The 57671-nt window shown below is 61.3% G+C and carries 46 protein-coding genes and 1 tRNA gene (1 of these 47 running past the window's edge); 31 read left to right on the forward strand and 16 right to left on the reverse strand.

The window, feature by feature from the left end; translation table 11 throughout:
- Positions 1–190: 190 nt before the first annotated feature.
- Together rpsA and QZ460_RS09165 are read right to left on the reverse strand one after the other, a co-directional pair.
- Positions 191–2020, reverse strand: coding sequence for a 30S ribosomal protein S1 (gene rpsA / locus QZ460_RS09160; RefSeq protein ID WP_290541276.1), 1830 nt, complete (start codon positions 2018–2020; stop codon positions 191–193).
- Positions 2021–2243: 223 nt separating this feature from the next.
- Complete coding sequence (locus QZ460_RS09165) at positions 2244–3665, reverse strand: bifunctional UDP-sugar hydrolase/5'-nucleotidase (RefSeq protein WP_290541277.1); 1422 nt, start codon at positions 3663–3665, stop codon at positions 2244–2246.
- A 92-nt stretch (positions 3666–3757) separates the two neighbouring features.
- Here QZ460_RS09165 and QZ460_RS09170 point away from each other — a divergent pair, with 92 nt between their 5' ends.
- From QZ460_RS09170 to QZ460_RS09240, 15 genes are all read left to right on the forward strand, one after another.
- Positions 3758–5428, forward strand: coding sequence for a nucleoside kinase (locus tag QZ460_RS09170; RefSeq protein WP_290541278.1), 1671 nt, complete (start codon positions 3758–3760; stop codon positions 5426–5428).
- Between the two features lie 283 nt (positions 5429–5711).
- A complete protein-coding gene (gcvP, locus tag QZ460_RS09175; RefSeq protein ID WP_290541279.1) occupies positions 5712–8537 on the forward strand; it encodes an aminomethyl-transferring glycine dehydrogenase in 2826 nt (941 codons plus the stop codon).
- A 493-nt stretch (positions 8538–9030) separates the two neighbouring features.
- Positions 9031–9582, forward strand: a complete 552-nt coding sequence (locus QZ460_RS09180) for a peptidylprolyl isomerase (RefSeq protein ID WP_290541280.1) — start codon at positions 9031–9033, stop codon at positions 9580–9582.
- A gap of 189 nt (positions 9583–9771) precedes the next feature.
- A complete protein-coding gene (locus QZ460_RS09185) occupies positions 9772–10932 on the forward strand; it encodes a WG repeat-containing protein (RefSeq protein ID WP_290541281.1) in 1161 nt (386 codons plus the stop codon).
- 200 nt (positions 10933–11132) lie between these two features.
- Positions 11133–12863 (forward strand): DUF4954 family protein, encoded by a 1731-nt coding sequence (locus QZ460_RS09190; protein ID WP_290541282.1) that lies wholly within the window; start codon positions 11133–11135, stop codon positions 12861–12863.
- A gap of 18 nt (positions 12864–12881) precedes the next feature.
- Positions 12882–13739, forward strand: a complete 858-nt coding sequence (locus QZ460_RS09195) for a VWA domain-containing protein (RefSeq protein WP_290541283.1) — start codon at positions 12882–12884, stop codon at positions 13737–13739.
- A 2-nt stretch (positions 13740–13741) separates the two neighbouring features.
- A complete protein-coding gene (locus tag QZ460_RS09200) occupies positions 13742–14650 on the forward strand; it encodes a WG repeat-containing protein (RefSeq protein WP_290541284.1) in 909 nt (302 codons plus the stop codon).
- 83 nt (positions 14651–14733) lie between these two features.
- Entirely contained in the window at positions 14734–15657 is a 924-nt protein-coding gene (gene trxB, locus QZ460_RS09205; RefSeq protein ID WP_290541285.1) for a thioredoxin-disulfide reductase, read from the forward strand.
- 273 nt (positions 15658–15930) lie between these two features.
- The gene (locus QZ460_RS09210) at positions 15931–16854 is read left to right on the forward strand and encodes a ribonuclease Z (protein ID WP_290541286.1); all 924 of its coding nucleotides are present in this window, start codon (positions 15931–15933) and stop codon (positions 16852–16854) included.
- The gene (locus QZ460_RS09215) at positions 16851–17606 is read left to right on the forward strand and encodes an RNA methyltransferase (protein WP_290541287.1); all 756 of its coding nucleotides are present in this window, start codon (positions 16851–16853) and stop codon (positions 17604–17606) included. Before QZ460_RS09210 ends, QZ460_RS09215 begins: the two co-directional genes overlap by 4 nt.
- A gap of 597 nt (positions 17607–18203) precedes the next feature.
- Complete coding sequence (pdxA, locus tag QZ460_RS09220) at positions 18204–19298, forward strand: 4-hydroxythreonine-4-phosphate dehydrogenase PdxA (protein WP_290541288.1); 1095 nt, start codon at positions 18204–18206, stop codon at positions 19296–19298.
- A 94-nt stretch (positions 19299–19392) separates the two neighbouring features.
- Complete coding sequence (gene thrS, locus QZ460_RS09225; protein WP_290541289.1) at positions 19393–21345, forward strand: threonine--tRNA ligase; 1953 nt, start codon at positions 19393–19395, stop codon at positions 21343–21345.
- Positions 21346–21429: 84 nt separating this feature from the next.
- Entirely contained in the window at positions 21430–22050 is a 621-nt protein-coding gene (gene infC / locus QZ460_RS09230; protein ID WP_290541330.1) for a translation initiation factor IF-3, read from the forward strand.
- Between the two features lie 174 nt (positions 22051–22224).
- Positions 22225–23190: an acyltransferase gene (locus QZ460_RS09235; RefSeq protein ID WP_290541290.1), complete on the forward strand. Its 966-nt coding sequence runs from the start codon at positions 22225–22227 to the stop codon at positions 23188–23190.
- A 169-nt stretch (positions 23191–23359) separates the two neighbouring features.
- The gene (locus tag QZ460_RS09240; protein WP_290541291.1) at positions 23360–24013 is read left to right on the forward strand and encodes an NTP transferase domain-containing protein; all 654 of its coding nucleotides are present in this window, start codon (positions 23360–23362) and stop codon (positions 24011–24013) included.
- A gap of 266 nt (positions 24014–24279) precedes the next feature.
- On the opposite strand, the gene QZ460_RS09245 is transcribed toward QZ460_RS09240, so the two are convergent.
- Entirely contained in the window at positions 24280–25161 is an 882-nt protein-coding gene (locus tag QZ460_RS09245; RefSeq protein ID WP_290541292.1) for a hypothetical protein, read from the reverse strand.
- A 65-nt stretch (positions 25162–25226) separates the two neighbouring features.
- Here QZ460_RS09245 and QZ460_RS09250 point away from each other — a divergent pair, with 65 nt between their 5' ends.
- Both QZ460_RS09250 and QZ460_RS09255 read left to right on the forward strand, forming a co-directional pair.
- Complete coding sequence (locus tag QZ460_RS09250; RefSeq protein ID WP_290541293.1) at positions 25227–26156, forward strand: glycosyltransferase family A protein; 930 nt, start codon at positions 25227–25229, stop codon at positions 26154–26156.
- A 12-nt stretch (positions 26157–26168) separates the two neighbouring features.
- Positions 26169–27026, forward strand: coding sequence for a PHB depolymerase family esterase (locus QZ460_RS09255; RefSeq protein WP_290541294.1), 858 nt, complete (start codon positions 26169–26171; stop codon positions 27024–27026).
- 57 nt (positions 27027–27083) lie between these two features.
- On the opposite strand, the gene clpB is transcribed toward QZ460_RS09255, so the two are convergent.
- A complete protein-coding gene (gene clpB / locus QZ460_RS09260; RefSeq protein ID WP_290541295.1) occupies positions 27084–29681 on the reverse strand; it encodes an ATP-dependent chaperone ClpB in 2598 nt (865 codons plus the stop codon).
- Positions 29682–29870: 189 nt separating this feature from the next.
- Between clpB and QZ460_RS09265 the strand changes: the two genes are divergently transcribed.
- The 4 genes from QZ460_RS09265 to QZ460_RS09280 all read left to right on the forward strand — a co-directional run bounded on the left by QZ460_RS09265 (position 29871) and on the right by QZ460_RS09280 (position 34914).
- A complete protein-coding gene (locus QZ460_RS09265) occupies positions 29871–31748 on the forward strand; it encodes a DNA polymerase III subunit gamma/tau (RefSeq protein ID WP_290541296.1) in 1878 nt (625 codons plus the stop codon).
- A 105-nt stretch (positions 31749–31853) separates the two neighbouring features.
- Positions 31854–33158 carry a tyrosine--tRNA ligase gene (gene tyrS / locus QZ460_RS09270; protein WP_290541297.1) on the forward strand — a complete coding sequence of 435 codons (1305 nt, stop codon included), beginning with the start codon at positions 31854–31856 and terminating at the stop codon, positions 33156–33158.
- Between the two features lies 1 nt (position 33159).
- Positions 33160–33513, forward strand: a complete 354-nt coding sequence (folB, locus tag QZ460_RS09275) for a dihydroneopterin aldolase (RefSeq protein WP_290541298.1) — start codon at positions 33160–33162, stop codon at positions 33511–33513.
- 51 nt (positions 33514–33564) lie between these two features.
- Positions 33565–34914, forward strand: a complete 1350-nt coding sequence (locus tag QZ460_RS09280) for a sodium-dependent transporter (protein WP_290541299.1) — start codon at positions 33565–33567, stop codon at positions 34912–34914.
- Between the two features lie 238 nt (positions 34915–35152).
- Here QZ460_RS09280 and ribH read toward each other — a convergent pair whose 3' ends face one another.
- Entirely contained in the window at positions 35153–35683 is a 531-nt protein-coding gene (gene ribH, locus QZ460_RS09285) for a 6,7-dimethyl-8-ribityllumazine synthase (protein WP_290541300.1), read from the reverse strand.
- A 9-nt stretch (positions 35684–35692) separates the two neighbouring features.
- The gene (locus QZ460_RS09290) at positions 35693–36376 is read right to left on the reverse strand and encodes a tetratricopeptide repeat protein (protein WP_290541301.1); all 684 of its coding nucleotides are present in this window, start codon (positions 36374–36376) and stop codon (positions 35693–35695) included.
- A gap of 105 nt (positions 36377–36481) precedes the next feature.
- Here QZ460_RS09290 and recF point away from each other — a divergent pair, with 105 nt between their 5' ends.
- Positions 36482–37924 (forward strand): DNA replication and repair protein RecF, encoded by a 1443-nt coding sequence (gene recF / locus QZ460_RS09295; protein WP_290541302.1) that lies wholly within the window; start codon positions 36482–36484, stop codon positions 37922–37924.
- A 14-nt stretch (positions 37925–37938) separates the two neighbouring features.
- A complete protein-coding gene (locus QZ460_RS09300) occupies positions 37939–38211 on the forward strand; it encodes a DUF721 domain-containing protein (RefSeq protein ID WP_366935011.1) in 273 nt (90 codons plus the stop codon).
- A 391-nt stretch (positions 38212–38602) separates the two neighbouring features.
- Here QZ460_RS09300 and QZ460_RS09305 read toward each other — a convergent pair whose 3' ends face one another.
- On the reverse strand, positions 38603–39460 hold the full coding sequence (locus QZ460_RS09305; protein WP_290541331.1) for an OmpA family protein: 858 nt from the start codon (positions 39458–39460) through the stop codon (positions 38603–38605).
- Between the two features lie 9 nt (positions 39461–39469).
- Between QZ460_RS09305 and QZ460_RS09310 the strand changes: the two genes are divergently transcribed.
- Positions 39470–39808, forward strand: coding sequence for a hypothetical protein (locus QZ460_RS09310; protein WP_290541304.1), 339 nt, complete (start codon positions 39470–39472; stop codon positions 39806–39808).
- A 159-nt stretch (positions 39809–39967) separates the two neighbouring features.
- Here the strand turns inward: QZ460_RS09310 and QZ460_RS09315 are convergent, their stop codons facing one another.
- Positions 39968–42520, reverse strand: coding sequence for an adenosylcobalamin-dependent ribonucleoside-diphosphate reductase (locus QZ460_RS09315; RefSeq protein WP_290541305.1), 2553 nt, complete (start codon positions 42518–42520; stop codon positions 39968–39970).
- Between the two features lie 198 nt (positions 42521–42718).
- Positions 42719–43093 carry a RidA family protein gene (locus QZ460_RS09320; protein WP_290541306.1) on the reverse strand — a complete coding sequence of 125 codons (375 nt, stop codon included), beginning with the start codon at positions 43091–43093 and terminating at the stop codon, positions 42719–42721.
- A 196-nt stretch (positions 43094–43289) separates the two neighbouring features.
- Between QZ460_RS09320 and QZ460_RS09325 the strand changes: the two genes are divergently transcribed.
- Positions 43290–43718, forward strand: coding sequence for an META domain-containing protein (locus QZ460_RS09325; protein ID WP_290541307.1), 429 nt, complete (start codon positions 43290–43292; stop codon positions 43716–43718).
- A 197-nt stretch (positions 43719–43915) separates the two neighbouring features.
- On the opposite strand, the gene QZ460_RS09330 is transcribed toward QZ460_RS09325, so the two are convergent.
- The 5 genes from QZ460_RS09330 to QZ460_RS09350 form a co-directional block, all read right to left on the reverse strand.
- Complete coding sequence (locus tag QZ460_RS09330; protein ID WP_290541308.1) at positions 43916–44914, reverse strand: malate dehydrogenase; 999 nt, start codon at positions 44912–44914, stop codon at positions 43916–43918.
- A 196-nt stretch (positions 44915–45110) separates the two neighbouring features.
- On the reverse strand, positions 45111–45707 hold the full coding sequence (recR, locus tag QZ460_RS09335) for a recombination mediator RecR (protein ID WP_290541309.1): 597 nt from the start codon (positions 45705–45707) through the stop codon (positions 45111–45113).
- Positions 45708–46526, reverse strand: coding sequence for a tetratricopeptide repeat protein (locus QZ460_RS09340; protein ID WP_290541310.1), 819 nt, complete (start codon positions 46524–46526; stop codon positions 45708–45710).
- A gap of 4 nt (positions 46527–46530) precedes the next feature.
- Positions 46531–48390 (reverse strand): BatD family protein, encoded by a 1860-nt coding sequence (locus QZ460_RS09345; RefSeq protein WP_290541311.1) that lies wholly within the window; start codon positions 48388–48390, stop codon positions 46531–46533.
- Between the two features lie 399 nt (positions 48391–48789).
- Entirely contained in the window at positions 48790–50403 is a 1614-nt protein-coding gene (locus QZ460_RS09350) for a fumarate hydratase (RefSeq protein WP_290541312.1), read from the reverse strand.
- A gap of 348 nt (positions 50404–50751) precedes the next feature.
- On the opposite strand from QZ460_RS09350, the gene QZ460_RS09355 reads away from it, so the two are divergent.
- Complete coding sequence (locus QZ460_RS09355) at positions 50752–51753, forward strand: class II fructose-bisphosphate aldolase (RefSeq protein ID WP_290541313.1); 1002 nt, start codon at positions 50752–50754, stop codon at positions 51751–51753.
- Positions 51754–52013: 260 nt separating this feature from the next.
- Here QZ460_RS09355 and QZ460_RS09360 read toward each other — a convergent pair whose 3' ends face one another.
- Both QZ460_RS09360 and QZ460_RS09365 read right to left on the reverse strand, forming a co-directional pair.
- Complete coding sequence (locus QZ460_RS09360) at positions 52014–52973, reverse strand: alpha/beta hydrolase (protein WP_290541314.1); 960 nt, start codon at positions 52971–52973, stop codon at positions 52014–52016.
- Positions 52974–53036: 63 nt separating this feature from the next.
- A complete protein-coding gene (locus tag QZ460_RS09365; protein ID WP_290541315.1) occupies positions 53037–53987 on the reverse strand; it encodes an NAD-dependent epimerase/dehydratase family protein in 951 nt (316 codons plus the stop codon).
- Between the two features lie 114 nt (positions 53988–54101).
- Here QZ460_RS09365 and QZ460_RS09370 point away from each other — a divergent pair.
- The 5 genes from QZ460_RS09370 to QZ460_RS09390 all read left to right on the forward strand — a co-directional run.
- A tRNA-Thr gene (locus QZ460_RS09370) sits at positions 54102–54173 on the forward strand.
- A gap of 312 nt (positions 54174–54485) precedes the next feature.
- The gene (locus tag QZ460_RS09375; protein WP_290541316.1) at positions 54486–55235 is read left to right on the forward strand and encodes a lipopolysaccharide kinase InaA family protein; all 750 of its coding nucleotides are present in this window, start codon (positions 54486–54488) and stop codon (positions 55233–55235) included.
- A gap of 231 nt (positions 55236–55466) precedes the next feature.
- Positions 55467–56312 carry a prephenate dehydratase domain-containing protein gene (locus QZ460_RS09380; RefSeq protein ID WP_290541317.1) on the forward strand — a complete coding sequence of 282 codons (846 nt, stop codon included), beginning with the start codon at positions 55467–55469 and terminating at the stop codon, positions 56310–56312.
- 74 nt (positions 56313–56386) lie between these two features.
- Entirely contained in the window at positions 56387–57451 is a 1065-nt protein-coding gene (locus tag QZ460_RS09385) for a bifunctional 3-deoxy-7-phosphoheptulonate synthase/chorismate mutase type II (protein WP_290541318.1), read from the forward strand.
- A gap of 204 nt (positions 57452–57655) precedes the next feature.
- Positions 57656–57671: the 5' portion of a response regulator transcription factor gene (locus tag QZ460_RS09390; RefSeq protein ID WP_290541319.1), read on the forward strand. Its footprint extends 665 nt past the window's final position; only the first 16 of its 681 coding nucleotides appear in the window; it begins with the start codon at positions 57656–57658; the stop codon falls past the right edge of the window.

Here is a 57671-nt window from a genome sequence, read left to right on the forward strand (position 1 = left end):
CATCCGTCCCATCCGTCCCATCCGTCCCATCCGTCCCATCCGTCCCATCCGTCCCATCCGTCCCGGCCGCACATCGTCCCACTCCCCCTGCCCCCTGACACACAAAAAGACGCCCGCACAGTTTCCTGTACGGGCGTCCGGCTATCGGATGCGGGGAGACTTACCCCCCCCGTCCTCTCTTCAGCGGAAATTACTCCTCCTTCTCGGCAGCAGCCTTCTTGGCCGACTTGGCCTCGGCAGCCTCCATGGCGCTCTTCAAAGCAGCCAGTCCGGCAATGTCACCGAGCGTCGTCTTCTCAACCGAAGCGTTGATCTTCTTCACGGTCGACTTCGTAGCGTCGGCAGCGGCACGCTTCTCGGCCTTCTCGGCAGCGACTTCGGCACGCTTTGCCTCCTCATACGTACGCAGGTGCGACAGGGTGATGCGCTTGGTAGCCTTCGCGAACTCCAGGATCTTGAAGTTGAGCTTGTCGCCCACCTTCGGGGTCGTTCCGTCCTCTTTCACGAGCTGACGTGCGGGGCAGAAGCCCTCGATGTTCTCGTCCAGAGCAACGACAGCGCCCTTGTCGGTCATCTCGGAGATCGTACCCTCGAGGATGCTGTCCACCGAGTACTGGCTCTCGAACTCATTCCAGGGATTCTCCTCCAGCTGCTTGTGTCCCAGCGAGAGGCGACGGTTTTCCTTGTCGATCTCCAGCACTACGACCTCGATGTCGGCACCTACCGACGTGAATTCGCCGGGATGCTTCACCTTCTTGGTCCAGCTCAGGTCCGAAATGTGGATCAGACCGTCGATGCCCTCCTCGATCTCGACGAATACGCCGAAGTTCGTGAAGTTACGCACCTTGGCCGTGGTCTTCGTGCCGACGGGATACTTGACCTCGATATTCTCCCAGGGATCGGGCGTAAGCTGCTTGATGCCGAGCGACATCTTGCGCTCCTCGCGGTCGAGGGTCAGGATAACGGCCTCGACTTCGTCGCCGACCTTCATGAACTCCTGAGCCGAACGCAGGTGCTGGCTCCACGACATTTCCGAAACATGGATCAGACCCTCCACACCGGGAGCGATCTCGACAAATGCACCGTAATCGGCCATCACGACCACACGGCCCTTCACCTTGTCTCCTACCTTGAGCGTCTGATCGAGAGCCTCCCACGGATGCGGGGTAAGCTGCTTGAGACCCAGGGCGATGCGCTTCTTGGCCTCGTCGAAGTCGAGGATCACGACATTGATCTTCTGATCGAGAGCCACGATCTCCTCGGGATGGTTTACACGGCCCCACGAGAGGTCGGTGATGTGGATCAGACCGTCGACACCGCCCAGGTCGACGAATACGCCGTAGGAGGTGATGTTCTTGACGGTTCCCTCGAGGATCTGTCCCTTCTCGAGCTTGGACATGATGACCTGCTTCTGAGCCTCGAGTTCGGCCTCGATGAGAGCCTTGTGCGACACGACCACGTTGCGGAACTCCTGGTTGATCTTCACGACCTTGAACTCCATGGTCTTGTCTACATATACATCGTAGTCGCGAATGGGTTTCACGTCGATCTGCGAACCGGGCAGGAATGCCTCGATTCCGAACACGTCTACGATCATACCGCCCTTCGTGCGGCACTTGATGTAGCCCTTGATGATTTCGTCCTTCTCCAGAGCCTCGTTGACACGATCCCAGGACTTGAGCTGACGGGCTTTCTTGTGCGAAAGGGCCAGCTGTCCGTTCTTGTCCTCAGCCGACTCAACGTAGACTTCGATCTTGTCGCCAACCTTCAGATCGGGGTTGTAGCGAAACTCCGATACGGGGATGATACCCTCGCTCTTATAGCCGACGTTTACGATAACCTCACGCTTGTTGACCCCCGTCACCGTTCCTTCGACCACTTCGCCGACGTTGACGTTCGAAAGCGTCTTGTCGTAGGCCTCGGTGATCTGAGCCTTGTCCTGGTCGTATACGCCCAGGTCGTTTTCAAAAGCGTTCCAGTCGAAATTTTCGTTTGCGACTACATTCTTTACTTCTTCCATTTGTGGAAATTTTTGCGATCCAATCGCTCGTTAATTGATTAATATTTAAAGTCATAACCCTCACTCAGGCATCATCGACGCACGAGCGAGGGTTACAAAGGTAGTGTTTTTCAGCGAATCTGCAAAAAATCAGCGGTTTATTTGCTCCGGAGCCTGCCGCCCGGCGGGTTCCCGACACAAGCCTCCGCCCAACCGTGCAACGGCCGGAATCCGGCGCGGGAGACTATCTTCTCCGAATCTCCTGCCGCGGCTTGTTGTCCGGGGTCAGCGGGCCGTCCTCCTGCAGCTCTTCGCGCAGCACGCCGGCGACCGTCTTTTCCGTGATCTCCCCGTCGGTATAGCTCAGGTCCCTGTAATTCCGGAAAACATAGTCGCTGACCGCCACCTCGTACACCTTTCCTTCGCGCAACTTCGGGAAAAGCACGTCGACGGCCTTGTCCGCGTCGTCGGTCACGATGACATAGGGCGTCGTCGCGATCAGGTCGATCTGATGCGCCTCCTTGCGGTTCTCCTCGTCGTTGTACTTCGAAACGATCATCCGGCGCATCTCTTCCGGCGTCATCCGCATCCGGGCAATCCGGGTTCCGAACGGCTCCAGATCGTACAGCCGGGCCACTCCGATGCCGCCTGCCGGGATCGAATCGAGACGCACGCCGCCGATGTGGTAAAGTCCGATGTCGGTCTCGGCCTCGTCGGCCACCGCCGCAGCCATCCAGTTGGCCAGCCCCCACTTGTCGGCCGTCGCGGCAAACTCCCCGACCGGCTTGTTCAGCTCGGGGGAGGCATAGCAACGATCCACCTCGGCCTGATACGACGCATCGGGCGCATATCCGTCCAGCGGCACGAGGCGGAAATCAATGTCTTCGATCTCCCTGCCGCGGAATCGCACCGTCGTAACGCCCACGTTTCTGAGGTATTTCCCGGTCTGCGTCAGGAGCGAGCCGTTGATCAGCGAGTCGATCTCCTCATGCGTATGCCCGCCGATCACCACATCAAACCGGGTCTCCTTGCCAAGCAGCTCCGCATCGCGGTCGTCGCCCATGTGCGACAGGAGCACCAGCAGGTCGACCTTCGGGCGCAGTTCGGCGGCATACTTCATCGCCATGGCCTGCGGATCGGGGAATTCCAGCCCCTGGAAACTCGACGCATTGCCCGCCGGATGCCCCGGGCCTTCGTAGTTGGTCACCACCCCGACAATACCGATGCGGATGCCGTCCTTCTCCAGCACGACATAGGGAGGCAGCTGCGGAAACGAGCAGGTGTCGCTCACCACGTTGGCACAAATCTCCTCAAACGCCATGCTGTCGATCATGCTCCCCAGAAACGCCTGCCCGTGGTCGAACTCGTGGTTGCCCAACGTCGCCACATCGTATCCGATCCGGTTCATCAGCGCGATCATCGGCATGCCGGGCGTAGCGGCCATGTCCACATAGGCATTCCCGGTCCAGCAGTCTCCGGCATCGACCAGCACCACCATCTGCGCCGTGTCGCGACACGCCTCGACGGCCGTAGCCAGCCGGGGGAAATTCTGAATTTTGGCGTGCATGTCGTTCGTCGAGAGCAGCACGAGCGTCCGTTCGCGGGGCGTGCAGGCCACAGCGGCGGCCGCCAGGAGAATCAGACTTGTGCGGAATAATCTTTTCATATTCGTCGTCATTGTTTTTCTTTATGGATGAAGTTTTGCCAAAAATATAAATAATTTCTATCTTTACAAACCGACAGTGTAAAAACTTTTCCATGAACAATACAGTCAAAATCATTTGCGAAAACGGCGTCGGCGAACTGGAGGTCCCTATGGGGACCCCGCTGGAAGAGGTTGCCACACACCTCACGCCGGGCCTTCATCCCTTCCTCGCAGCCTTCGTCAACAACAGCCTCCGGGAGCTGAGCTACAGAATATACGCCCCGGCAACGATCCGCTTCGTCGACATCACCTCCTTCGCCGGCATCCGCGTCTACCAGCGCACGGCCTGGTTCCTGCTGCAGAAGGCCGTCAAGGACCTCTACCCGGACCAGACGCTCCACATCCGCCACTCGATGGGCCAGAGCGGGTTCTACTGCGAGATCGACGGCATCGACGAGTTCACCCCCGCCGAGGCGGCGCAGCTGCGCGACCGCATGCGGGAACTCTCCGCCCGCAACCTGCCCATCACGCGCCAGCGCATGCTCACCTCCGAGGTCCGGGCGCGCTATGCCGAGGAGGGATTCACCGACAAGATCGCGCTGCTGGACACCCGTCCGCGGCTTTACAGCCAGCTCTACACGCTCGACGACACGGCGGGTTACTTCTACGGCTCGCTGGCCCCCTCGACGGGCTACGTCCCGCTCTTCGACATCGAACCCTACTACAACGGCTTCTACCTGGCCCTCCCGCTGCGCACCTCGCCCGACACGCTTCACCGCAACGTCCACCAGGAGAAGATGTTCAGCATCTTCCAGGAATACCAGTCGTGGGTCCGGATCATGGGCGTCCCCACCGTCGGCGACGTCAATTCGAAGGTGCTCGCGGGCGACGGCGGCGGCCTGATCAAACTGGCCGAAGCCTTCCACGAACGCAAGTTCGCCTGGGTGGCCGACACCATCTACGACGCCCTTCTTTCGCGGGGCACCCGCATGGTGCTGATCTCGGGACCTTCCAGCAGCGGCAAGACCACCTCGGCCAAACGGCTGGGCATCCAACTGGGGGTACTGGGACTGAATCCGGTGCTGATCTCGCTCGACGACTACTTCGTCGACCGCGAGAAAACCCCGAAGGACGCCGACGGCAACTACGACTACGAGGCGCTCGAAGCCATCGACCTGGCACTGTTCAACGACCACCTGACGCGCCTGATCCGGGGCGAGAGCGTCGACATCCCGCGCTACGACTTCATCACGGGGCGGCGCACGTGGCACAACGCGCCGCTGACGCTCGACGAGCGTTCGATCCTCATCATCGAGGGCATCCACGGCCTGAATCCGCGCCTCACGCCCTCGATCCCCGACTCGCAGAAGTTCCGCATCTACATCTCGTGCTTCACGTCCGTGGCGATGGACAACCTCTCGCGCATCGCCACCACGGACAACCGCCTGCTGCGGCGCCTGACGCGCGACTACCGCCAGCGCGGGGCCGACGCCCTGGCGACGCTTTCGCGCTGGGCCTCGGTGCGCCGCGGCGAGGAGAAACACATCTTCCCCTACCAGGAGAACGCCGACATCATGCTCAATTCGTCGCTGTTCTACGAGATCTCGGTACTGCGGCCCTTCGCCGAGAAGATCCTCCGCGAGGTCCCCGACACGGTCCCCGAGTACGACGAGGCACGACGCATGCTCAAGTTCCTCGACAACTTCATCCCCATCGCCCCCGACGAAATTCCACCCACCTCGATTCTGCGCGAATTCATCGGCGGCAGCAGTTTTCAATATTAAGCGCAGAATATTTTGTGCGTCCGTTTCTTTTATTTTACCTTTGCGTGTCGGCGCACCCCACGCTCCTCCGCCCCGCCCGAAGCGAGGGGCCCGAAGTGAGGAGGGCCGGAGCAAGGGAGGCCCCGGAGTGAGAAGAGCCCGGAGTGAAGGAGTCCCGAAGCATAGCCCCGAAGCAAGCGACTGGGCAGCGATGCAGGCTTCCGTCCCGAGGGCGGGAGCTCTCGGCCGGGATAAAAAACCGATATAAAAAGCGCATACAGTCAATAAAAAAACATACCGTTCCATGTTCGATCAATTTTCCGAACGCCATATCGGCGTCAGCAACGAAAAAGACCTGAAAGCCATGCTCGATGTGATCGGCGTGCAATCCGTCGACGAACTCATTTCGCAGGTGATTCCCCAATCCATCCGGCTCCGCAAACCGCTCGCACTGCCCGCCGAGGGAATGAGCGAATACGAATTCGCGGCGCACATCCGCGACCTTGCCGACCGCAACCAGCCCTACCGCTCGTTCATCGGCATGGGCTACTACCCCTCGGCCGTTCCGGCCGCCGTGACGCGCAACATCTTCGAGAACCCCGCCTGGTACACCTCCTACACGCCCTATCAGGCCGAGATTTCGCAGGGCCGCCTCGAGGCGCTGCTGAACTTCCAGACTGCCGTGATCTCGCTCACGGGCATGGAGATCGGCAACTGCTCGCTGCTGGACGAGGGCACGGCCGCCGCCGAAGCGATGGCGATGATGTTTTCCCTGCGTTCGCGCGAAGCCGTCCGCGAGGGGCGCAACCAGTTCTTCGTCGACCGCAACCTCTTCCCGCAGACGCTCGACGTACTGCTCACGCGCAGCGAACCCTTCGGCATCGAACTGATTGTCGACGACTACGACGAATATGAATTTACGGGACGGGAGTTCGGCGCCATCGTGCAGTATCCGGCCGCCGACGGCCGGGTGCGCGACTACGCGGACTTCACGGCCGCGGCACACGCCAAGGGTGCGCTCGTAACGGTCGCCGCCGACCTGCTGTCGCTGGCGCTCCTGAAGGCCCCGGGCGAATGGGGAGCCGACATCGCCGTCGGTTCGGCGCAGCGCCTCGGCACGCCGATGGGCTTCGGAGGTCCCGCCGCGGGCTACATGACCACCCGCGAGGCGTTCAAGCGCAACATGCCGGGCCGCATCATCGGCGTCTCGGTCGACCGCCTGGGCAACAAGGCGCTGCGCATGGCCTTGCAGATGCGCGAGCAGCACATCAAGCGCGAGCGCGCCACGTCGAACATCTGCACCGCCTCGGCCCTGATGGCCTCGATGACGGGCTTCTACTGCGTCTACAACGGCCCCGAAGGGCTGCGCCGCGCGGCTGAAACCGCCCACCTGGCCGCCGCCACCGTAGCCCGCGCGCTCGAGGCGATGGACTACCGCCTCGCATCGAAGGATTTCTTCGACACGCTCGAAGTCGAGGCCGAAGCCGCCGTCGTGCAGTCGCTGGCGCTCGAGCAGGGCATCAACTTCTACTACCCGTCCGAAGGGCGCGTGCGCATGTCGTTCGACGAGGTGACCTCCGCTTCGGAGATCGAGACCGTCGTGGGCATCTTCGCCGCAGCCAAAGGCAAGAAAACCAAGGCCGTAAAGGCCGTCACCGAAAGTTGTGTTCCAGCTGCCCTGCGCCGCCAGTCGTCCTATCTGCAGGAGCCCGTATTCAACTCCTACCGCTCGGAAAGCGCCCTGATGCGCTACATCAAGAAACTGGAATTGAGGGACATCTCGCTGGCCAATTCAATGATCTCTTTAGGTTCGTGCACCATGAAGCTCAACGCCGCGGCGCTCATGCAGCCCCTGTCGCTGGCCGGCTTCCAGAACATGCACCCCTTCGCCCCGGCCGACCAGGCCAAGGGCTATATGGACCTGATCGCCGGTCTGGAACAGGATCTGGCAACGATCACCGGCTTCGCAGCCTGCTCCCTGCAACCCAATTCGGGCGCAGCGGGCGAATACACGGGGCTGATGGTCATCCGCGCCTACCACCAGAGCCGCGGGCAGGGCTACCGCAACGTGGTGCTGATCCCTGCATCGGCCCACGGCACGAACCCCGCGTCGGCGGCCATGGCCGGCATGAAGATCGTGACGGTGGCATGCGACGCCAACGGCAACATCGACGTCGCCGACCTCGAAGCCAAGGCCAAAGAGTACGCATCGGAGCTGTGCGGCCTGATGGTCACCTATCCCTCGACGCACGGCGTCTTCGAGAGCCGCATCCGCGAGATCGTGGATGCCGTCCACGACGCCGGCGGGCAGGTCTACATGGACGGCGCGAACATGAACGCACAGGTGGGGCTGACCAACCCCGGCTACATCGGGGCCGACGTCTGCCACCTCAACCTCCACAAAACCTTCGCCATGCCTCACGGCGGCGGCGGCCCGGGCGTAGGCCCAATCTGCGTCGCCGAGCACCTGCGGGCCTTCCTGCCGTCGCATCCGGTCGTCGCCACAGGCGGCGACGAGGGCATCACGGCCGTAGCTTCGGCCCCGTGGGGTTCGGCGCTGCTCTTCCCGATCACCTACGGCTACATCAAAATGCTGGGGGCCAAGGGACTGCGCAAAGCCACCGAAATGGCCATCGTCAACGCCAACTACATGTCGGCGGCACTGGCCGCGGAGTACCGCACCTACTATTCGGGCGAGACGGGACGCGTGGGTCACGAGATGATCCTCGACCTCACGTCCTTCAAGAAGGATTACAACATCGACTGCGGCGATATCGCCCACCGGCTGATGGACTACGGCTTCCACGCCCCGACGCTCTCGTTCCCCGTGCACGAGACGCTGATGGTCGAGCCGACCGAGTCGGAGCCCAAAGAGGAAATGGACCGCTTCATCGAGGCACTCATAGCCATCAAGCGCGAATGCGAGGCGGCCGTCGGGCAGGCGGACAACGTCGTGGTGAACGCGCCCCACACGGCCCGGGAGTTGGCCGGAGCCTGGGAACACCCCTACTCGCGCGAGCAGGCGGCATTCCCGCTCGCATGGATCGGCGAGGCGAAGTTCTTCCCCTATGTCTCGAAGATCGACAACGGCTACGGCGACCGCAACCTCTGCTGCCGCAACTGCGAATAAGGCAGCGGCGACAACCCGAAAAAAACGGCGGCAATGCGAAATTGCCGCCGTTTTACGGATTGCGGCACGATTATTTCCTGCGATTATTTGGCAACTCGCCCCGAAGTGCGTACCTTTGGCGACCTAAGGAGCCTTTGTCTCAGCGAAAAGGCAACCGGGGGGGGGCAAAGAGACAACTGCAGACAGCAGGGAGGCAACCGGGGGGGGGGCCGCAAGGAGGCAACTGCGGGCTGAGAGAAGACAGCCGCGAATAGGGAGAAAGCGACTGCGGACAAGCGAGAGGGAGGGGACAAGTCCTCCGAGGACTCGGCGGCCGCACGCGAAGTATCGCCCCGAAGAGGGGATTGGGCGGGCTTGCAAACACCGCCAGCGGCAACGGACACAGCGGCCGGCAGGAACAGGCACGGCAGGAGGCGGCAACGGACACAACCGCCGGCGGCGACGGATACGGCAGCAACAAAACGGAAAAACTTAATACATAACACGATTCAACATGAAAGTAGAAAACAACAAAATGGTCGGCGTAGACTACAAGCTCACCGTCGACGGACAGATCGCGGACCAGTCGCGTCCGGGCCAGCCGCTCGAATTCATCTTCGGAACGGGCATGCTGCTCCCCAAATTCGAGGAGGCCATCCTCGGCAAGGAGGTCGGCGAATCGGTTGCGTTCACGCTCGAGGCCAAGGACGGCTACGGCGAAGTGATCGCCGATGCGATCGTCGACCTGCCGAAAGAGATATTCATGGTCGACGGCAAGCTCGCCGAGGACATCCTCTTCGAGGGCAGCCAGGTGCCGATGAGCGACGCCCAGGGCAACCGCATGATGGGCATCGTCAAGCAGGTCGGCGAATCGACCGTGAAGATGGACTTCAACCACCCGATGGCGGGCAAGACGCTCAACTTCGAAGTGGAGGTGGTTTCGGTGCGCGACGTGACGCCCGAGGATCTGCAGGGCGGATGTTCGTGCGGCGACTGCGGCGAAGGCTGTGGCGATGGTTGCGGCGAAGGCTGCGGCGACCACGACGGACACTGCAATTGCCACTAACAGGCGCAAGAGGCCTGTCTGCGGAACTGCCGCGCGGCGAAGCGATTGCGGACAGGCATTGTGCTTTCGGGCGGACGGCGCCCATTCCACGAAAAAACCGGGCCTTCGGGTCCGGTTTTTTTCGTGGTTTTTCGTAACTTGCACCGGCTCCGAAGAATCGGGCGACATCAAAAATCCGATTTTCGCAACGTGTTTACCCTCCGCCAATACCTGCTGACCCTTCACGACTCGCGCGGTCTAACCCGCACGCTGGGCGAAATCGACGTGTGCCGTGACGAACAGGGACGCCCCTGCTTCAGCATCGGCAATTCCGCCGCCGTATTCCGTATCCGCCGCGACGGACGCATCCGCACGCTGCGCTGCTACCTGCGCCCGATGCGCCACCTGAAGGAAATCTACGGCGAACGGCTTCTCGAAAAGGAGCTATACCTGCACACCTCGCCCGAAACCGGGATTTGGGCCGATGCGGTCATCGGCGACTGGATCGAAGGCTCCACCCTGTACGAAGCCGCGATGCAAGCCGCCGAACACAGGGACCGCGGGCGACTGCAGGATCTCGGCCGGCAGTTCGACCGGCTGGCCCTGGACCTGGTCACGGACGACTGCGCCCACGGGGATCTGAAACCCGAAAACATCATCGTCGCCCGGGACGGCACCCTGCATCCGATCGACCTCGACGCCTCGTACCTGCCCGCCTTCGCCGGGGAGAGCAGCCCCGAGCTGGGAACGGCGGCCTACCAGCATCCGGCCCGCACGGCCTTAGACTTCGACGAACGGATCGACGACTACCCTGCGGCGCTGATCGCGACGGCGCTGCACGCGCTGGCTGAAGATCCTGCACTCCGGGAACGTTGCGAAAGTTCCGACGGATTGCTCTACACGCCCCAGCGGATTGCCTCCGATCGGGCCTACCGGGAGACGCTCGCGCTGTTCAAGCGTCGCGGCATGGCTGTCCGCTACCGCATTGCGCAGCTGCTCACGGCGCCCACCCCGCGGCTCTTCGGCCTTGCGGAGCTGCTCGCCGAGGCGGTACGGGAAACCAGTGCCGGACAGGGCGGGACGGAGGATGAGACGCCCGAGCTATTCGTCGAAAACGGCCTCTGGGGCTACCGCACGGCAGAACGCGTCGTCATCGCGCCGCTCTACGACAACGGCTTCGACTTCACCGAGGGGCTGGCTGCAGTTCAGCTCGGCAACACGTGGCACTACATCGACACGGCGGGGTGTACGCGGCTGAGCTGTCCGGGCTGCGAGGCGGTGAAGCCGTTCCGCGACGGAAAGGCACAGGTCGTGTGCAACGGCGAGCGGCAGGAGATCGCCCATCCGCTGGAAACGTTCCGACGGCCGTAAGTCGGGGCGGCAGAGCGGGGCCGGACCGGCGCTTTCGGCCAAAATCCGCTTCGCGGCAGCCGGTCGCCGCAGGCATGTCGCCGCATCCCGTGCAAAGCCCCCCGGTGCGCCGCGGTCGGACGAAAAGAGGAGTTCGCGGAGCGGGTTCATGAAATTTAAATGCAATTTGTTATATTTGCATCTAAATAACCCCACAATCAATGGTTTCATTCAGAAAATTGACCGCCGCGGAGACCGCCGCCCTCGAAGCCCTCGGCAATTCGGCCGAGGACTGGTCGAAGGTGTTGGTTTCAAGCGACTTCAAGCCATCGCAGCTGATGCAGAGCCGCCTGGAAGGAGCCGTAGAGATCGGTGCCGGGGCCCGCATCGTCCGTTCGCGCGTGGCCAACTACCGCATCGGGGAAGGTTCGTTCGTGGAAGGAGTCACGGCCCTCGAATGCCGCCACCGCTCGGCCTTCGGCAACGGCACGGGTGTGGCCACGATGAACGAATGCGGCGGACGCACGGTGAAGATCAGCGAGCGGATGTCGGCACAGGTCGCCTACATCATGGCCGTTTACCGCCACCGTCCGCAGACCATCGCCGCACTCGAAAAAATGATCGGCGACCAGGCCGAAGAGCGCTCGTCGGAGATCGGGCAGGTGGGGAGCAACTGCCGCATCGTCGGGGCGCGCTTCATCCGCGAGGTCCGCATCGGCAACGGAGTCGTAATCGACGGCGCCTCGGTCCTCCAAAATGCAACGCTCTGCGACGGCGTGCACATCGGCGTGGACGTCAAGGCCTACGACCTGATCGCCGCCGAAGGGTCGCTCATCGACAACGGAGCGACCGTCGAACGCTGCTTCGTCGGCGAAAGCTGCCGGCTGGACAAGGGATTCACGGCCGCAGAGTCGCTGTTCTTCGCCAACTCGCACTGCGAAAACGGCGAGGCCGCCTCGATATTCGCGGGGCCCTACACCGTCTCACACCACAAATCGTCGCTGCTGATCGCCGGCATGTTCTCGTTCTTCAACGCCGGCAGCGGATCGAACCAGAGCAACCATCTCTTCAAGAGCGGAGCCGTGCATCAGTCGGTACATCTGCGCGGCTGCAAGTTCGCCAGCAGCGCCTACATCATGTCGCCCGCACTCGAAGGGGCCTTCACGATGGTCATGGGGCACCACTCCCACCACCACGACACCTCGGCCTTCCCCTACTCCTATCTGATCGAGAAGGAGGGACGTTCGCACCTCATGCCGGGAGCCAACCTCACCAGTTTCGGCGCCGTGCGCGACATCGAGAAGTGGCCCGCCCGCGACCGACGCACCGTCAAGCGCGACGTGATCAGTTTCGAGGAGTACAACCCCTACGTCACGGGCGCCATGCTCCAGGCCGTGGACATCCTCCACACACTCCAGGAGCAGGACCCCGACGCCACGGTGTTCACCCACAACAAGACCCTGATCCGCTCGGCGGCCCTGCAACGGGGGATCAAGTTCTACAACAAGGCCATCGTGGCGGCGTTGGGCGCAATGCTCTCCAAAGGGAGCCCGAATCCGCACCACAGCGGCGACGGGCAGTGGCTCGATGTGGGCGGGCAGTACATCACCCGCCGTGAGACCGAGGCGATCCTCGCGGCCGTGGACAGCGGCGAACTGACCACGACCGAGGCCGTGGACAACCGTTTCCGGAGCTTCGCCGTCCACTACGACGACTATGCCCACAGCTGGGCCAAACAGATTTACGCCGCCCTGCTCGGGCACACGCCTACCGCCGACGAAATAGCCGAGGCAGTCGCCGCGGGAAGCAACGCCCACGCCTCGATGCGCCGGACGACCGACGCCGACCGCGACCGCGACCAGTCGCTCAACATGGCCGTCAGCTACGGTCTCGACGCAACGAGCGAGGAGGAGCGACGCGAAGACTACTACGCGGTCCGCGGGCTGAAATAGAAGAACATACGACGCAACATGTATACGCAGAGCATTACACGCACCCATCGCACCGCCTTCATCATCGCGATCGACGGCTCGGGGTCGATGGCCGAAAAAATCAGGTTCCGCGGCCGGCAGATGACCAAGGCCGAAGCCGTGGCCGCCATAACGAACGGCTTGCTGTTCGAACTGATCGAACGCGCCCGCCGCAGCGACGGCGTGAGGGACTACTACGACATCGCCGTGATCGGATACTCGGGCGACAACGAGGTATACTCCCTGCTGCCGGGAGGCAGGGAGCTGATCTCCGTGACGGAGCTGGCCGCCGGAGAGCCTCCGATAAAGACCGAAACCGTCGAATACCGGTTGCCCGACGGAAGCATCTCCCTGCGCGAAATCCCCTGCCCGACATGGGTCGAGCCCCTGGCTGCCGGACAGACCCCGATGAGCGAAGCCCTGCGCCGCGTGCGCGACATCGCAGCGGCATGGTGCGCCGACCCGGCACATAGCGAAAGTTTCCCGCCGATCGTCTTCAACATCACCGACGGAGAGGCCACCGACTGCGACGACGCCGAACTGAGCGCCGTGGCCGGACAACTCAAATCGATCTGCACGGCCGACGGCAACGTGCTGCTGGTGAACATCCACATCGCCGCGGGCGACTCGCCGTACACCGTATTCTTCCCCTCGGCCGAAGAGGCCTCGTATCCCAACCGCTATGCCGCGCTGCTCTACGAGTGCTCGAGCCCCATGCCCGAGGTCTTCGAACAGGCGATCCGTCAGGCCAAAGGCCCCGGCGCCCTGCCGCCGTTCCGCGGCATGAGCTTCAACGCCTCGGCCGAGGAACTGATCACGATGCTCAACATCGGATCCATCAGCGTAAAAACCGAATAGAGATGACACCGACGCTGCAACTCTTCACCCGGGCGCTGCTAACACCCGACCTCTCGTTCGGAACCCTCGCCGAGGCCCGGGCGGCAACCGGGGCCGACCGCCTGCCGCGGCTCATGCGCACGACGCGGTTCGTCGAGGCCGAAATCGCGTGGAACGACCGCCAATGGCTGCTCTCGATGCCGCTCTCGCCCGCCGCACTGGCCTCGGTGGAACGGACAGCCTCGCAACTCGGACGCCTCAACACCGACCGTCTCGCCGAGTACCGTATCCTGAGGGACGAACTGCGGTGTACGGACCCGGAAGGCCGTCAGCACCGGTTCGACCTGGTGCTTCAACTCCTCCCCGCGGGAAAACCGTTTGCCGAAGCACTCCACACGCAACCCGCCGAGCGGCTGCTCGCGGCACTCGACGACCTCGAAACGGCACTGCGGGAGCTGAACTTCTCGCACAACAACCTCCGGGCCGAGAACCTGCGCTGGTCAGGCGGAGGGTTCGTGCCGCTGCGCTACCACGACGCGCATTTCGGCCCTTCGGGAGACGGCGCGGCCTTCGAGGTCCTGCGCGAGCAGGTTCGCCGGACGGCCGACCCGATGTGTGTCGGCGACACGGAGGCCGTCTATGCCCCGCACCGCCGCCCGACGGGTCACCGCTGGACGAGCCACGTCTTCGAAGGGCTGGTCTGTGTCGAGGACGACGAGGGATTCGGATTCGTAGACACGGAGAACAACCCCGTAATCCGGGCGCAGTACATCTGGGCCGGGGATTTCCGCGAAGGGCGCGCCGAGATCGAGCCCCCCACGGGGATGGGGCTGATCGACCGTCAGGGGCATTACGTCATCCCGCCCCAGTATGAGATCGTCGACTATGTGCCGGCCGAAAGCATCGTCCGGGTGCGAAAAGACGGCCGTTGAGCGGAATTCGACTACCTGGGGCAACGTCTGACGGAATTCGAAGCCCCCGGAACGAGTGAAACAAACCAATAACAACAGATACCATGGAAGAACAAGTAAGAGTACTGATCATCGGCAGCGGCCCCGCAGGGTACACCGCCGCCATCTACGCCTCGCGCGCCAACCTCAAGCCGGTGCTTTACGAAGGACTCGAACCGGGAGGACAGCTGACGACGACAACCGACGTCGAGAATTTCCCGGGACACCCCGACAGCGTGAGCGGTCCCGACCTGATGGGGCTGATGCGTAAGCAGGCCGAGCGCTTCGGCGCCGACATCCGCACGGGCAACGTCACGCGCGCGGACCTCTCGTCGCGTCCGTTCCACATCGTGATCGACGGCGAGAAGGAGATCAAGGCCGAAACGCTGATCATAGCCACGGGAGCCACGGCCAAGTATCTCGGTCTGCCGTCCGAGACCAAATTCCGCGGACAGGGCGTCAGCGCCTGCGCCACATGCGACGGATTCTTCTACCGCCGCAAGGACGTGGCCGTGGTCGGCGGCGGCGACACGGCCTGCGAAGAGGCCACCTACCTCGCATCGCTCTGCCGCAAGGTCTACCTGATCGTGCGCAAGCCCTTCCTGCGTGCCTCGAAGGCGATGCAGGAGCGGGTGTTCAACACACCGAACATCGAGGTGCTGTTCGAGCACAACACCGCCGAGGTGCTGGGCGACGAGTCGGGCGTGACGGGGGCCCTGCTGCGCAAAAACGACGGCTCGGAAACGCAGATCGACATCGCGGGATTCTTCCTGGCGATCGGCCATCACCCCAACACGGAGCTTTTCGCCGACCAGCTGCAGCTCGACGCCGAAGGCTACATCAAGGTCGAGCCGGGAACGTCGAAGACCAACATCGAGGGCGTCTTCGCCGCCGGAGACGTGAAGGATCCCCACTACCGTCAGGCCATCACGGCGGCAGCGTCGGGATGCATCGCCGCACTGGACTGCGAGCGGTTCCTGCTGAAATAGGACGACTGCGAGGCGATCCCCTTCGGCGCTTTGCCGGAGGGGATGCGGCCCCGCATCGCACGGAGCGGCCGGGAGGACGCGGGGAAGGCGAGGGAGAAGAGGATTTCGTCTCCGCCCACACCCCGATCACCGCGGCGGGCGCACACGCAAAAAGCAACGCCGGCAGCAGAGCCCGAAGAGGCTGAAGAGGCCCCGGATTCCGGGGTATCCTGACGGCCGACCGGCTTCCGGCGAGAAGGACAACACATAACGAACAGACAAAAAACAGACAAATTGAGTTTCTCGGTTACCATATTGGGCTCTTCCTCCGCGAAGCCGACCATCGACCGCCACCCCTCGGCGCAAGCGGTCAACATCCACGAACAGTATTACCTCGTGGATGCCGGCGAGGGTGTGCAGCAGCAGCTGGTGCGTTACGGAATCAACCCGCTGAAAATCCGGGCCGTATTCATCTCGCATCTCCACGGAGACCATGTCTTCGGGCTCTTTCCGCTCATCTCGACGCTGGCGCTATACGGCCGCAAGACCCCGCTGAAGGTCTTCGCCCCGGCACCCTTCGGCGAGATCCTGGACTGTCACCTCCGGTATTTCGACTCGGAGCTGCCCTACACCGTCTCGTGGTGCGAGGTGGACACCACCAAGCATGCCCTGCTGCTGGAGAACCGCACCCTCGAGGTGTGGAGCATCCCCCTGCGCCACCGTGTGCCGTGCGCCGGATTTCTGTTCCGCGAAAAGGAGCCGCCGCTGAACGTCGAAAAGTTCAAGATCGCCAAATACGGACTTTCCATCGCACAGATCACCGCCGCCAAGCGGGGCGAGGAGATATGGCTGGAGACGGGCGAGGTGATCCCCAATGAGGAGCTGACCTACCGCCCCCATGCGCCGCGCTCGTATGCCTACCTTTCGGACACGAACTTCTCGGCCAAGGCCGCGGGGCTGTGCCGGGGCGTCGATCTGATGTATCACGAGGCGACCTATGCCGCCACCGAACAGCGGAGCGCCAAAGACCGCGGCCACTCGACCACGACGGACGCAGCGAAAGCCGCCCTGAAGGCGGGCGCCAAACGGCTCGTGATCGGGCACTACTCGTCGCGCTACAAGGACGAAATGCCGCTGGTCGAGGAGACGCGGGCGCTCTTTGCCGAAAGTTACCCGGCGATTGAAGGAACCACCTACACCATCGAAAAACAACGATGACAAAAGCCGACATACAACTCGTCCGCGCACTGGCCGACAAACGCGGCCGCACGGAGCACGGACTTTTCGTCGCCGAAGGGGAGAAACTCATCAGCGAACTGCGCGCGTCGCACCTCTCCGTACGCAGGATATTCTCGCTGGAGGGGGTTTTCAGCGGTCCCGAGGTCGAGACCGTCACCCCGCGCGACATGGAGCGGCTCTCGCTGCTCAAGACCCCGAACAACTCGCTGGCGCTGGTCGAAATCCCGCACTGCGCCCTGAAGCCGGAGCGGCTGCAGGGACGGCTGACGCTGGCCCTCGACGATGTGCAGAACCCCGGCAATCTGGGCACGATCATCCGGCTGGCCGACTGGTTCGGAATCACGGACATCGTCTGCTCCGAGGGCTCGGCCGACTGTTTCAACCCCAAGGTCGTACAGGCCACGATGGGGGCGATCCTGCGCGTCCGGGTACACTACACCGATCTGCCGGCGCTGCTTGCGAAGGCCGCCGCGCAGGGACTTCCCGTCTGCGGGACCTTTCTCGAGGGGGAGAACATCTACCAAACCGAGCTGAAGCCGGCGGGCATCGTCGTGATGGGAAACGAAGGGCGCGGAATCACCGACGCCGTGGCCCGCACCGTCACGCAGAAGCTCTTCATCCCGCCCTGGCCGGCCGACCGCAGGGGGTCGGAATCGCTGAACGTCGCCATGGCCACGGGCATCGTCTGCGCCGAATTCCGCCGTCAAGCTGGCGCAAAAGCCGGGAAATAAAGCCCTGCGGGAGCGCTTCGGAATCGCACGGCAGGGTTGCCCCAAGGCCGGGGCGCAGGGGGGATAAGGCATGCTGCCGCGGCGGAAGCGTGCGGGGGCAGACGGCATGCAAGGATGTGCGAAGGTGGGCGGCATCCGAAAGAGTAGGGCGGCGAAGGCTTGCGGCATGCAAGGATGTGCCGCGGCGGAAGCATGCGGAGGCAGACGGCATGCGGCATGCAAGGATATGCGAAGGTAGGCAGCATCCGAAAGAGTAGGGCGGCGAAGGCTTGCGGCATGCAAGGATGTGCCGCGGAGGCTTGCGGCAAGCGAGGATACAGCCGTGAAGGCGCCGGCGGGTGGCAAAAGACCCTGTCGGGAGAGAGCGGAGGCCGCGTCCCAATTCGCTCCGTCAGCCGGGAGCGGTCGCTGTCCGGCCGTCCGGAAGCCGGTGCTCCCCGCCCCAAAAACAGCGGCAATCCGCACGGACCGGCCCCTCAAGGATCGGGAAAAACAGCTCTTCCGTCGCAAAGCGGGGCAAAAATTCATTTTAATCAAATCCGAGGCATTGTGTATTCTGAATATTTTATAACTTTGTAAGTTGAAATAAAATTGATTATGCCGGAAACCAAATTCAAAATAGGCATCACGCAGGGCGACACGAACGGCATCGGCTGGGAGATCATTCTCAAGGCGCTCGCCGACCCGCGGATGACGGAGTTGTTCACCCCCGTCGTCTACGGATCGCCCAAAGCCGCGGCCTATTACCGTGATACCATCGCAGAGATCGAAGCGTTCTCCTTCAACCCCGTGGCATCGGCCGCCGAGGCCCGCCGCGGAAAGACGAACCTCGTGGCTTGCGGGGAAAGCGCCGGAATCACTCCGGGAAAGCCGACTCCCGAAGCCGGACGTGCGGCCGTAGAGGCCCTGCACACGGCCATGCGCGACCTGAAGGCGGGCCATCTCGACGCTCTCGTGACCGCGCCCTTCGACAAGGAGACCGTGCAGGCGGAGGACTTCCGCTACACGGGCCACACCGAATACCTGGCCGCAGAGCTCGAAGGCGAAGCCATGATGATCCTGTGCAGCGAGGAGCTCCGCGTGGGGCTGGTCACCAAGCACATCCCCGTCTCGGAGATCGCCCGCAACATCACCAGGGAGCGGATCGTGCACGACCTCGACACACTGCGCCGCGCGCTCATCGAGGACTTCGGCATCGTCGAGCCGCGCATCGCCGTCATGGCCCTCAACCCCCACGCCGGAGACGGCGGACTGCTGGGGCACGAGGAGCAGGAGATCATCCGGCCGGCCATTGTCGAGGCGTTCTCGAAAGGCGTGCTGGCCTTCGGGCCGTTTGCCGCCGACGGGCTGTTCGCCGGGGGCGGATACGCCAAATACGACGGCATACTCGCCATGTATCACGACCAGGGACTTGCGCCGTTCAAGACCCTGTCGCCCGACGGCGTGAACTTCACGGCGGGGCTCTCGGCCGTGAGGACCTCGCCCGACCACGGCACGGCCTTCGACATCGCCGGAAAGGACAAGGCCGATCCGCAGTCGATGCGCAACGCGATTTATGCGGCCATCGACATCGCGGAGCGTCGCCGCGCATGGGCCCAATGGACACGCAATCCGCTGCAACGCGCCGAACGGGACCGCGGCGGACGCGACGTATCGGTCAAGGACCTGCCCCAGACCGAAAAGGAGGATTAAAAAACAAACCGGAACACCGGGCAAACCGGAGGCGTATTCCGTCTCGTAATTGTGGAAGCGCCGAAGGCCCCGAAAACTTAATTTATACAACAAAATGATCAAAATCACTTTTCCCGACGGCTCCGTACGCGAATATGCCAAGGGGACTACTGCGTATCAGATCGCAGAGAGCATCAGCCCTCGTTTAGCTGCTGACTCGCTCGCGGCCGCGGTAAACGGCGCAACGGTCGACATGACGCGCCCGATCGAAGAGGACGCTTCGGTCAAATTCTACAAATGGGACGACGAAGAGGGTAAACACGCCTTCTGGCACACCTCCTCGCACCTGCTGGCTGAGGCGCTCGAAGCTCTCTATCCGGGCATCAAGTTCGGCATCGGACCGGCCATCGAAAACGGTTTCTACTACGACGTCGACGCTCCGACACCCATCACCGAAGCCGACCTGTCGACGATCGAAAACAAGATGGTGGAGCTGTCCCGCAACAAGGAGGCCCTGCTCCGCCGCGAGGTCCCCAAGGCCGAAGCGCTGAAGACCTTCACCGAGAAGGGGGACCAGTACAAGGTCGAGCTGATCACGGACCTCGAGGACGGCACCATCTCCTTCTATACCAACGGCGCTTTCACGGACCTCTGCCGGGGTCCGCACATCCCCAACACGGGATATATCAAGGCGCTGAAACTTACGTCCGTGGCCGGGGCCTACTGGCGCGGCAACGAGAAGAACAAGATGCTGACCCGTATCTACGGCATTTCGTTCCCCAAGAAGTCGATGCTCGACGAGTATCTCGCGATGATGGAGGAGGCCAAGAAACGCGACCACCGTAAGCTGGGCAAGGACCTCGAGCTGTTCACCTTCTCGCAGCGCGTGGGTCAGGGTCTGCCGTTGTGGCTGCCCAAGGGCGCCGCACTGCGCGACCGTCTGGAGCAGTTCCTGCGGGGCGTGCAGAAGGAGTACGGATACCAGCAGGTGATCACGCCGCACATCGGCAACAAGGAGCTCTACGTCACCTCGGGCCACTACGCCAAGTACGGCAAGGACTCGTTCCAGCCGATCCACACCCCGATCGAGGGCGAGGAATACCTGCTCAAGCCGATGAACTGCCCCCACCACTGCGAAATCTACCGGTCGAAGCCCCGTTCGTACAAGGAGCTGCCCGTGCGCCTGGCGGAGTTCGGAACGGTCTACCGCTACGAACAGTCGGGCGAGCTGCACGGACTGACCCGCGTGCGTGGATTCACGCAGGACGACGCCCACCTGTTCGTGCGTCCGGATCAACTCCTGGAGGAGTTCGAACGCGTGATCGACATCGTGCTCTATATCTTCAAGACGCTGAAGTTCGACAACTACACCGCTCAGATTTCGCTGCGCGACCCGAACAACAAGGAGAAATACATCGGGTCGGACGAAAACTGGGAGAAGGCCGAGTCGGCCATCATGCAGGCCGCCAAGGAAAAAGGACTCACGACGGTCGTGGAACTGGGCGAAGCGGCCTTCTACGGCCCGAAGCTCGACTTCATGGTCAAGGACGCCATCGGCCGCAAGTGGCAGCTGGGAACGATCCAGGTGGACTACAACCTCCCGGAGCGGTTCGACCTCACGTACAAGGGCGCCGATGACCGTCTCCACCGCCCGATCATGATTCACCGCGCACCGTTCGGCTCGATGGAGCGTTTTGTGGCAGTATTGTTGGAGCATACGGGCGGCAAGTTCCCGCTGTGGCTCTCGCCCCAGCAGGTCGTGGTACTCCCCATTTCGGAGAAGTTCAACGACTATGCCCTGAAAGTGGCCGAGTACCTCAACCGCAGCGATGTGCGCACCGAGGTCGACGACCGCAACGAGAAAATCGGCCGCAAGATCCGCGACAACGAACTCAAGCGCATCCCTTATCTGCTGATCGTCGGCGAGAAGGAAGAGGCCGAAGAGCTGGTTTCCGTCCGCGCACAGGGCGAAGGAGACAAGGGCCAGATGTCCCTGGAGGCATTCCGCGACTTCATCGCCGGACTGGTCAAGGAGGAGATCGAGGCCAACAAGCTCGAAAAGAAATAGGTATGGAATAACCGGGGGAGGGAGGTTTTCCTCCCGCCCCCATAACAAGACACTTTATAATTAACCATTTTAATACGTACAACTATCGCAGCACCGAAACCATTCCCGCCGAGGCCGTTTACCCCCGGGAATAACAGACCAAAACCGGCAACAGGCAACAATCCCCGCTTCGGACGCAGACCGCCCGAAAAGGAGAACCCCCACCGCATCAACGAGCAGATCACGGTTCCAGAAGTGCGCCTGGTGGGCGACAACATCCCCCAGCCGCAGGTGATGCCGATCCGCGACGCGCTGCGTCTGGCGGACGAGATGGAACTCGACCTGATCGAGATCTCGCCCAAGGCCGAGCCGCCCGTATGCCGCATCGCCGACTACCAGAAGTTCCTCTACCAGCAGAAAAAGAAGGCCAAGGAGCTGAAGGCAAACCAGACCAAAGTCGTCGTCAAGGAGATCCGATTCGGCCCGCAGACCGACGACCACGACTACAACTTCAAGCTCAAGCACGCGCAGAATTTCCTCAAGGAGGGGGCCAAGGTCAAGGCCTACGTCTTCTTCCGCGGACGTTCGATCGTCTTCAAGGAGCAGGGCGAAATCCTGCTGCTGCGCTTTGCCACCGACCTCGAAGAGTTTGCCAAGGTGGAGATGATGCCGAAGCTCGACGGCAAGAAGATGAACATGATGCTCGCACCCAAAGTCAAGAAATAAAGACAGGACAAAGGCAACGCGAATGCCGAAGGCACAGATGCGAAAACAACGCCTGCGGAACGAAGCAGTTCGGACCGCAGGGGTTGTTTTTGTGTTTATGCCAAAGCGAAGCCGGGCAGAAACCGGCACGATTCGGTTTGGGAATCGGCGGTTTTTTTGGTAACTTTGCAGGCAATGATCACCCCCGACGACATATTCCGCATTGCGGACGGAGCGTCGTTCGACACCGCGGCGCTGGAGCTATTCCGCCGTCAGGCCCGCGACTGCGCCCCCTACCGCGAATACCTCGACCGGATCGGAGTCCGGGCCGAGCGCGTCGACATGCCGGAAAAGATTCCCTACCTGCCCATCGAACTGTTCAAGACGCACACGATCTACTGCGCAGAGACGCCCCCCGAGGCGGTCTTCACCTCCTCAGCCACAACCGGAATGACGCCCTCGCGCCATCCGATGTGTTCGCTGGCGCTCTACGAGCAGGCATTCCGCACGGCATTCCGCACCTTCTACGGCGACCCCGCCGGGCTAAGTCTCTACGCCCTGCTGCCCAACTACCTGCGCCGCAAGGGTTCGTCGCTGGTCTACATGGCCGACAGGCTGTTGGCCGACTGCGGGTCGGGCGGCTTCTTCCTCGACGACCACGACGCCCTGCTGGCGGCGATGGAGCGGGACCCGAAGCCGAAAATCCTGCTGGGCGTAAGCTATGCGCTGTGGGACCTCGCGGAGCGGTATGCCCCGAAGCTCCGCAATACGGTGGTGATGGAGACGGGCGGCATGAAGGGTTACCGCGAGGAGATTCCGAAAGAGGAATTTCACCGGATCCTCTGCGACGCCTTCGGAGTCGGGGAAATTCATTCGGAATACGGCATGGCCGAGCTCTCCTCGCAGGCCTATTCGCAGGGAGGCAATCTGTTCCGCTGCCCGGGCTGGATGCGCGTCACGGCGCGCGACGTCAACGACCCGTTCGACCTGCTCCCGGCCGGCACACGCGGCGGGCTGAACATCGCCGACCTGGCCAACTGGTGGTCCTGCGCCTTCATCCAGACACAGGACGTGGGACGCGTCGGGGCGGACGGGATGTTCGTCGTCGAAGGCCGCATCGACCATTCGGACATCCGGGGATGCAATCTTCTGGTACAATGAGCGGCCGGTCGAACCTTCAGTCCTGTTCCGCGGCACCGAAGGCCGCCTCCGCGTCATCGCGCCGGGGAAGCAGATCCGGTTCGCTACGGACTCCCCGCACGGAGCGCCGTGTCGCATGCCGCAGGCGGCAAGGTGTCGCCGCGAACCCGTTTACCCATTATCAAACGCTATGAAAACCGTCGCATTCGTTCCCATTCGGCTCAACAGCCAGCGCGTCGCAGGCAAGAACCTCCGGCCGCTGGACGGATCGCCGCTGATGTGTCACATTCTGAAAACGCTGACCGCCGTGGAGGCCATCGACGAAGTCTATGTCTTCTGCAGCGACGAAGGCATTCGCTCCCTGCTGCCCGAAGGGGTCAGGCTGCTGCTCCGCGATCCGTCGCTCGACAGCGACATGACACTCGGACGGGAGATTTACGACAGCTTCACCGCCCAGGTCGAGGCCGACCTCTACATCCTCGCCCACGCCACGTCGCCGTTCATCCGTGCTGCGACCCTGGCCGAGGCGCTCGGAAAAGTCCGCTCGGGAGCATACGACTCGGCATTCAGCGCCGAGAAACTGCAGACCTTCGCCTGGTTCGGGGGCAGGCCGCTCAACTACGCCCTCAACAACATTCCCCGCACGCAGACCATCGAACCGGTTTACATCGAAACCAGCGCCTTCTTCATCTTTTCGCGTGAGTTGTGGCGCGAACACGGGCGCCGCATCGGCGAACGCCCCTACATGGCTGTCGTGGACCGCATCGAGGGACTGGACATCGACTATCCCGAAGACTTTGCCATGGCCGAGATCATCGCGGCCAGCCGAAATCTGCCCAAATAACCGGGTAAGGGGGGGGGCCGCCGGCGGGAAGGGATTCCACGACCGACAACGGCGAAGAAGCGTGTGCACGTAATCAGCGCATCACAAAACGGAGAGGAGCGGGTCGGCGGCAGGCGCTTCGGCCCGGCGGCGGGAAGGATTCCACGACCGACAACGGCGAAGAAGCGTGTGCACGCAATCAGCGCATCACAAAACGGAAAAGGGCGGGTCGGCGGAAGGCGCATCGGCCCGGTGCTTCGGCCCGGCGGGAAGCGTGCATATTCCCCTCAGGGGCGGATTTTTTCGTATGCGTCGATAAGCGAGCCCTTCGTCCGATTGACAATCCGCGCCCCGAGCGAGGAAGCGTAATCGCGCAGCACCTCGTGACCCCGGAACAGTTCGGCGACCTCCGCCAGATAGACGGCCATCGTATAGGGGCGGTGAGGAACTTTCTGGAAGATAGGCTCCGGAACAGCCGGAGCATTGTCGTAGTAGTGACCGACGGTCCGGCAAAGACGGTTGTCGTCGTCGACGCACAGCCCGTCGAGCAGGGTATGATCCACACCGTACAGTTCCAGCTCCCTGTAACCCAGCAGCAGGGCGACGTACTCGCACACCTGCACCACGGTCCCGAAGTTGGCGCTTCCGAGGCCGCGGCGGTAGAGCCAGAACTCCACACCCCGGAAGCCGCGGTAGACCTGCGTATGGAACCGCACGATGCGGATATTGGGATTGGGCAGCGCGGCGCGATAGTCGAATCGCTCGGGGTTGTAGTACTGCACGTAGAGGTTCATCGGCCACGTCACCCGCTCGTTGAGCTCGCGGTAAAGCGCCGCAACCCGGTCGCGGCAGGCGCTGTCGCGGAAGAACATGGGGTCGGAAAGCACGTAGTAGGCCGGGCGGACGGTATCGAAACGTTCGTCCAGCGCAAAATAGTTGACCGCCATGACATCCTTCGACAGATGCTCGCCCCGGGCGATCAGACGCGGCAGATCCCCGGCAAGCGAAGGCCCGTTGCCGAGGATCAGGACCGAAGTCTTCGGCGCACCGACCGTCCCGGCACGGCCGACGTAGTTGCGGAAATTCTCCTTCACGGCCATCACCGCAAAGTAAAACGCCGTCTCATAGAGATTGCGCAGGAACCGGTCGGTTTTCTCGAATAGGGTCATGCCTCTGTTTTATTTGCAAAAGTAGCAAAAGATCAATATCTTCGCAACAAAACCCGACAGAAGAGATGTCAGAACCTACCATTTCGGTCGTCATACCCCTCTACAACAAACAGCGGGAAATCGGCGAGGCCGTGCGTTCGGCCCTGGCGCAGACCCGACTCCCGCAGGAGATCATCGTCGTGGACGACGGTTCGACCGACGAAGGAGCACAGGTCGTGCGCGCAATAGCGTCTCCGCTCGTAAGGCTCGTAAAGCAGGCCAACGCCGGGGTCTGCTCGGCACGCAACCGCGGCATCGAGGAGGCAACGGGCGAATACATCGCCCTGCTGGATGCCGACGATGTCTGGGAACCGGGATTTCTCGCCGAAATCGTCGCCATGATCCGCGAATTCCCCGGTTGCGGCCTCTATTGCACGGCCTTCAACGTCGTCAGTGACGACGGAATATTCCCGGCCCCGACCCCCTCGCAACGGGGTATTGTGGCGAATTTCTTCCGCGAATCGGCCCACCGCTACATCGCCATCCCCTCGGCGAGCTGCATCCCGCGCTGCGTGTTCGACAACGTGGGGCTGTTTCCCCTCGGCATGAAGATCGCCGAAGACCTCCACATGTGGATCCGAATCGCCCGCCGCTACCCGGTCTGCTTCTCGCCCGAACGGCTGGTCCGCTACTCGCGGGTGGCCTCGAACCGCTCGGCGGCAAGCTACACCCCCGAGCAGACCGTCTATTCGTTCGAGGAGCTGTACGATCCCCGAGCCCCCGAGGAGGACCGGGAGTTCGTGGCCCGTGCCGCACTGGGAAAAGCGCTCATCATCAGCACCAAAGGTGGCACGAAGGAGGCTGCCCGCGCGGCCCGGTTCTTCGCCTGGACACGCACCTACCGCCGCACGCTGCGCAAGGTCCGCATACTGAATGCCCTGCCCGTCGGCTGGCGCGGTCCCCTAATCCGGATTTACAACGCGCTGGCCTGGCGCCTCGCCCGCAAAGGACTCTAAATGCTCAAGATCATGAAATACATCCTGCTCCCGCTTTGCAGCCTGCTGCTCTTCGCAGCAGGAAGCTGCCACGCACAAACAACCGCCCGGACGCTGCGCTCGGGCGGCATCGACCGCACCTACCGGCTCCACCTGCCCGAAGGATTGCCGGCCGGGGCGCCGCTGGTCGTTGTCCTCCACGGCTACGGAGGGCAGGGCGACCCGGAGCGATTCGACATGAACCGGGTGGCCGACCGCCACGGCTTCGCCGTATGCTATCCGCAGGGCGAACGCGACGGCCGGGGAAAGACGTGCTGGAACGTGGGTTATCCCTTTCAGGCCGACATGGACGTCGACGACGTGCGCTTTCTCACCGAACTGGTCCGGCATCTTCAGAAAAAACACGGCCTGAGCTGCCGCAACGTCTTCTGCACGGGGATGTCGAACGGCGGAGACATGTGTTACCTGCTGGCTTCGCGCTGTCCGGAGGTCTATGCGGCCCTCGGGCCCGTCGCCGGATTCATGTCCGTGGAGATCCTCCGCGCGGACCGCAATACGCATCCGATTCCGCTGTTCGAAATCCACGGCACCGAGGACCGGACGACCCGCTGGGAGGGAGACCTCGGCAACGAAGGGGGCTGGGGTGCCTATGTCTCCGTCCCGACGGCGGTCGGATACTGGGCCGCCAAGAACAAATGCCTCGCAGAGCAGGTCGACACCCTGCCCTCCCGTCCCGGCGGCCTGCAGGTCATCGCCCACCGCTACACGGAGGGCACGGGCGGAAACGAGGTCTGGCTCTACGAAACCGTCGGCGGGAAGCACTCCTGGAAAGAGACGGGCGTAGACACGGGCGAAGAGTTGTGGAAGTTTTTCAGCAAATACGTCCGTTAGGCAACAAAAAAAGGGTTCCGACGGTTCGGAACCCTTTTTTCATGCATCCGGGCGGCATCAGTTGGAGAACGTCAGCCCGTCGCGGTCGACATCGATAGCGATCGGCTTCGAGCGGTCGACCTCGCCGGCAAGAATCCGCTTCGAAAGGTCGTTGACCACGTAGCGCTGGATCACCCGCTTCACGGGACGTGCGCCATAGAGCGGATCATAACCCGCCGAGGCGATCCATTCGCGCGCCTTGTCGCTGTACTCCAGCCGGATGCCGTTCTCCGAAAGCATCCGGCGCACGATGCCCAGTTGGATGTCGACGATGCGCTCGATCTCCTTGTGCGTCAGCGGCTCGAACATCACGATCTCGTCGATACGGTTCAGGAACTCCGGCTTGAGCTGCTGTTTCAGTAGGTCGATCACCGCCAGGCGGGTCTTTTCGACAACCTCCTCGGGCAGCTTCCGGCCGTCGAACGCCTCGGCGAAGTTGTCCTGGATCACCTGCGAACCCATGTTCGAGGTCATGATGATGATGGTGTTGCGGAAATCCACCGTACGGCCCTTGTTGTCGGTCAGACGCCCGTCGTCGAGCACCTGCAGGAGGATGTTGAAGACGTCGAGATGCGCCTTCTCGATCTCGTCGAGCAGCACCACGGAATAGGGCTTGCGCCGCACAGCCTCGGTCAGCTGGCCGCCCTCGTCGTAACCGACGTATCCCGGAGGAGCCCCGACGAGCCGCGACACGGCGTGCCGCTCCTGGTATTCGCTCATGTCGATACGCGTCATCATCTGGTCGTCGTTGAACAGAAACTCGGCCAGCGCCTTGGCCAGCTCGGTCTTGCCCACGCCCGTCGTGCCGAGAAAGATGAACGAACCGATCGGCTTGCGGGGATCGTTCAGCCCGGCCCGCGACCGGCGCACGGCGTCGGAAATGGCCGCAATGGCCTGCTCCTGACCGACGACGCGCCGGTGCAGTTCGGTCTCCATGTGAAGCAGCTTCTCGCGCTCCGAAGCCAGCATGCGCGTCACGGGAATGCCCGTCCAGCGCGACACCACCTCGGCGACGTCCTGCGCGTCGACCTCCTCCTTGATCATCGAGCCGCCGGCCGAAGCAAGGCGGTACTCCTCCTGGTAGGCGGCGATCTCCTTCTCGGCCTCCTGAATCTTGCCGTAGCGGATTTCGGCCACCTTGCCGTAGTCGCCCTGACGTTCGGCCTGTTGGGCCTCGATCTTCAGGTTCTCGATCCGGTCCTTATTCGCCTGGATCTTTTTGAGCAGGTCGCGCTGCCCCTGCCACTTGGCCCGCATCTCGGCATCACGGGCCTTCAGTTCCTCGATCTCCTTGGTCAGATGATCGACGCGCTCCTTGTCCTTCTCGCGGCGGATGGCCTCGCGCTCGATCTCGAGCTGGCGGACCCGGCGGTCGAGCGTGTCGATCTCCTCGGGCACGGAATTCATCTCCAGCCGCAGCCGCGAGGCGGCCTCGTCCACCAGGTCGATGGCCTTGTCGGGCAGGAACCGCGAGGTGATGTAACGCGTCGAAAGTTCGACGGCAGCCACAATGGCCTCGTCCCGGATCCGCACCTGGTGGTGGTTTTCGTAGCGCTCCTTCAGGCCGCGGAGGATAGAGATGGCATCCTCCTGCGAGGGTTCGTCGACCATCACCTTCTGGAAACGGCGCTCGAGGGCCTTGTCCTGCTCGAAGTATTTCTGGAACTCGTCGAGTGTCGTGGCGCCGATGGTGCGCAGCTCGCCCCGCGCAAGGGCCGGTTTGAGGATATTGGCCGCATCCATGGCCCCCGACGACTTGCCGGCACCGACCAGCGTGTGGATCTCGTCGATGAAGAGCAGGATCTCGCCGTCGCTGGCCGTAACCTCCTGCACGACGGCTTTCAGGCGCTCCTCGAACTCGCCCTGGTACTTGGCGCCCGCGATCAGCGCCCCCATATCCAGCGAGTAGATGACCTTCGATTTGAGGTTCTCGGGCACATCGCCGTCGATGATACGCCGGGCAATGCCCTCGGCGATGGCGGTCTTGCCGACTCCGGCCTCGCCCACGAGAATCGGGTTGTTCTTCGTGCGCCGCGAAAGAATCTGAAGCACGCGGCGGATCTCCTCGTCACGCCCGATGACCGGGTCGAGCTTTCCAGAACGAGCCTGCTCGTTCAGATTGATGGCATACTTGCCCAGTGCGTCGAACTGCTGCTCGGAGGTCTGCGAATCGACCGTAGCGCCCCGGCGGAAGGTGCGGATCGCCTCCACCAGCTCCTTCTCCGTCGCACCGCTGCGCTTGAGCAGGTCGGCAGCCTGCCCGCGCTCGGCAACGAGGCCCAGCAGCAGGTGCTCGACGGAGGCGTATTTGTCGCCGAAATTCTTCGTGAAGTCCACGGCGCGCTGGATCACCTTCGAGGTGTCCTGCGCAAAGAACTGCTCGCCGCCGCCTTCGACACGAGGCAGCGACGCCACGACCCGGCCGACCTCGTCGCGCAACAACCGCACGTTCACACCCACGCGTCCCAGCAGGAACGTCGCCAATGAATCGTCCTCGCGGATCAGCACCGCGAGCAGGTGAAGCGGTTCGACAGCCTGCTGTCCCCGCTCCCGCGCCAGGTTGAGCGCCGCTTGCAGCGCCTCCTGCGCCTTGATGGTAAGAGTGTTGATATTCATAATGTTTCGATTTTGTTTGCCAATCCGTTACGACCCGCTTATCCGCAAAACCCCTGCCAACCCGGAATTTACGACACGTTGTCACGTTTTGTCACAAATTGACATCCGAAGACTGCCACGCCGGGACAAAATGACCGGAAGCGGAATTCTTTTCAATTTTCACTTAATTCTTCTTATCTTTGCGACACTATGAGTGATTTTATCGTCAGCGCACGCAAATACCGCCCCGCGACCTTCCGATCGGTCGTCGGGCAAAAACACATCACCTCGACGCTCCAGAACGCCATCGAGCGCGGCCAGCTGGCACACGCCTACCTCTTCTGCGGTCCCCGCGGAGTAGGAAAGACCACCTGCGCCCGCATCTTCGCCAAGGCAATCAACTGCCTCGCCCCCGACGGCGCCGAAGCATGCAACGAGTGTGAATCGTGCCGCTCGTTCAACGAGGGACGCTCGCTCAACATCCACGAGCTGGACGCCGCGTCGAACAACTCCGTGGAGGACATACGCACGCTGATCGAGCAGGTGCGCATCATCCCGCAGATCGGCCGCTACTCGGTGTTCATCATCGACGAGGTCCACATGCTCTCGGCCGCGGCCTTCAACGCCTTTCTCAAGACTCTGGAAGAGCCGCCCGCACACGCCATATTCATCCTGGCGACCACCGAGAAGCACAAGATCATCCCGACGATCCTCTCGCGCTGTCAGATCTACGACTTCAACCGCATCCGTGTCGAGGATTCGGTCGAATACCTCAAATATATCGCCTCAAAGGAGGGAATCACGGCTGACGAAGAGTCGCTGAACCTCATCGCACAGAAGGCCGACGGCGGCATGCGCGACGCGCTGTCGATGTTCGACAAGGCCGTGTCGTTCTGCGGAACGACGCTGGACTACCGCAACGTGGCCCAGACGCTGAACGTACTGGATTACGACACCTATTTCGGGGTGACGGAAATGCTGCTCGCAGGCAACTACGTCAATGTGCTGGTGGCCTTCGACAACGTGCTCTCGAAAGGATTCTCGGGCCAGACCTTCCTGTCCGGAATGAACCGCCACATGAGGGACCTCCTGATGGCTCGGCAGCCCGACACGCTGCGCCTGATCGAAATGACCGGAACGCTGCTCGAACGATACCGGACGCAGGCGGGCGCCTGCAGTGTCGAGTTTCTGTTCGGAGCCATCTCCATATTGACGGAACTTGACGGAAAGATCCGGCAATCGTCGAACCAGCGATTGCTTGTCGAGTTGGGCCTGATGAAAATCGCCGGACTCGGTCAAAAAAAAAATGACACCCTGACACCTTTCGGGGAGTATCCGCTTCCCGAACTGACTCCCCGCACGGGCTCAGCTGCCGGCGCGGCGGCGCAACCGCAACCCGCTCCGGCAGCACAACCCGGCCCGGGTCGCGTCCCGACGCCGCAGCAACCCCCAGCGGCACAATCCGGGCAGGCACAACCGGCGGCAGAGCCGACGCCCGCCCCCACTCCGCAGCCGGCAGCAGCCCGGTCGGAAACGCCGGTGCAAGCCCCGGCTGCCCCGGAACCGGCGCCCGTTCAGGCACGGCCCGAAGCGCCGAAAACCGCGCCCCAGCCCACGCGGAGGCCGCTGATCTCGGGGACTTCCCTTTCGGAACTGCTCGCCGCGGCGGGCAGCAATCCGGCCGAGGAGGATGCCGGGACGAAAACGCCCGAAGCGGAGATAGCAACGATCGACCCCGAGTGTGAGCAGAAGCTGGAATCGGCTCGGGAGAAGATCCTGAACCTCATCCGGGAACGGCGTCCGCGGTTTGTCCCGGCCTTCGAGCTGATGAAGGTGCAGGGCAACACGATCTCGCTGAGCGTGCCGACAAACGAACTCTGCGAGGAGATGCTCCGCAGCAAGACTGGGATGCTGATGCGCATCGCCGAACTGGCCGGCATCACGGGAGCCATCGAACTGGAAGTGGTCGTCAACGAGCAGATCCGGGCAGCACGCCCGATCAAACTGGAAGACAGGGTGAAATACATGACAGAAAAAAATCCGTTGATCGCGGAACTTCGCAAAGCTTTGGATTTGGAAGTGGAGTAACCCGCCCAAGAAGCGGGAATTATGGTCGAGGGAGCGTCAGGCGGAAGCCGATTCCGGGCTGCGCTTCCAGCGAAAAAACAAAAAGGAAAATTAAACAACGCAATAATGGCAACAAAGAATTTCATCGAAGAACTCGAATGGCGCGGCATGATCCACACGATCATGCCCGGAGCAAAGGAACAACTCGAAAAAGAGCAGACGACGGCTTATCTGGGAATCGACCCCACGGCCGACTCGCTGCACATCGGGCATCTGGTGGGTGTGATGATCCTCAAGCACTTCCAGATGTGCGGGCACCGTCCGCTGGCCCTCGTGGGAGGTGCAACGGGCATGATCGGAGACCCCTCGGGCAAATCGCAGGAGCGCAACCTGCTCGACGAAAAGACCCTGCGGCACAATCAGGAAGCCATCAAACGCCAGTTAGCGAAACTGCTCGACTTCGACTCCGGAGCTCCGAATGCCGCAACGCTGGTCAACAACTACGACTGGATGAAGGAATTCTCGTTCCTCGAATTCATCCGCGACATCGGCAAGTGCATCACCGTCAACTACATGATGGCCAAGGACTCCGTGAAGAAACGCTTCAACGGCGAGGGCGACGGCATGTCGTTCACCGAATTCACCTACCAGTTGGTGCAGGGATACGATTTCCTGCATCTCTACGAAACGATGAACTGCAAAATCCAGCTGGGAGGAGCCGACCAGTGGGGTAACATCACGACCGGAACGGAACTGATCCGCCGCAAACTGGGCACGGAGGCCGAGGCTTTCGGCATCACCTGCCCGCTGATCACCAAGGCCGACGGCACGAAATTCGGCAAGACCGAGAGCGGAAACGTATGGCTCGACCCGCGCTATACGTCGCCCTACAAGTTCTATCAGTTCTGGCTCAACGTCAGCGACGACGACGCCAAGCGCTACATCAAGATCTTCACGCTGCTCAACCGCGAGACCATCGACGCCCTCATCGCCGAGCACGACGCGGCTCCCCACCTGCGCATATTGCAGAAACGGCTGGCCGAGGAGATCACCTGCATGATCCACTCGCGCGAAGAGTACGAAAAGGCCGTCGAGGCTTCGGCAATCCTCTTCGGCGGCGCCACGTCGGAGGCGTTGCACCGTCTCGACGAACAGACCCTGCTCCAGGTGTTCGAAGGAGTACCCCAGTACCGCGTGGCACGCACGGAGCTCACGGCCGGAATCCCGTTCGTGGAGCTCTGCGCCGAGAAAAGCGAGATCTTCCCCTCGAAGGGCGAGTGCCGCAAGCTGGTGCAGGGCGGCGGTGTGTCGCTCAACAAGGAGAAGCTGGCCGAGGCAATGCGCCCGGTGGCCGAGGCGGATCTGATCGCCGGAAAATACCTGCTCGTGCAGCGCGGAAAAAAGAACTACTACCTCGTGATCGCCGAATAGGATGGAATATCGGATCGTTCTCCAACGCATGGAGTTCCGCGCACTGCACGGATGCTACGAACTCGAACAAAAGGTCGGAAACCGCTTCACGGTCGACCTGGAAATCACGGCCGAACTGGGCAACGTGGCCGCCGAAGACAGCGTCGAACTGGCGGTCAACTACCTCACGGCCTACGAAGTCGTCGCAGCCCAGATGCGCATCACCCAACGCACGATCGAACGTGTGGCGATGAACATCATCACGGCGATTTACGACTCCTTCCGGCAGGTACGGCACGTAAAATGCACCGTCTCGAAATTGGCGCCTCCGCTCGGCGGCAAGCTGGAGAAGGTGAGCGTCGTACTGGAGAAATAGAAATCGGCGCGCACGCGGTTGCGTGCGCGCCGATTTTCAAATAGAGCCGATATGCATCATTCACACGGCCGCGCAACGCTAGGCGGCAAATTGAGCGCCGTGCTCGTCACGGCCGGAAGTTCCGTAGGTCTGGGAAATATCTGGAGGTTCCCCTATGTCGCCGGAGACAACGGCGGCGGCGCTTTTCTGGTCATTTACATGCTCTGTGTCCTGCTGCTGGGGCTCCCCATCATGGTGGCCGAATTCTCGGTCGGGCGCGCCTCGCACCGCAACGCCGTGGGAGCCTATCGGGCTCTCGACCCCAAGTGGAGTTTCCTGGGATACAACGGCGTCGTGGCGGCATTTCTGATTCTGGGCTTCTACTTCGTCGTGTCGGGATGGACGGCCGAATACATGGTACACTCCGCGACGGGAAGCCTCGCCCGGTACACCACCGCCGACGAATACAGGAGCGTTTTCGAGAACTTCATCCAGAACCCGTGGCGCCCCGTGCTCTACACCGCGCTGTTCGTGCTGGCCACGCACTTCGTCATCGCGATGGGCGTGCAGAAAGGCATCGAACGCTCGGCAAAGGTGCTGATGCCCCTGCTGTTCGTCATCCTGATCGCGCTGTCGATCCACTCGCTGCTGATGCCCGGAGGCGGTGAGGGACTTCGGTTCCTGTTCAAACCCAATTTCGCGAAAGTGACACCCGCGACGGTGCTCGTGGCTCTGGGGCAGGCCTTCTTCTCGCTCTCGATCGGCATCGGTTCGATGGTCACCTACGCCTCCTATTTCAAACCCGACACCAACCTGCGCCACACGGCGCTCAACGTCACGATCCTCGACTCTCTGGTAGCCGTGCTGGCCGGCGTGGTGATCTTCCCGGCGGTATTCAGCGTGGGCATCGAACCCTCGTCGGGGCCGTCGCTCGTATTCATCACCCTGCCGGGTATCTTCAACTCGATGCCGCTGAGCATGGTCTGGTCGTCGGTATTCTTTCTGCTGCTGGTCGTTGCGGCGCTCACCTCGACCATCTCCCTGCACGAAGTCATCACGGCCTACATGCACGAGGAGTGGCACATGAGCCGCCGGGCAGCCGCATGGGCCACAACCGGAGCCTGCATGGCGCTGGCTGCCGTGGCTTCGCTCTCGCTGGGGATCCTGAAGGGATGGGAGATCTTCGGAATGACGATTTTCGACTCGCTCGACTACCTCACAGCCAACATCCTGCTTCCCGTCGGCGGATTCTTCACCTGCATCTTCGTCGGCTGGCGTCTCGACCGGAAAATCCTCAAGGCCGAAATCAGCAACAACGGAGCGCTGCGGTTCCGCCTCTTCGGGCTGTTTCTCTTCCTCGTGCGCTACGTCTGCCCGGCGGTGCTGCTGCTGATCTTCCTCGACAATCTGGGAGTTTTCTGACAAGTTTTACGGGGAAGAGAGGTCCGGGAGGGGCCGGTCACTCCATCCCCGGGAGGGTCCGACGTCCGGTTCCGGGAGGGTCCGAGGGCAGGGCCCCGGGAGGGTCTGAGGGCAGGACCCGGGAGAGTCTGAGGGCCGGTTCCGGGGAGAGCTGAATCGTCCGCCGGGTAGTTTTCACAACAAAAACGAGCCGCCTCGCGGGGAGACGGCTCGTTTTATTACAAGATGGAATAACGGTTTAGTTGATATTGCGCCGGTCGGGTTCGTGATCGGGCGAAGCCGCCTCCATGTCGATCTGCAACTTCACCATGTTGATGGCCGTAGCCGCAGCCTCGTCGCCCTTGTTGCCGTGACGGCCGCCGCAACGGTCGAGGGCCTGCTGCATGTCGTTGACCGTCAGCACGCCGAAAGCGATGGGCATGTTCCACTGGATTTGCAGCTGCATGATGCCCTGCGTCACGCCCTGGCAGATGAAATCGAAGTGGCGCGTGTCACCCTGAATGACGCATCCGAGAGCGATGACGGCGTCCACCTCGGTATACTCCGCGAAGAACTGCGCGCCCAGCGAAAGCTCGAACGTACCCGGGACATATTTGACCTGGATATTCATATCGGGGCACCCGGCGGCACGCAGCGTGCGCACAGCACCCTCCAGCAGGGCCTCGGTGACCTCGCGGTTCCACTCGGCCACGACGATGCCGAAACGCATGTCCGCAGCCGAAGGCAGGGGAGAGTCGAATTTGGAAAGGTTGTGATTCCTGGTCGCCATCGTCCTCCGCTATTTGATGCTGCCGAGCAGTTTTTCCACATCCCGGGCCTCCATCGAGGCGGGATACGAGGTCATGATCTCCTCATAGTAAGCCGCAGCCTCCTGGCCATTGCCCCGAGCCTGCTCCGCAAGTCCTGCCTTGCGCAGGTACATCGGGGCCGTCAGGTTGTTGTCGGCGGCCTTCACGGCCTTCTCGTAGAACTTCACCGCCTTGGCGTAGTCCTGCTGCTCGACGGCGATATCGCCCTGAAGGCCATAGTTCTGGGCGTTGATCACAGCTCCGGGGAGGCCTTTCAGCGGCGAGAACTGCGCCAGGTATTTGGCGGCATTCGCCAGGTCGCCCGTACGCAGGTAGCAGATGCCGGCATAATGCTTGGCCAGGTTGCCCGAAGGCGTCGAGCCGTATTTCTCGATCACGTCGAGGAAACCGGCCGCATTGTCGTCGCCCAGCAACGCCGTCTCGAAATCGGGATTCTCGCCTTCGAAGCGGCTCTGCGCCTCGGCGATCATCTCGGCGGCCTTCGCAACGCGGGGCTCAAGGATCAGCGAGCGATAGCCGAAAACGAGGGCTGCCAGGACCAGCAGGCCGAGGAAAACATAGGACATCATCCGGCCGTTCCGCTCGAAAAACAACTCCGTTTTGTTCATTGCTTCGCCGAGGGTTTCCTGCTCGGCGACGTTCTGCTTTGCCATATTGCTTATTGTGTTATTAGTTTATAATTCGTACGATAGTTTGCAAAGATACAAAACTATTCATAATGTGCAATGTCGTGTCCGGATTTTTTGTATTTTTGTCCTATGCATCTGAAGAAAATAGCGCTGCTGAATTTCAAAAACATCGCCCGGGAGGAACTCGCACTGGGCCCCGGCATCAACTGTCTGGTGGGCGACAACGGCGCAGGAAAAACCAATGTCGTGGACGCCGTGTATTACCTGTCAATGTGCAAGTCGTCGCTGCCGATGACCGACGGGCAAAGCATACGCCACGGCGCCGACTTCTTCCTCATCGAAGGAAGCTATGCGAGCGATGCGGGCAAGCGGGAAACCGTCGTATGCAGCTTCTCGCGCAAGAGCGGCAAGCTGCTCAAGCGCAACGGCAAGGAGTATGAACGGCTCTCGGACCACGTGGGGCTGATTCCCGCGGTGATCGTCTCGCCGGCCGACAGTGCGCTGATCTCGGACGCCGCCGACGAGCGGCGACGCTATCTGAACGCCTTCATTTCGCAGTTGGACCGCGCCTACCTCGGGTCGGTGATGCGCTACAATGCCGTGCTGGCCGAGCGCAACCGGCTGCTGAAAACCCGTCCCGACGAAACCATGCTCCAGATCTACGACATGCAGCTGTGCGAACACGGCAAGGCCATCCACGCCCGGCGGCAGGAGTTCGTCGAGCGCCTGAAACCCGTGGCCGCGGCCTATTACAGCACCCTCGCGGGAGACCGGGAGCAGGTCGAACTGCACTACAAATCGGAACTGAACGAACGTCCGTTCGAAGAGATCCTGCGCGACGCCCGGCAGAAGGACATCGTCAACGAATTCACGACGGCGGGGATTCACCGCGACGATCTGGTGCTGAAAATCGGAGGCTATCCCCTGCGCAAATACGGGTCGCAGGGGCAGCAGAAATCCTTCCTGATCGCCCTCAAGCTGGCACAGTATGCCGTCGTGGCCCAGGCAAAGGGCGAACGCCCGATTCTGCTGCTGGACGATTTGTTCGACAAACTCGACGCCGGGCGAGTCGAACAGTTGATCCGTCTGGTCTCGGACGACACCTTCGGGCAGATCCTGATCACCGACTGCAACCCGACGCGTCTGAAACGGATTTTGGACAAGGCGGGCGGCGACTACACGCTCTATTCAGTGGCAGAGGGCGCCGTAACGCAGGAGCGGACCGCTGCAGAGGATCTGGCAGAGGATCCGGCCGAAAGAGGATCAGAACAAGCCGTAGAGACCTTGGACAACACGGCTGAAGCTCCGGAGGGAAAGGCCGCGGGAGCTTCGGAAAGCCGTGCGGAAAATGCCGCGGAAAGTCCGGCGGAAAACGCCGCGGGGATCTCGGAAAGCTGTGCGAAAAGCGCGGAGGGGGCTTCGGCCGAGGACAGTGCGGAACAGGCTGCAGAGAACCCGGGAAACACGGCGGAGGAGTTCGCGGGAGATGCCGGAAAATCCCCGGAAAAAACTCCGAGAAATGAGGCAGGAGGGCCATACGAACAAACCGAATCAACCGACGAACAGTCATGAGACGAACCAAAACCATGCTGATGGGCGACCTGCTCGAGGAGTTTTTCAAACGCCCCTACATCGCCGCGAAAGTCGCCGAAGGCAAACTGCCCGACACGTGGCGTGAAATTGTCGGTGACCACGCCGCGGATCTCACCACCGAATTGCGGCTCGATAAGCACATTCTGTATGTACGCATACAGTCGAGTGTCCTGCGTTCGGAATTTTTCTACCAGCGCGAGGCACTCAAGGAGGAGATAAACCGCCGTTCGGGCGTACGGCTCGTCAACGCCGTCATCATCCGGTAAATCAGGGGAACTCAGGGGCCCGGGAAGATTCGAAAGTCACGGGTAAGTCCAAAAGGGTCGGAACTGCCCGGGGAAAATCCGGATGGTTTGGAGGATCCGAATGGTCCGGGAAATCAGGAAATCCGGAAGATCCGGAAAGGCCCATAAAATCAGAAAAACCCGGAGGGCCCGGGAAGATTCGGAAAGGGTCCGGAACTGCCCGGAAAGATCCGGATGGCTTGGAGGATCCGGATGGTCCGAAAAATCAGGAAAAAATCCCGAAAAAACCCGGATTCGAAGAAACACACCTTATATATAATATACATGAAAAAAGATGCTTCTCTCTGCGAGGAGCATCTTTTTTCTATCTGAAGGGAAGGTCGTTCGCCCCCCCCCGATACGGAAGCCGGCCTTATTTGATGATCACGGCGCGGTTGGCCTCCTGGTTATTCTCGTAAACATTGGCTGCGTTACCCTTGCCTTCGTAAGTCAGCTGTCGTGGGTTCACACCGCACTTTACGAGGAAGTCGTAAACGCTCTTGGCGCGGTTCTCCGCAACACGCTTGTTGCCGGCAGCCGTACCCGTCTGCTGGTCGGCATGGCCCTCGATCTTGTAGACCCGGTCTTTCGGACCGCTCTTGATCAGGTCGGCCATCAGCTCAAGGCGGGTCTTCTCCTTCGGCGTCAGCTTCGACATGCTGTAATCGTAGAAAATGATCGAAGTGGGGCTGAGCGTGTTCACCTTCCGTGCGGCTTCGGCTTCTGCGGCAGCCTGGGCAGCAGCGGCGGCAGCAGCTTTGGCAGCTTCGGCCTCGGCCTCGGCAGCCTTCAGTTTGTCGGTCAGGTCCGCATTCTCCGAACGGGCGGCTTCAAGGGCGGAATTGCCTGCAGCCACGGCTTCCTGGAAAGCACGGATGTCATCGGCCGTATAGCCCGGGACACCACGCTCCCAGCCACGCTGGTTAAAGCGGTAGGTGACACCCACCGTAGCAGTAAATCCGAACAGGTACGAACCGTCCAATGCCGCAGGACAAATATCCGACTCGGTGAGCAGGCCCTTGAGTTCGAGATTGAAATCGAAGGCCGGCGACAGGCGAAACTTGTTGAGCAGACCCGCCGTGAAGGCGAAGTCCTGGCGTGCACCGGAGGCATTCTCGCGCTGGCTGCGGTCCGTAAAGTTCGAAGCCATGTAACCGAAACCGGCAAACGGAACGGCATACCACACGCGGTCGTCACGGTAACCACCGATCCAGTTCGAGGCGTTAAGCATAAAATCCACATGTCCGAACATGTACGGCCACGTCATTTTGCCCATTTGGGGGTGGAAGTTATTGAACCATCCGCCCTGCAGCTGGGCACGGATACCGGCAATCGGATGCACCCATTTGGTCAGCGACAAGTTGCCCTCGAAACCAAAACGTTCGCCGCGGGGGCCAGAGTTATTACCGTTGGAAAAGGCCGTACCGGTTCCGAAACCGGCCGAAATCTCCCAATTATCCCAAAATCCGTTCGAAACAAACCCGGCAACGCTCGGTTTCTTCGGCGTTTCCTGGGCAAATACAGCAGAGGCGAATGCCACAAGCAAAAAAGCAAAGAAAGTTTTTTTCATGTTATTTAACTTTTAATACATCTCAATACTCGCCGTAAAAATACGCATTTTTTCACAGAAAACAACCAATGCCGATCAAAAAACAGGCAAAAGACTCCTTCGGGGCTCAAAAAACCCCGAAAAAGTGAGGATTAAGGCTTTTTGGAGTGCAAATCAAACGGGAAACCGTCAACCGCACTTGGAATAGCCGCACGACATGCAGGTCAGGCAGCCGTTCTGATAAGCCATATTCTCCTGGCCACAACTCGGGCATTTGCCCTTGGATTTCGTGCCGTCGACAATATACTGCTTCAAGGCACGGCATACTCCGGTCTTCCACGTGTTGATCGACTCGCTGTCCAGATGCAGGGACTCGATCAGCGTCACCGTCTTCTCGATCGGCATACCGTGGCGCAGCACTCCCGAAATAAGTTTGGCGTAGTTCCAGAACTCCTCGTTGAACAGGCGCGAAATGCCGCCGATGGTATTCGTGTAACCGTAGCGGTCGGTATACTGGAAATCATAGCGTTTCGTACCGTCGGCCTCGCGGACCTTGATGATGAAGCCCTTCTTGATCTTCGGGGGAATGAACATGGCGTCCTCCTCGATCTTACCCGTGAAGACCTCATAGGGACGGCCCTCCTGCAGACCCACGAAGGCAATCCAGTCCTCCGTGCCGTTTTTGAACCGCACGATGTCGGCAGGGATCGACTTGGGGCGCTTCTGCACCTCGCCGGGATGTCCCCCGCCCTTCTTTCCGTTCCTGGAGTTCTTCTCCAGCAGCACGCCGTCGCGGCAACCGTCGCGGTAGACCGTGACGCCCTTGCAGCCACACTCCCAGGCCGTGCGGTAGACATCGGCAACAAGCGCCTCCGAGACGTTGTTCGGCAGATTCACCGTCACCGAAATCGAATGGTCCACCCATTTCTGGATGGCGCCCTGCATCTTGACCTTGGCCACCCAGTCGATGTCGTTGGCCGTGGCTCCGTGGTAGGGCGACGCGGCGACCCATTCGTTCAGCTCGGCGTCGGAGATCGTCTCCAGTTTCGAGGTGTCGTAGCCGTTGGCCTCCAGCCACTTGACGAAATTATGATGGTAAACGTTATACTCCTGGAACTTTTCGCCCGTTTCGTCCTCGTAATCGACACGGGTGTCCACGTCCGAAGGATTGATCTTGCGGCGGCGCTTGTAGACAGTGCGGAACACCGGCTCGATGCCCGAAGTGGTCTGCGACATGAGCGATGTGGTGCCCGTGGGCGCGATGGTCAGCATGGCGATGTTGCGGCGTCCCACCTTCGTCATCTCTTCGTAGAGCGCCGGATCGACCTCGCGGATACGGGCGATCATCGGGTTGTTCACCTCCTTCGCTGCGTCGTAAACCGGGAAGGCTCCGCGCTCGGCGGCCATCGTCACCGAAGCTCTGTAAGCCGACAGGGCGAGGTTCTTCTGCACCTCGACGGCGAAGTCGATCGCCTCCTGCGTGCCGTAGCGCAGCCCCAGCGCGGCGAGCATGTCGCCCTCGGCCGTGATACCCAGACCCGTCCGGCGGCCCTTGCGCGCCATTTCGCGGATCTTCTTCCAAAGCTCCAGTTCCACGCGGCGCACATCCAGATCTTCGGGGTCGGCGTCGATCTTCTCGATGATCAGCTCGACCTTCTCCAGTTCTAGATCGATGATGTCGTCCATCATGCGCATCGCCTTGCAGACGTGGTCGCGGAACTTGTCGAAATTGAATCTCGCATCGGCCTTGAACGGATTGTCCACATAGCTCAACAGGTTCAGGGCCAGCAGACGGCACGAATCGTAGGGACAGAGCGGGATCTCGCCGCAGGGATTGGTCGAAACCGTCACGAAGCCCTCGTCAGCATAGCAGTCGGGGATGCTTTCGCGGATGATCGTATCCCAGAACAGCACGCCCGGTTCGGCCGACTTCCACGCATTGTGGATGATCTTGTCCCAGAGTTTCCGTGCGTCGATATCCTGCTCGTATTTGGGATTGTCCGACTGGATCGGGAACTGCTGGTGGTATTTCTTACCCGCGAGGGCCGCACGCATGAAATCGTCGTCGATCTTGATCGAGACGTTGGCGCCCGTCACCTTGCCCGTGTCGACCTTGGCGTCGATGAACCGCTCGGCATCGGGGTGTTTGATCGACAGTGAGAGCATCAGCGCACCGCGACGCCCGTCCTGCGCCACCTCGCGCGTCGAGTTCGAGTAACGTTCCATGAAGGGCACGATGCCCGTCGACGTGAGGGCCGAGTTGAGCACCGGGCTGCCCGTGGGGCGGATGTGCGAAAGATCGTGACCCACGCCGCCGCGGCGTTTCATCAGCTGGACCTGCTCCTCGTCCATGCGGAAAATGCCGCCGTAGGAGTCGGCGGGATGTCTGTGGCCGATGACGAAGCAGTTCGACAGCGACACCACCTGGAAATTGTTGCCGATGCCGGTCATCGGACCGCCCTGGGGAATGACGTAGCGGAAATGGTCGAGCAGCGCGAAGACCTCCTCCTTCGAGAGCGAATTGGGGTATTTTTGCTCGATGCGTTCGATTTCGGAAGCGATGCGCTCGTGCATCTCGCGCGGCGATTTCTCGTAGATGTTTCCGAAAGAGTCCTTGAGGGCATATTTGCTGACCCACACCGTGGCGGCGAGGTCGTCCCCGTCGAAATACTTCTTCGACTCGGCAACCGCATCGTTGTAACCAACCTTCTGCGGCGTGTCGACTTTGGTGACTTTTGACATAATTATTTTCAGTCTATTATTTCTATATTTTTTCAGATTTCAGGGTACGCCCCGGCGGGCAAAACCCGATTCTACAAAATTGCGGCTTTTCCAAAAAAAAAGCCAGCCGAAGGCGCCAAACTTATCCACAAAATATCTACAAAAGCGCAAAAAGAGCGCCCCAGATATCCGGAGCGCACCTTCGGACCGAAGGCGGAATTATTTCACCGCCACAGCATCGATTTCGACCAGCGCCCCCATCGGCAGCGCTGCGACCTCATAGCACATGCGCGCCGGCATCTCCGAAGTGAAGAACTCGGCATAGACGCTGTTCATGGCGGCAAAATCGCCGATCGACTGCAACAGAACCGTGGTTTTCACCACGTCGGAATAATCGTATCCGGCTTCGCGCAGGATATGGCCGAGGTTGGTGAGCGACCGCCGCGTCTGGGCCTCGATGTCTTCGTCCATTTTTCCGGACGCGGCGTCGATCGGGAGCTGTCCCGAAACATAGAGCGCACCGCCAGCCTCGACGGCCTGCGAATAGGGACCCACGGCCTTGGGCGCGTGGGGAGAAGCGATGATGGTTTTCATAAATCGTTATCTTGAAAATTATTTAAGTCTCCTGCTTCCGTCCGCCGTATCTGCGGGTTTCGGGCTGCGTTTACAGGCCTCTGACCCGCGAATCCCCGCCGAAAGCGGGGGCTTGCAGCGAAAATATAGGGTCCGGAAGATGTACAAAGGTATAATTAATTCCCTATATTTGCCACAGAATATAAATGGAAAAAAGATGAAGATTTCACTAAAAATTGCGATAGTAGCTGTCGTTGCGGCCTTTATGGCCGGATGCTGCAACTGCCGCTCCTACCAGAAAAAGACCCGCCGTCCGCTGGCGGAAACCGAGTGGCAGCTGATCCAGCTCGGCGGCAAGACGATCAAGCCCCAGGAGGGCAAATTCACCGTCACACTGCTCGCAGAAGGCAACCGCGTGACGGGTACTGGAGCCTGCAACAACCTGACAGGAAGCTACAAGACCGACGGGAAGCGCACGCTAAAGATCGAATCCCTGGGCTCGACGAAGATGGCCTGTCCGGACGGGGAGACGGAGGATGCGTTCATCCAAATGCTCGAATCGGTGACCCATTACGACATGGACGGCCCGATGTTGCTGCTGTTGAGCGACGGCAAACTGCGCGCCGTGTTCCAGGCAAAACCCTAAGGAGGGGGGGGGCAGCTACGCCCTGCCGGGAGCAAGGTTCGGGCAGGCGGACAGAAGAAACACCTCCGCCGGGAGCAGACCTCGGACGGGCGGACAGAAGAAACACCTCCGCCGGGAGCAAGTTCTCCCGCGGATTGCGCCCGAACAAAAAAACAGGGACCGACTTTCCAGTCGGCCCCTGTTTTTTGACGCTGTTCCTATTTCAGGTGCGGATTCAGGTGCCCCCACTCGGCAACGGGAGGCAGGATGCCCATCGCGATCACCTCGTCGCGCAGTTTGCACAGGTGCTCGTAGCTCTCCGTGAGCTTCTTGTGCTCCGCGGCCGTGCCCTGCACGTTCTTATACGACACACCCTCCTTCGTGATCGTGGTCTCCATCGCCATCAGGATGTGTTTGAACTCGTCGTTGTGGACGAATACGCCGGCGGGATAAGTGAACGGCTTGCCGCCCATTGCCGCAGCAATCATCGAGATCGAGACGTAGGCCGGGCTCTGGAACGACGAACGGCCGCGCAGGTCGATGATGTGCTTGCCGCCCTGGATGACCCGCTGCTGCAGGTCGGCCCAGTCTCCCTCGGGCATCTCCTTGCCGATCAGCTCCGAAAGGGGACGTCCGGCGACGAGCGTCGTCGAGGCGAAGACCGCCATCTGCTCGCCGTGGCCGCCGTAGGTGCGGCTGTTGCGGATCTCATCGGGCGAGATCTTGAAATACTTGGCCAGCTCCGAACGCAGGCGCGTGGAGTCCAGCGCCGCGAGGGTCGAGACCTGCGAAGGCCTCAACCCCGCATAGATCAGCGTGATCAGACCCGTGATGTCGGCCGGATTGAAGACCACCACAACGTGTTTCACATCCGGGCAGAAGGTCTTGATATCCTTGCCGAACTGCTCGGCGATTTGGGCGTTGCCTTTCAGCAGGTCTTCGCGCGTCATGCCCGCCTTGCGGGCCGCGCCGCCCGACGAGACGACGTAGGCCGCATCGGTCAGCGCCTCGCGGATATCGGTCGTCCACGTGATATTCACCCCCTCGAAAGCGCAGTGGTAAAGCTCCTCGGCCACTCCTTCGAGCGCCGGGCCATAGGGATCGTAAAGGCAGATGTTCGGCGTCAGGCGCATCATCAGCGCCGTCTGGGCCATGTTCGAGCCGATCATGCCGGCCGCGCCCACGATGGTGAGTTTTTCGTTCGTTACAAAATCCATAGTGTTGTTATTTTATTGAAACCTCAAATTCGTTCTCTCCTCCTTGCATCCGGCCGACGGTTGCCGGCGATTGCCGGCGGTTATTAGCGGCGGCCGTCAAGATCGCATCTTTCATTTTATCGGCACGGCGCGAAAGCCGGATCAAAAAGTCCCGAAACAGCCCGTCGATCCCAAAACGCGTACCCAAGCGGGCCGGCTACTCGATCTCCCGGCGGTTCATCAGCGCGTGGGTGATCGTCAATTCGTCGACATACTCCAGTTCGTCGCCAAAACCGATACCCCGCGCAATCGACGTAACCTTCAGCCCCGGAAACTGCCGCAGGCGGTTCATCAGGTAGAAAAGCGTCGTCTCCCCCTCGACCGAAGTCGAGATGGCGAGGATCACCTCCTTCACCCCGCCGCGGGCAATCCGCTCACACAGCAGGTCGATCTTCAGATCCGAGGGCGAGATGCCCTGCATGGGCGAGATGACGCCGCCCAGCACGTGGTACAGACCCCGGTACTGGCGCGTATTCTCGACCGACAGCACATCGGCCACCTGCTCCACGACGCAGATCGTCGCATGGTCCCGTTCCCGATCGGAGCAGATCGGGCACACCTCCTCGTCGGAGAGGTTGTTGCACTGCGAGCAGTAGCGGATCTCGTTGCGGAACCGGTCGATGCTCTCCGTCATCTCGGCCACCGAATCCCGCTCCATGCGCAGGATGTGGATGGCCAGGCGCAACGCCGTGCGGCGCCCCACTCCCGGGAGCTTCGAAAGCTCGCCGACGACATCCCGTAAAAGCTTCGACATCTAAATCGTTTCGACGGTTTTACATTCAAGCCACCCCTTCTTGCCGTCGGCAATGGTGACCTCGCACCAGTTGTCGAGGCGGTTGGTGATCTCGACGAGTGTACCCTCGTGCAGCACGAAGAGGTCGGTCGCCGACTTGTCGGGCGAACTCTTCACGGCCGTCGAGGACGTCATCACGACGGCCTGCGTGTCGTCGAGCATCTCGCGCCGCTCGCCCAAGGCGAACCAGCCGGTGAGCACGAATACCGCCGCAGCGACAAGGGTGCCGTAGAACCCCGCCTTGCGCAACGACAAACGCTGTGCCAGCAGGTAGGCCAGGAACAGCGCCAGGGCGCAGACCAGCGCCGCAAGCGAGAAGATGCTCCACGCCGTACAGCTCATCAGGCGGCGCATGCCGCGCATCCATTCGGTGACGAAAAATTCGGGGATCTGCTCGATGTTGTCCTTCGTGCGGGCCTCGGCAACACTCAGATTATAGCGGATGTCGTCGTTGCCGGGGGCCAGCCGCAAGGCCCGGTGGTAGAAAAGTATCGCCTTGCCCAGCCGACCCTCCTTAAAACAGGCGTTGGCCAGGTTGTAGTAGAGTTTCATGGAACTCAATCCGCGGGCGAGAATCTGCTCGTAGAACTCCGCGGCGGCGTGGAAGTCGCCATTGATATAGGCCGTGTTGGCGCGGTCCCACAACCGTTCGGGCGATGCCTCGGCAACGGGTGCCTCAGCAGCCGCCCCGGCAGGCTGCGCCAGCGTGTCGGCCCCCTCCTGCGCATGCGCGCAGAAAACCCCGGACAGCAGGATCAGGATCAGGATCAATCGTTTCATATCACTATCGTTTTATCACCGATTCGATGCGCGAAATCAGGTCCACGCCCTCAGAATAGACATCGTTCATGCGGGCCGACTCGACGGGCGAATACTGCGCCTCGTCGCACCGGGTGATGATGTCCGTGAAACGCTGCGACTCCTCGGACGAGACGCCCCGTTTGTGCAGCTCCTCGCGGACATTCTCCTTGGTGAGGTTGGCCACCGGGATGTTGAACTTGTCGCTCATGTAGCCCCACAGCGCGCGGAGCATCTCCTCATAGAAGGCATGCCGGTTCTGCTCCTCCATATAGCGTTTCGCGGCGCGGAACCGCTGCACGGCGACCTTGTTGGCCCGCTTGCCGCGCACCAAGGCGACGTTCTGCGACTCGCGGATCTGCTTGCGCAGCGCCACATAGATCATCGCAAAAAGCACCAGCACTCCCACAAGCAGGATCCAGTAGGCCGTGCTGAAGAAGAACGGCACACGCTCGGAGTGCAGCTGCGCCCCGCCCAACTTGATGAAGCGGATGTCCTGACCCAGCAGTTTCACCTCCTCCTTCGACATGCCGCGCCTCTGCATCACCACCGCGTCGTCTCCGCCGCGGGCATCGGGGGTGATTTCGAGCGTCAGCGGCTTCGAGCGAAGCGTTACGTACTGCATCCGCTGGGGGTCGAAGTAGGTGAACTCGATGGGGTCGATGTCGTAGGTCCCCGCGGCCCGGGCGATGAAGGGGTATTCGAACTGGCGGTAGCCGGAGATACCCATGGCCGAGGTGTTGATCGACTCGGTGGTCTTGACGTTATACTGCTCGAACGAGGTCGGAAGCGGCAGCTTGGGAGCCTGCACGAAAGTCAGGTTGCCCGTGCCGGAGATTTTCACCGTGAAGGTCGCACCCGAGTTGGCAGCGATATGCTCCGAAGGAAGCTGGGTGTCCATCGTGAAGCGACCCACGGCCCCGCTGAAACTTGCAGGAGCTCCCGCCGGCAGCGGCTTGACCGTCACCGTGGCCCGCTGGCTCCGCACCTTGCGCGGGACGTTGAACACCTCGCGGCCGCCCCCGAAGAAGGGATCGGCATTGCGGCTCTGCACCACGACCTGCGCCACGACGGTCATGTCCACGGGGTCGATCGTGAGCGAGCCGACCTGCTGCGGATAGAGCAGGTAGTCGTACAGCACGCGCGTCTCGTAGACCTTCCCGTCGTAGGTCTCGCGCCCCACACGGGCCGAATTGGGATCGGAGAGGTCCTGCGACCAGAAGCCGTTGAACGACGGAGCCGACTCGGGGACGATGTTGACATAAGGAACCCGCGTATAGAGTTTGAAAGCCACGTGCAGCGGCTCGTTCTTATACACCGACGAGCGCGAAACCACGGCCCGCAGCAGAATGTCGTCCTTGCCCACCTGTCCCTGCGCACTGGCCTGCGCATCGTCCGAACCGCCGGCGGCCCCCTGGGACTGCTGACGCGCCCGGGAGGCATCGCCCTCGTTCACGATCTCGATCGGAAGCGGTCTGGTCCGGTAGAGCGTACCTTCGACCTTCGCCTCCGCAGCGCCGATCGTCACGTTGCCCGCCGCCTGGGGCAGCAGGACGTAGGTGATGCCGTAGCTGAAGCTTTTGGAAATCGAGCCGTTTATGTACTGGATCGACGAGCCGGTCGACACGCTCGGACCGGCAATCACGTCGAAGCCCTCGAACGAAGGCGCCTTGAAGGAATCGGCGTCGGGTTCGGCATTCAGCGTGAACTCCACGCGGAAAGGTTCGCCGACGGCGACCAGCAACGGCGAGTTGGCCTCAAAAGTGACCTTCCCGGCAGCGGATGCCGAGAAGATCGTCAGCACAAAAAGTGCCGTCAGGGATATTTTTGCAACAAAGTCTCTCATTACGAAACGATATGTCTGTCAATTCGCACCGTACATCCGGATCCGTCCCCGTTACGGGCCGGAACCAGGCGACAAGGCCCGCTCCACCGGGATGCGGCCCCGCCCCTGCGCCCCTCTGCCGGAATTTGCGTCTCGAACGCCTTCGGAGGGGGGGGGCCGGCATCTCAACCAGACTCTCTTCCGGGAGCCACATTCAGGCAACCCGGCGGAGGAGCCGCGTCTCAAACGCCTCCCTTCGGAAGTCGCGTCTCAAACGCCCCCGGGGAGGGAGCCGGCGTGACGCAACCGGATTTCGCCCCGGCCGTCCGCCGGGTGTCGGACCGCACGGCAACCGGGCGAAATCCCGCGCACGTCTTTACAACGCAAAGCCGCAGCCTTTAGTATATCCGAGCGCAGTTTTTAGTGCTTGAATTCGGCGAAAAAGTCGTTCCCCTTGTCATCGACGATGATGAACGCCGGGAAGTTCTCGACATAGATCTTGCGCACGGCCTCCATGCCCAGTTCGGGGAAGTCCACGACCTCGACCGACTTGATGGAGTTCTTCGCCAGGATTGCAGCCGGACCACCGATCGACCCGAGGTAGAAACCGCCGTGGTTGCGGCAGGCATCGGTCACCTGCTGCGAGCGGTTGCCCTTGGCCAGCATCACCAGCGAGCCGCCCTGCGACTGGAACAGATCCACATAGGGATCCATGCGCCCGGCCGTCGTGGGGCCGAACGAACCCGAAGCCATGCCCTGCGGCGTCTTGGCCGGACCGGCGTAGTAGATCGGATGCTTCTTGAAGTATTCGGGCATCGGCTTGCCTTCGTCGAGCATCTGCTTGATGCGGGCGTGGGCGATGTCGCGGGCGACGATCAGCGTGCCGCGGAGATTCAGGCGCGTCTTGATCGGGTATTTCGTGAGGATGGCGCGCACCTTGTCCATGCCCTCGTCCAGGTCGATATCCACGGCCGGGGACATCGAGGGTGCCTCCGCAGGCAGGAAGCGTGCGGGATTCTTCTCCAGCTCCTCAAGGAAAATGCCCTCCGGGGTGATCTTGGCCCTGATGTTGCGGTCGGCCGAGCAGCTCACGCCGATGGCCACGGGGCACGAAGCCGCATGGCGCGGAGCGCGGATCACCCGCACGTCGTGCACGAGGTACTTGCCGCCGAACTGGGCACCGACACCGCTCTCGCGGCAGATCTTCAGCACCTTCTCCTCCCATTCCAGATCGCGGAAGCAGCGGCCGCCCTCGTTGCCCGAGGTGGGCAGCTCGTCGAGGTAGCCGGCCGAAGCCTTCTTCACCGTCGAGAGACACATCTCGGCCGACGTGCCGCCGATGCAGATCGCCAGATGGTAGGGCGGGCAGGCCGACGTGCCGAGGTCGAAGATATGCTGCTGGATGAATTTCGTGAGCGACTCCTCGTTCAGCAGCGCCTTGGTCTGCTGGTAGAGGAAGGTCTTGTTGGCCGAACCGCCGCCCTTAGTGATGAAGAGGAATTCGTACTCCATGCCGGGCTTGCCGCCGTAGATGTCGATCTGCGCGGGAAGGTTCGTCCCCGAGTTCTTCTCCTCGGTCATCGTAAAGGGTACGACCTGCGAATAGCGCAGGTTGCAGTCCTTATAGGTCTCGTAAACGCCCCGAGCGATACACTCGGCGTCGTCGGCTCCCGTGTAGACGTCCTCGCCCTTGTGGCCGATACAGATGGCCGTACCGGTGTCCTGACAGGTGGGCAGCTCGCCTTCGGCTGCGACCGTCTGGTTCAGCAGCATGGTGTAGGCCACGAACTTGTCGTTGTCGGAGGCTTCGGAATCATCGAGGATGTTGCGCAGCTTCTGGAGATGCGCGGCACGCAGGAAGTAGGACACATCGGTATAAGCCTCCTTCGAAAGCAGTTCGAGGCCCTTGGGATCGACCTTGAGGATCTTGCGTCCGTCGCACTCGACGACCTGCACATACTCCTTCGTCAAAAGACGGTACTTGGTTTTGTCTTCCCCCATGGGGAACGGCTCCTGATAGATGAAATCTGCCATAATATTTAGAATGTTTGTATGTTACATCCAGTCTGTATGCCGCGGGCCGGCACCCCTGCGCCGCCTGCAGCCGTTTTCAGACACCTCCGCCCGCACCGGCCGGCCGGGCGCCCGAAAACCCGCTCCCGGGAAGGGTTTGCCGCATGAGCCCGGAAAATGCACCGGGAAATGCGGTCGTGTGTTGCGCCCCATCCGGAAATCCCTGCAAATTTAGAAAAAACAATCCGGATTGTACAACGATTTCCCGATTCGTCTGTTATTTTCTACACAAAAAAAGCCTGTTATTTAGATTTTTTAGTAAATTTGTGCAGTTTTTGAAAGCACAAAATTCACTAATACTTCAATATTATGGTATCGTACAAAGATCTGGGCCTGGTGAACACGCGCGAGATGTTCGCCAAGGCCATCAAAGGAGGTTACGCCGTTCCGGCATTCAACTTCAACAACATGGAGCAGCTCCAGGCTATCGTCCTGGCTGCTGCCGAGACCAAGTCGCCCGTCATCCTCCAGGTATCGAAGGGTGCGCGCAACTACGCCAACCAGACCCTGCTGCGCTACATGGCCGAAGGAGCCGTGGAGTATGCCAAGGAACTGGGCTGGGAGAAACCCCAGATCGTGCTGCACCTCGACCACGGCGATTCGTTCGAACTGTGCAAGAGCTGCGTGGACATGGGATTCTCGTCGGTGATGATCGACGGTTCGGCTCTCCCCTACGACGAGAACGTCGCCTTGACGAAGAAGGTCGTGGAGTATGCCCACCAGCACGACGTCACGGTAGAAGGCGAGTTGGGCGTACTGGCCGGCGTAGAGGACGAGGTAGCTTCCGAAGTCAGCCACTACACCAAACCCGAAGAGGTCGTTGACTTCGTGACCAAGACGGGCGTTGACTCGCTGGCCATCTCGATCGGCACCTCGCACGGAGCTTACAAGTTCACCCCCGAGCAGTGCACCGTAGATCCCAAGACGGGCCGTCTGGTTCCGCCCCCCCTGGCTTTCGACGTACTGGCCGCCATCGAGAAGGAGCTCCCGGGCTTCCCCATCGTACTGCACGGTTCGTCGTCGGTTCCCCAGGAGGAAGTCGAGACGATCAACAAGTATGGCGGTGCACTGAAGGCTGCCGTAGGTATTCCCGAGGAGGAGCTTCGTCAGGCTGCCAAGAGCGCTGTCTGCAAGATCAACATCGACTCCGACTCGCGTCTGGCCATGACCGCCGCCATCCGTGAGGTCTTCGCCACCAAACCCGCCGAGTTCGACCCCCGCAAGTACCTGGGTCCGGCCCGCGACAACATGAAGAAACTCTACATCCACAAGATCAAGGAGGTTCTCGGTTCGGACGGCAAAGCCGAGTAAGACATTCCCGCCGGAAGGGCAGTCCTTCCGACAAACGAAAAACCGGAGGTGCAAGACCTCCGGTTTTTTTATTGTCCGACAGCCTCGTCGTCCCCTCACGCCAAACGGGCGAAACCTTCGGCAACAGGTGGAGCCGGGCCGGCAAATCCGCACCCGAGGCGGAAGATTCCCGGCGGAACGGCATGGGAATCAGGCAGCATCCGGCCAAAAAGGATGCGTCTACGGCCGCTCAGGCGTTTTCACAGCGGCATCGGCTCACTTCAGTCCGGATCGGGTCCCACATATTTCCCGACGAACTCCCCGACGCGGCGCGTGTACTCCTCCCTATTGTCGCGGTACGAATTGGCATGCGACGCGCCCGGAACCACCCACAGTTCCTTGTCGCCGGATTTGGCCTCGTAGAGCGGGTAGACCATCCACGTCGGCACGTAGTCGTCGGCGTCGCCGTGAATGAACAGCATCGGGAGCCGGCTCTTCCGGACCTGCTCCAAGGCCGAGGCCTCGCGGAAATTCCAGCCATATTTCAAATCGCACAAGCCGCCGGCAACGTCGAGCAGCAGAAAGTCCGGAAGCCCGAAGCGCCCCTTGAGCTCTTTGGAAAACTGGTCCCGGACGCTCGTATAGCCGCAATCCTCGACGAAACACCGCACATAGGGTTTCTGCTCCTCGCCCGAGACCATCATGGTCGTCGCCGCGCCCATCGAAATCCCATGGACCACCATCCGGGTGTCGCCGCCGAAGATGTCGTTGGCAAGGTCCATCCACCGCAGCACGTCAAGGCGGTCCTTCCATCCCATCCGGATGGCACGCCCTTCGCTTCGGCCATGGTAATGGAGGTCCGGCAGCAGGATGTTGAAGCCCAGGTCGCGGTTGTAGAGGTAGCCGATCATCAGCATCCGCACGGCGTTGTCCGTATAGCCGTGGACGATCACCGCCGTCCGGTCCGTCGGGCGGGGGGCCGCCACATAGAGCGCATGCAGCCGTTCGCCCTCGCTCCCCGTGATCACCGTGTCGCGCAAGGCCCCGGCACGCTCCAGGCTGTCGACCCACGGCCGCAGGAACGGATATTCGCCATACATATATTCATAAGAAGAAGCGTTCTTGGCCCGCATCGTCGCATCGGGCCGGAGCGAATAGGAGAGCATATAGAGACTGCCGCCCGCGACAAGGGCCGCAAGCGACAGTACACAGACAACGACGATTCCAACGATTCGTTTCATAAGCCGTTCAATGGGCGAAGCGGCCGAAATCGCCGCTCCGTTTCATCGACACCGCACCCGGAGCTACTCCGCACCCAGCTTCGTGCGGATGTGCGCCAGCATGTCGTCGGTCATGCGCGAGAGATCCCATTCGGGACGCCAGCCCCACTCCTCTCGGGCGCAGGTATCGTCCAGCGAATTGGGCCAGCTCTCGGCGATCGCCTTCTTCACGGGATCGACGTTGTAGTCCATCGCGAAGTCGGGCAGGCGCTTTTTGATCTCGGCGCAGATGATCTCGGGCGTGAAACTCATCGACGCGAGGTTGAAGCTGTTGCGGTGGATCAGTTTCGCGGGGTCGGCCTCCATCAGTTCGACGCAGGCGCGCAGGGCGTCGGGCATGTAGATCATGTCCATGTAGACGTCCGACGGAACGGGGCAGGTGAATTTGCCGCTCCGGATGGCCTCGTAGTAGATCTCCACGGCGTAGTCGGTCGTACCGCCGCCGGGCAGCGTGACGCTCGAGATGATACCCGGGAAACGCACCGAACGGGTGTCGACCCCGTATTTGTGGTGGTAGTAGTTGCCCAGCAGCTCGCCCGTGACCTTGCAGACGCCGTAGATGGTCGTCGGCTGCATGATCGTATCCTGCGGGGTTCCGTCCTTGGGCGACGAGGGCCCGAAGGCTCCGATCGACGAGGGCGTGAACAGGGCGCAGTGGTGCTGGCGCGCCACTTCGAGCGAATTGTTGAGCGCCCCCATGTTGACGCTCCAGGCCATCTGGGGATTGCGCTCGCCGACGGCCGACAGCAGGGCCACGAGGTTGAAGATCGTGTCGATGCGGTAACGGGCCACGACCGAGGCCATGGCCGTTGCGTCGAGCGCATTGAGTACTTCGAAAGGCCCGTCCTCGGCCAACGACCGACATTCGCGCATGTCGGTAGCGACGACATTCGAGCCGCCGTAGATGCTGCGCAGATAAACGGTCAATTCGGAACCAATCTGACCTCCTGCGCCTACTATTAAGATGCGTTTCATCTGGTTTTTGTTATAATTTGGTAGTAAAGGTAGAAAATAATTATGAAAAGTGTACATTTTTTTGGTCTTTTCATTTTTCTTATGTACTTTTGCACCACTCGAAAGAGGAAAGTTGCTGACATAGCTCAGTGGTAGAGCACTTCCTTGGTAAGGAAGAGGTCCCGGGTTCAAGTCCCGGTGTCAGCTCGGAAAGCGGAAAAGGAGACCTTTGCAGGTCTCCTTTTTTCGTTTGCCCGCAGCAGACCTCCAACGCGCGCGGCACCACACCGCTCCGCATCCGGACACGGCATGTCCCGGACAAAAAGGGAGGATGAAGGGCGGGGCTCCAGCCTTTTGCACTCCCGCCCGGCTCCGCCGCGGACTTCCGGGGCGGGGTATTCCGCACGCGTCTCCCGATGAAATACACCCCTCTTTTCCGTTTCAGGACAACTTAACACGCAAATAGAACTGACACCTTGCAGCGCGGATGCGTACCTTTGTTATAAAAATAACACCGCAATGCACATCCACGTCAACACCTCTTCGGAACACCTGCGGGACTTCACGGAACACCTGCCCAAACTCTTCGACCGAGAGGGCGAACTTCTGCACGCAGGACGCAACACGATCAAAGCCTTCGCGGTGAAGGGCGAACGGCTAGTCGTCAAACGGTTCAAGCGTCCGAACCTGCTGCGGGCCATCATCTATACCTTCTTCCGCCGGAGCAAGGCCCGCCGCTCGTACGAACACGCCATGCGGCTCCGGGAACTGGGCGTCGAGTCGCCCGAACCCGTCGCGTGGAGCGAATACCGCCGCCACGGGCTGCTCTGCGACAGCTACTACGTCTCGCACTACTCCGAATACACCCCGCTGTCGCAGACCACCGTACTCTTCCCCGCGGCGGAAACCCGCCCCGTGCTGGAGGCCTTCGCCCGCTTCGCCGTGCACCTCCACGAGAAAGGCATCGAGCACCGGGACTTCAACCACGGCAACATCCTCTGGGACCGCTCACCCGAAGGCCTCTACCGCTTCCAGCTGATCGACACCAACCGCATGCACTTCGAAAAGCAGCCCCTCTCCTCCCGGACCTGCATGATCAACCTCCGGCGGTTGTCCTGCCCCGCCGTGGCATTCCTCTACATCCTCAACCGCTACGCCGAAACACGCCGATGGAATGTCGACGACACGCTGCTGCGCGGAACCTTCTTCCGCTTGGCATTCGGACGCCGCAAGCAGCTGCGCAAGCGCTTCCGGCACAGCAAGGAGTGATTTTTCGCAAAAAAAAGACCGCAGACTTTGGTTTTACGGATTATTTGGCTACATTTGTCACTAATAAAAACCATCGGACGATGAGAACATACGGTTTCGCATACTATTCCTATTACTTTTTCTTTGATCAGAGAAAAAGCGGGATCGCATGCAATTAACCGGATACGGTATCGATGAATATGACACGAAAATCCCGCTCAGCCGAGCGGGATTTTCTTTTTCAACCCAGCTATGGAGCAAATCGCAATACAGGGCATCGCAGGATGCTATCACGAAACGGCGGCACGCATCTATTTCGCAGATCGGGAAATAGAGGTGCTGCCCTGCCCGAGTTTCGACGAGGTGTTCGCCCGCATGGCCGCCGATCCGGCACTGCTGGGCATCGCGGCCATAGAAAACACCATTGCCGGCAGCCTGCTGCCCAACCACGAGTTCCTGCGGCAGAGCCGCACCCAGATCATCGGCGAACAGAAGCTCCGCATCGCGCATGTTCTGGCGGCCCTCCCCGGGCAGGCTCCCGACGACATCGCCGAAATCCGATCGCATCCGATCGCCCTGATGCAGTGCGGCGATTTTCTGAAAACACGTCCCGGGGTGAAGATCGTCGAAAGGGACGACACCGCAGGAAGCGCCCGCGAAATCGCCGAGGGGCGGCTCGCAGGCACGGCGGCCATCTGCGGCACCGATGCAGCGCGTCTCTACGGGCTCGAAATCCTCCGGCAGGGCATCGAGACCAACCGGCACAACTTCACCCGCTTTCTCCTGCTTGCCGACGAGCGCCGCGCCGCGGAATTCACCGACCCCGGGCACGCCGACAAGGCCTCGCTGCTCTTCAGCCTTCCGCACACCCGGGGGAGTCTCTCCAAAGTGCTCGCCCTGTTCGCGTTCCATGACATCAACCTCACCAGGATACAGTCGCTGCCCATCATCGGGCGCGAGTGGGAATACCGCTTCTACGTCGACGTGACGTTCGACGACCCGATGCGTTACCGCCAGGCCATCGACGCCGCACGGCCCTTCACCAGCGACTTTCGCATTCTGGGCGAATACGCCCAATGTCCCAACCCCGTGCCCTGAACCCGCACCATCGCGCACCGCAAGCGGCCGAAAAAGAAAACGAAACTGAAAAACAAATAAAAAACAGAGCTATCATGAACGACATCCAACCCATCACCCTGCCGGGAATCGATCCCCGGCGGCCGCTGGTAATCGCAGGCCCGTGCAGTGCCGAAACCGAAGAGCAGGTCCTCGACACGGCCCGCTCGCTGACGGCCGAAGGCATCCGCATCTGCCGCGCCGGACTCTGGAAGCCCCGCACCAAGCCCGGCGGGTTCGAAGGCGTCGGAGAGACCGGCATCGCCTGGCTTCAGCGCGTGAAGCGCGAAACGGGCATGTACACCGCCACCGAAGTGGCCACCCGGGAGCATGTCGCCGCGGCACTGAAGGGCGGCGTCGACCTGCTGTGGATCGGCGCCCGCACGGCGGCCAACCCCTTTGCCATGCAGGAGGTGGCCGACGCCCTGCGCGGAGCGGACGTCCCGGTGCTGGTGAAAAACCCCGTCAGCCCCGACCTCGAGCTGTGGATCGGGGCCATCGAGCGCATCTACAACGCCGGCATCCGCCGCATCGGCGCCATCCACCGCGGATTCACGTCGATCGACAAGAGCCTCTACCGCAACCACCCGATGTGGGCCATACCCATCGAGCTGCACCGACGCATCCCCAACCTGCCGATCTTCTGCGACCCGAGCCACATCGGAGGCAAGCGCGAACTGATCGCCCCGCTGTCGCAGCAGGCCATGGACCTCGGGTTCGACGGACTGATCATCGAAGCCCACTGCTCGCCCGACTGCGCCTGGAGCGACAAGGCCCAGCAGGTGACGCCCGAAGCTCTGGCCTACATCATCCGCAACCTGGTGATCCGCGACGAGTCGATCACCACCGAGAGCCTCACCGAACTGCGTTCGCAGATCGACAGGATCGACGACCAGCTGCTCGAACTCCTCACACGCCGCATGCGCGTCTCGCGCGACATCGGACAATACAAAAAGGAGCACAACATGCCCATCCTCCAAACGCAGCGCTACGAGGAGCTGCTGGCCCGCCGCGCCGACCAGGCCGAACAGATGGGCATGGACCGCGAGTTCATGCGCACCGTCCTGCAGGCCATTCACGAGGAGTCGATCCGCCAGCAGATGGAGATCCCCGGAAAATAGCGCTTCACGCATCGCCCGACACGAAAGGCTCCCGACCCCGAGCGGGGAGGGGCTTTCGGTGGGTGCCGGCCGGCCAAAGGCTCCGAGAGCCTCACGGCAGCCAAAGTGCCCGGAAAAATATTACATTTCGGTTAAATGTCGTGACAAAGGCATGCAACATCGATGAATGATGCGTAAATTTGTTGCGGAATCAAACCCGCACTTATGGCAAAAAACAAAA

Source organism: Alistipes sp., assembly GCF_020026455.1.
Taxonomy (GTDB): Bacteria; Bacteroidota; Bacteroidia; order Bacteroidales; family Rikenellaceae; genus Alistipes.

Bases quoted from the DNA above. Each gene is read 5' to 3' on its own strand.
- QZ460_RS09170 (WP_290541278.1), top strand. From the start codon at position 3,758: ATGAACAATACAGTCAAAATCATTTGCGAAAACGGCGTCGGCGAACTG.
- rpsA (WP_290541276.1), bottom strand. From the start codon at position 2,020: ATGGAAGAAGTAAAGAATGTAGTCGCAAACGAAAATTTCGACTGGAAC.
- gcvP (WP_290541279.1), top strand. From the start codon at position 5,712: ATGTTCGATCAATTTTCCGAACGCCATATCGGCGTCAGCAACGAAAAA.
- QZ460_RS09325 (WP_290541307.1), top strand. From the start codon at position 43,290: ATGAAGATTTCACTAAAAATTGCGATAGTAGCTGTCGTTGCGGCCTTT.
- QZ460_RS09385 (WP_290541318.1), top strand. From the start codon at position 56,387: ATGAACGACATCCAACCCATCACCCTGCCGGGAATCGATCCCCGGCGG.
- QZ460_RS09375 (WP_290541316.1), top strand. From the start codon at position 54,486: ATGCACATCCACGTCAACACCTCTTCGGAACACCTGCGGGACTTCACG.
- QZ460_RS09355 (WP_290541313.1), top strand. From the start codon at position 50,752: ATGGTATCGTACAAAGATCTGGGCCTGGTGAACACGCGCGAGATGTTC.
- trxB (WP_290541285.1), top strand. From the start codon at position 14,734: ATGGAAGAACAAGTAAGAGTACTGATCATCGGCAGCGGCCCCGCAGGG.
- QZ460_RS09290 (WP_290541301.1), bottom strand. From the start codon at position 36,376: ATGGCAAAGCAGAACGTCGCCGAGCAGGAAACCCTCGGCGAAGCAATG.
- QZ460_RS09380 (WP_290541317.1), top strand. From the start codon at position 55,467: ATGGAGCAAATCGCAATACAGGGCATCGCAGGATGCTATCACGAAACG.
- ribH (WP_290541300.1), bottom strand. From the start codon at position 35,683: ATGGCGACCAGGAATCACAACCTTTCCAAATTCGACTCTCCCCTGCCT.
- QZ460_RS09280 (WP_290541299.1), top strand. From the start codon at position 33,565: ATGCATCATTCACACGGCCGCGCAACGCTAGGCGGCAAATTGAGCGCC.
- QZ460_RS09240 (WP_290541291.1), top strand. From the start codon at position 23,360: ATGAAAACCGTCGCATTCGTTCCCATTCGGCTCAACAGCCAGCGCGTC.
- thrS (WP_290541289.1), top strand. From the start codon at position 19,393: ATGATCAAAATCACTTTTCCCGACGGCTCCGTACGCGAATATGCCAAG.
- QZ460_RS09365 (WP_290541315.1), bottom strand. From the start codon at position 53,987: ATGAAACGCATCTTAATAGTAGGCGCAGGAGGTCAGATTGGTTCCGAA.
- QZ460_RS09180 (WP_290541280.1), top strand. From the start codon at position 9,031: ATGAAAGTAGAAAACAACAAAATGGTCGGCGTAGACTACAAGCTCACC.
- QZ460_RS09350 (WP_290541312.1), bottom strand. From the start codon at position 50,403: ATGGCAGATTTCATCTATCAGGAGCCGTTCCCCATGGGGGAAGACAAA.
- QZ460_RS09255 (WP_290541294.1), top strand. From the start codon at position 26,169: ATGAAATACATCCTGCTCCCGCTTTGCAGCCTGCTGCTCTTCGCAGCA.
- QZ460_RS09265 (WP_290541296.1), top strand. From the start codon at position 29,871: ATGAGTGATTTTATCGTCAGCGCACGCAAATACCGCCCCGCGACCTTC.
- QZ460_RS09300 (WP_366935011.1), top strand. From the start codon at position 37,939: ATGCTGATGGGCGACCTGCTCGAGGAGTTTTTCAAACGCCCCTACATC.
- QZ460_RS09235 (WP_290541290.1), top strand. From the start codon at position 22,225: ATGATCACCCCCGACGACATATTCCGCATTGCGGACGGAGCGTCGTTC.
- QZ460_RS09250 (WP_290541293.1), top strand. From the start codon at position 25,227: ATGTCAGAACCTACCATTTCGGTCGTCATACCCCTCTACAACAAACAG.
- QZ460_RS09215 (WP_290541287.1), top strand. From the start codon at position 16,851: ATGACAAAAGCCGACATACAACTCGTCCGCGCACTGGCCGACAAACGC.
- QZ460_RS09315 (WP_290541305.1), bottom strand. From the start codon at position 42,520: ATGTCAAAAGTCACCAAAGTCGACACGCCGCAGAAGGTTGGTTACAAC.
- QZ460_RS09360 (WP_290541314.1), bottom strand. From the start codon at position 52,973: ATGAAACGAATCGTTGGAATCGTCGTTGTCTGTGTACTGTCGCTTGCG.
- recF (WP_290541302.1), top strand. From the start codon at position 36,482: ATGCATCTGAAGAAAATAGCGCTGCTGAATTTCAAAAACATCGCCCGG.
- QZ460_RS09305 (WP_290541331.1), bottom strand. From the start codon at position 39,460: ATGCTTAACGCCTCGAACTGGATCGGTGGTTACCGTGACGACCGCGTG.
- QZ460_RS09165 (WP_290541277.1), bottom strand. From the start codon at position 3,665: ATGAAAAGATTATTCCGCACAAGTCTGATTCTCCTGGCGGCCGCCGCT.
- recR (WP_290541309.1), bottom strand. From the start codon at position 45,707: ATGTCGAAGCTTTTACGGGATGTCGTCGGCGAGCTTTCGAAGCTCCCG.
- QZ460_RS09200 (WP_290541284.1), top strand. From the start codon at position 13,742: ATGACACCGACGCTGCAACTCTTCACCCGGGCGCTGCTAACACCCGAC.
- pdxA (WP_290541288.1), top strand. From the start codon at position 18,204: ATGCCGGAAACCAAATTCAAAATAGGCATCACGCAGGGCGACACGAAC.
- QZ460_RS09245 (WP_290541292.1), bottom strand. From the start codon at position 25,161: ATGACCCTATTCGAGAAAACCGACCGGTTCCTGCGCAATCTCTATGAG.
- tyrS (WP_290541297.1), top strand. From the start codon at position 31,854: ATGGCAACAAAGAATTTCATCGAAGAACTCGAATGGCGCGGCATGATC.
- folB (WP_290541298.1), top strand. From the start codon at position 33,160: ATGGAATATCGGATCGTTCTCCAACGCATGGAGTTCCGCGCACTGCAC.
- clpB (WP_290541295.1), bottom strand. From the start codon at position 29,681: ATGAATATCAACACTCTTACCATCAAGGCGCAGGAGGCGCTGCAAGCG.
- QZ460_RS09195 (WP_290541283.1), top strand. From the start codon at position 12,882: ATGTATACGCAGAGCATTACACGCACCCATCGCACCGCCTTCATCATC.
- QZ460_RS09310 (WP_290541304.1), top strand. From the start codon at position 39,470: ATGTCCGAACATGTACGGCCACGTCATTTTGCCCATTTGGGGGTGGAA.
- QZ460_RS09340 (WP_290541310.1), bottom strand. From the start codon at position 46,526: ATGAAACGATTGATCCTGATCCTGATCCTGCTGTCCGGGGTTTTCTGC.
- QZ460_RS09345 (WP_290541311.1), bottom strand. From the start codon at position 48,390: ATGAGAGACTTTGTTGCAAAAATATCCCTGACGGCACTTTTTGTGCTG.
- QZ460_RS09190 (WP_290541282.1), top strand. From the start codon at position 11,133: ATGGTTTCATTCAGAAAATTGACCGCCGCGGAGACCGCCGCCCTCGAA.
- QZ460_RS09320 (WP_290541306.1), bottom strand. From the start codon at position 43,093: ATGAAAACCATCATCGCTTCTCCCCACGCGCCCAAGGCCGTGGGTCCC.
- QZ460_RS09330 (WP_290541308.1), bottom strand. From the start codon at position 44,914: ATGGATTTTGTAACGAACGAAAAACTCACCATCGTGGGCGCGGCCGGC.